This is a genomic window from Streptomyces sp. SLBN-118 (assembly GCF_006715635.1).
In the GTDB taxonomy this organism is placed as follows: domain Bacteria; phylum Actinomycetota; class Actinomycetes; order Streptomycetales; family Streptomycetaceae; genus Streptomyces.
Window position 1 is genome coordinate 3,644,370 of sequence record NZ_VFNP01000002.1, and the last position, 57,671, is coordinate 3,702,040.

Here is a 57,671-nt window from a genome sequence, read left to right on the forward strand (position 1 = left end):
GCCCGGCAGGGACAGCAGAGGGCTTTTCATGCGGTAAGCCTACGACTCGGTAGCCGTCGCTTCGGCGGTGCACGTCTCGCAGCGGCCGAAGATCGCGAAGTGCTTCATGTCCGTCTCGAAGCCGAAAGTCTCGCGCAGCTTCGCGGTGAAGTCCGCCGCGACTTCGACATCCGCCTCGATCACATTCGTACAGTCCCGGCAGACCAGGTGGATGTGGTGGTGGCGGTCGGCGAGGTGGTAGGTGGGGGCGCCGTGGCCGAGGTGGGCGTGGGAGACCAGGCCGAGCTCTTCGAGGAGCTCCAGGGTGCGGTAGACGGTGGAGATGTTCACGCCGGACGCGGTCTTGCGCACTTCGGAGAGGATGTCGTCGGGCGTCGCGTGCTCAAGCTTGTCGACGGCTTCGAGGACAAGCTGACGCTGTGGGGTCAGCCGGTAGCCACGCTGCCGCAGGTCGCTCTTCCAGTCGGTGCTCACCACGGAACCAGTGTAGGCGGGGCGGCATTGCAGCGGGCTTTGTCCACAGAGGCAGCCCTGACCGCGGGCCAGGGCCACCGAGGAGTCGCTACCGGCTATTTCGCTACTTGAAGAAGGCGATTCCGTCGTCGGGGAGGTCGCCCAGGTCCTTGGCCCACGCCTCGACCTGCTCCGGGGAGAGGACCTTCTTCAGGTGCGCCGACATGTACGGCCGCAGCGGGACCTCCGGCGTGGACTTCTCGCCCACCCACATCAGGTCGCCCTTCACATAGCCATACAGCCGCTTGCCACCGCTGTACGGGCCGGAGGCACTGGTACGCGCCACCGCGTCCGTCACCAGGTCGATCTGCGGCTTCTTCTCGGCGAGCTCGCCGTACCAGACCTCGACGACGCCCTGGTCACGGGCCATGACGATCTCGATCTTGCGGTCGGAGTCGATACGCCAGTAGCCGGACTCGGACTCCAGGGCCTTGACCTTGCTGCCCTCGGCGTCGAGGACCCAGGTGTGGGAGACGTACTCGACGAAGTCCCGGCCGTCGTGGCTGAAGGTGACGGACTGGCCGAAGTTGCACTTCTCGGCCCCCGGGAAATCGGAAACGCCCACGCCCTCCCAGGTACCGAGGAGGAATGCGAGGGGGACGAGGTCCGGGTTCAGGTCGGACGGAATCTCGATCATGAGCAGCTCTGGCGATCTGTAGAGATACGGGTGTGACTAGCGCTGACCCTGGTACAGCTTCTTCACGGTCAGACCGGCGAAGGCGACGACGCCGACGCAGACCAGGGCCAGAAGGGCTTCGAAGAATGCCTCAAGCACGGGGTGCTCCTCGGGTGAGCGGGTGAGCGGTAAAAGGGCCGGGGCCCAGCCTAATGGGTGGGCGCCCGGCCCTCTTCGTGAGGTGCGGCAAGCGGGCCGGCGGGGTCGTGTCGGCCTCAGAGCCTGCGGCCGACCGGACCGAACCTAGCCGAGGAGCTGGTTCTGCAGGATGACGGTCTGGTGGAAGGGGACGGCAGCGGCCGTGCCCTTCCTCGACTGGACGATCAGCGCGATCGTGTCGCCCGCCGTGATGTACGCGTGCCGGACGTGAAGGGGGCCATGGGGTGCCGCCTCGTCGTACAGCATGTGCTCCGTCGAGGGGACCGTCGCATCGGCCGGGTAGGACTCGTCCATCGGCGCGGTGTCCTCGACACCGTTGACCGGATAGGTGGCGTTGAGGTCCCCTCCGAGGTGATTGATGTTGAACGCGCGGGCGAAGCCGCCCGACCGGAAGCGGACCAGGTAGATCCGGGTCGAGGTGGCATCCGGCATGGTCCAGCTGCGGGCCGCGATGTCCAGGAGACCACCGTCGGTGAGGTCCTCCTTCATGCCGTCCCGGTCCTCCTCGGGGTATTCCGAGAGGAAGCGGTCCGCCGACACGAGGTTCTTGCCGGCCGCCGGGGCGACCTTCGCGCCCTCGGGCGCCGGAAGCAGCAGCGCGCCCAGGCCCGCGTAGTGGATCTGACCTGTGTTGCCCTTGTCGAACGGCAGCCCGGCGCCCGCCGGAAGTGCCGGCATCGTCAGCTTCGGATAGACCCAGCGGCCGTCGTCCTTGGTGCTGAGGCCGGGGACGTCGGTACGGGCCTGCTCGGTGATGCCGTATGCGGCACCGGCACCGAGGGTGGCGAAGACGAGCACGGCGGCGGTCCAGCGCAGTGCAGCACGCAGTCTCCGGCGCTCGGACTTGGGCGCGGGCTCGGGCGCGACCTCGGTCGCGGTCGCGGTCGCGGCCACCTCGTCGAGCGCGGGCTCCGGCTGCGCCTCGGGCACGGGCGCCGCACCGGGCTCAGGCTCCGGCGGAGCATCCGGCAGCGGGGGCGTCGGCGGCGTATTGGGCATCTGACCGGTCACACGTACTCCCCGGGAGACTTCAGAAGTTCGAGCTGCTTGGAGAGCATCGTCACTGCCTCTTTGGTGTCGAGCGGCTTGACGCCGTACGCGGTCGCGCTCACCAGCACATCGCCCTGGTAGGCGCTGCAGAACATGGCGTCGAGCTTCGCCTTGGAGGCCTTGGGCATCAGGAAGCACCGGGCGTTCTTGAAGCCCTGGATCGCGGGCCCCTTGCGGAAGATGCCGAGAGCGTCCGCGAACTCGCTCTGGAAGTTCGCCAGTTCGCGGCCCTTCCCGGCGTTCCGGATCTGCGCGAGCCGGGTCTCGATGACGAGCCCGCCCTTGCTGATCCGGTAGCTGCGCATCGCGACACCCTGAAGGTTCAGCTTGTCGATCGCCTTGTTGCTCTGATTGCGCTGATCGGAGGGCAGACCGCGCCCGCCATCCTTGAACACGGCGATGGCCTGCCTCTTGTTGAGGACGGTGTCATTCCCGTACTCGCCGATGTCCGGGCCCGGTTCGTACCCGTCCGGCACCGGCAGCAACCGGGCGGCGAGCCCCTTGGGCGGCGTGGCCTTGTCGTCACCCGCGGACCGGCCCTTCGGCTCCGCCCAGACGACGGTGGGCGCGGTGCGGTCGGCTTCGCCGAGCCTGTCCAGTGCCCAGAGGCTGCCGCCCGCGACGACCGCCAGAGTGAGCACGGCACACATGCCGACGACCAGCCTGCGGTTGATGCGGCGGGGCTCCTTGGGGGTGGCGAGTATTTCCGGGGCCGATTCCTCGGACTCCGGAGTCCCGGGGGTGGCCGGCTGCTCGGTCACAGACGCTCCAACTGCTGCTTGGCGAGGGACATCACGGCCTTCGCGGAGACTTCGCGGGCGTTGTTCAGGTACCAGATCTCCATGACGACATCACCGCGCTGGGCGATGACCCTGGCCCGGTAGAGCGGCTCGTAACCGGCCTGGCGGATCGGCTTGTCGTAGACGTAGACCCGTCCGTTGCCGCTGCCGGGGATCGGCCGGCCGCTGTTTCCGGCGTGGCCCTCCATGGCCATGTAACCCTGCTGGCCGCTGCCCCACTCACGGGCGGCGAGGACGTCGTCGTCGCGGAACTGGATCAGGTTGACGGTGACGAAGACCTCGCCACGCTCCTCCCAGGAGGCCGTGGCGATCCGGCGGGAATCGTCGTTCACCATCTCCTGGAACATGCGGTCGGGCTTGTCGTAGGCACCCGAGTACTCGACGAGGCTCGTCCAGCCGTCGGACAGCGACGTGGCGGCCTTGGCGCCCTTCGGCTTCTTCAGCAGCAGCTTGCGCAGATCGCCGTCTGTCTTGACCCGGCGGTTCACATTGACCGACTGCGCTGTGGTACCCGGGCCGGCCGGAAGAGTCTTCGAGTCACGCAGGTCCGGCTGCGACAGCGGCGGCAGCGGAGTCGGCTCACGGTCGAACTGGACCGCGTAACCGGTGACGACACCGGAGACCACACCGAGCGCCGCCGCGCCCGCGATCAGTAGGGTCGTACGGCCCCGCCTGCGCGGCGGGCGAGGCGGTTTCTGCCGCTCAGGACGTATTTCTGGCGTATCCAAAAGGTCCCCCCACGGGACATGAGACACAGATCCCGTTACCTGTGCACAGCACAGACCACCGAGGTACGGACGGGGTTGTGCGGCCCGGGATTACAGTTCGGGCATGTCGAAGAAGCTCGTGATCAAGGTGACCGCCGGCGCCGACGCGCCCGAACGCTGCTCGCAGGCCTTCACGGTGGCGGCCGTCGCCGTCGCCAGCGGGGTGGAGGTGTCGCTCTGGCTGACCGGCGAGTCCTCGTGGTTCGCGCTGCCCGGCCGGGCAGCGGAGTTCGAGCTGCCGCATGCGGCGCCCCTGCCCGATCTGATCGATTCGATTCTGGCGGCGGGACAGATCACGCTCTGCACCCAGTGCGCGGCACGGCGGGACATCACGGAGAACGATGTGCTCGACGGCGTACGGATCGCGGGCGCGCAGGTCTTCGTCAGCGAGATCATGCCGGACGGCGTCCAGGCGCTCGTCTACTGACGGCTGCCGAAAAGGGCGCCCGACGCCCCGCCGTACCTCCTGGTGGCGACCTAGGGTCGCTTCTTGCCGTCGAGTTCGTCCCACCACTCGTCGGACTTCGGATCCCCGGACGGATCGTCCCACCAGCGGTCCTCGGGCCCGCGCGCATTGGCGACCATCGCGGCGATCGGCGGGATGACCATGGCGACGACGCACATGCCGACGGCGGCGGGGACCGACCACAGACGCACAAAAGCCCAGGCGGACACGAACAGGACCAGGCATCCGCCCATCATCAGGAAGTAGGCGTGACGGCGCCGCGCGTACATGTCTTCAGCGTACGACCGGAAACCGGCACGACCGAAGGGCCGCACCCGGTTCCAGGAAAGCGTCCAACCCCCTGGGGTGCGGCCCTTCGGCCAGTACGAGATGACTCAGACGGCGATGGCCACCTCGGCCAGGCCACCGGTTTGCGCGACGACCGTACGGTCCGCCGTGGCGCCCGGGACGAGCGCGCGCACCGTCCACGTGCCCTCGGCCGCGTAGAAGCGGAACTGTCCGGTCGCCGAGGTCGGGACCTCGGCGGTGAACTCGCCGGTCGAGTCCAGCAGGCGCACGTAGCCGGTGACGGGCTCGCCGTCACGGGTCACGCTGCCCTGGATGGTCGTCTCGCCGGGCTTGATCGTCGAAGCGTCGGGGCCGCCGGCCTTTGCTCCACACATAGAGGCTGTCCTTTGTGAGCGGGGAGGGAGGGGAGAGGGATTACTTGTTGGCGCCGAGCTCGATCGGCACGCCGACGAGGGAGCCGTACTCGGTCCAGGAGCCGTCGTAGTTCTTGACGTTCTGGACGCCGAGCAGCTCGTGCAGGACGAACCAGGTCAGCGCGGAGCGCTCACCGATGCGGCAGTACGCGATGGTGTCCTTCGCCAGGTCGACCTGCTCCTCGGCGTAGAGCGCCTTGAGCTCGTCGTCCGACTTGAACGTGCCGTCGTCGTTGGCGTTCTTGGACCACGGGATGTTGCGCGCGGTCGGGACGTGGCCCGGGCGCTGCGACTGCTCCTGCGGAAGGTGCGCCGGGGCGAGCAGCTTGCCGCTGAACTCGTCGGGGGAGCGCACGTCGACCAGGTTCAGCTTGCCGATCGCGGCGACGGCATCGTCGCGGAAGGCGCGGATGGAGGTGTCCTGGGCCTTGGCCTTGTACTGGGTGGCCGGGCGGCTCGGGACCTCGGAGCCGTCGACCAGGTCGCGGGAGTCGAGCTCCCACTTCTTGCGGCCACCGTCGAGGAGCTTGACGCTGTCGTGGCCGTAGAGCTTGAAGTACCAATAGGCGTACGAGGCGAACCAGTTGTTGTTGCCGCCGTAGAGGACGACGGTGTCGTCGTTGGCGATGCCCTTGGCCGACAGGAGCTTCTCGAAGCCCTCCTGGTCGACGAAGTCACGGCGGACCGGGTCCTGGAGGTCGCTCTTCCAGTCGATCCGGACGGCGTTCTTGATGTGGTTCTTGTCGTACGCGGAGGTGTCCTCGTCGACCTCGACGATGACGACCTTCGGGTCCTCGATGTGGGCCTCGACCCAGTCGGCGTCTACCAGGACGTCGCTGCGGCTCATGCTCTTTCTCCTCCGGGGCAGGTGCGGCGGGTGATGCGAAGAGAGGGTGTGCAGGTAGGCGCAGCGCGCGGCTTACCGGCACGAGGGGTGGCCCTGACAACAGTCGAAGGGCCCGGGGGATGCGGGAAGTCGTGCTCCCGCTCAGAAGGTGCGACAGAGCATGGCGGCGACGCGGCACAGGTCTACTGCCCGCCGCTTCGTGAGATCCGCCTGTCGCTTCATGCGTCCGATCGTAGGGACGGTTCGGCCGCCATGTCACCGGCGTGTCGGATACTGAGACGCGATCGTCCACTATGTGGTACGAGAGATGGGCCCGGACGGCCCCGACCCGCCCCTGGCGCAGAATCCGTCCGTGTGCTTTCTACCCAGCGAACGGGGGCGTCTCACCATGCGGCCGACGGCAGACCTTGCCGGCCCGTCAGGGAGACGCCCGGCCTGTCAGGGAGGGAGGCGCCGGCCCGCCGGGGAGACGCTAGCCCGCCAGGGAGACGTTCGTGCCCATGCCCGAGAAGCGCAGGCCCGCGTCCGTCGCCTCGACCTTGTCGAGCTTGACGCTCGACGGCATCCCGGCGATCTTCAGGTCGTAGTCGATGACCTTCCGCAGCTTCGCGTCGAAGCCCGGCAGCGGCAGCCTCGGCAGCGGCTCGGCCTTCAGCTGGACCGTGCTGCCGCCCTTGAGCGCGACCGTGCTGTACGCGGCGACCGTGCGGCCCTTGAGCAGGCCCTTGAAGGCGCCCGGCACCTGGATGCCCGCGCCCTCCAGCAGGTCGGTGAGCGGCCCGGTGACCTTGACCTGGCCCTTCGCGGCCCGCTCGGGTCCCGCGTAGCTCACGGTGGCACCCTGGGGCGCGGCCTTCGTCAGATCGGCGTAGGAGATCCGGGCGGAACCGTCGGCCCGGTCCGCGACGGCGGAGGAGAAGCTGCTGTCGATCTTCACGCTGCGCAGCTCGGCCCTGACCTCGGTGACGTTGACCGAGCGGCCGCCCGCGGTGGCGGTGATGCCCGCGAGGCTGACATCGACCTCGTCGAGTTCCTTGCCCATGACCTGGGTGAGGAAGGGGAAGCCCTTGATCGAGATCTCGGGGGTCGAGCTCAGCCCCTGACTGCTCTTGATCTTGTCGGCCGCTTCGGACTCGGCCATGTTCACCGCAATCCGGTCGGCGGCGACGAAGATGCCGCCGAGGATCACCACGACGATCAGCAGTATTCGCAGTGCGCGCATTGCTCGCTGTCCCCCACCCAGTCCGTCCGGCCCCCCGTGACGCCGCGAGCCTAACCAGTGCGGACGCCGCCCGCTGTCGAATGATCGACGATCGGGGCAGGGGCTTTGGTTCCTGGCGGGAGTGCCGCGCAGGTCACACCGGGGCGCGGCTCACACCAGGGCGCGGCCGATGAGATAGACGGCGGGGGCAGCGGCGGTCAGGGGCAGGGCAACACCCGCCGTCATGTGGACGAAGCGGGAGGGGTAGTCGTAGCTCGCGACCCGGAGTCCGACCAGCGCGCAGACACCCGCGGCGAGTCCGAGCAGGGCACCCTCGGCGCCGATGCCGGTCAGACCGCCGCCCGCGATCCCGGCTCCGGCCGCGGCCAGCAGTGTGAGCACGACGGATGCGGCACCCTGCAGGGGCAGCGCGCGGGCCAGGACTGTCACGGCGACCGAGATCCCGCCGATGACCACGGCTTCGTCCGCTGCGGCGAGATGTCCGGTGGCGAGGATGGCGAGCGCGGCCGATGCGACGGTCGCCATCAGGCCGTACATCCGCTCGTCGGCGCCCGCGTGGCTGCGTAGCTGCAGTACGAGGGTGAGCAGCACCCAGACGCCGAGCGTGCCGATGATCGCGGCGGGCGCGTGCTCGCGGCCCACGGAGAGCAGTACGACGTCGGCGGCGAGGCCGCCCGCGAAGGCGAGCGCGATGCCCTGCCGGGCGGGCCACATGCCGTTCAGCCGGAACCAGCCGGCGGCGGTGAGTGCCTGGAGCAGGACGAGCGGCAGGAGCAGGGCGTACGGGCCGATGGCCACGCACACGGCGAACAGCATTCCGAGGGCGGCGGTCAGCCCGGCGGGCTGGGTGCCCGGCGGGATGATCGGCGAGCGTCCCTCGGCGCGGGCGCGCTGGGCGTCGGTGATCCGAGCGTTGCCGACGGTGGTGGGGACGCCGTATCCGTCGGCGGCGGCGGGCGGCTCGTACGCAGCCGCGGGTTCGGGCGAACGAGCCGGGGCCTCCGGCGGCAGCGGGTAGGCGGCCTGCGGCGGCAGATACTGGGCGTCCGGTGCCGGGGCCTGCACGGGCTGTGCGTGCTGCACGACCGGCTGGTACTGCGTGTCCCAGGTCTCCGCCTCCCAGGTCTGCGTGGAGCCCGAGTCGTAGACCGGCTGCTGGTAGGGGTCCTGGTACTGCTGCTGATACGGCTGCTGCTCCGGGTACGGCTGCTGTTGCTGCCCGTACGGATACTGCTGATCGCTGCTCATGTTGTGCGCTTCACCCTCCTGCGAACGGCGGGAGCACCTCGACCGTGCCGCCCTCGGCAAGCCGTACGGTCTCATGACCGCGCGTGCCGACGGGGTCACCGTCGACGAGGAACGAACACCGTTGCAGTACGCGCGTCAGTTCTCCGGGATGCCGTTCACGCACGGCTTCGAGCGCCTCGGCGAGCGTTCCCGCCGCGTACGCCTCCTCCGCGACCCCGGCCGCTGACTTGGCCGCGGCCCAGTAGCGGATCGTTCCCGCTGCCATGACGGCACTCCTTTCGTCGGCTTCCATGATGGGCTACGCGCGGATCAGCCAGTCGGCGAGGCGGGCCAGCAGCTCCTCGTCGGCCGCGTTCTCTGCATGTCCCATTCCCCGCTCCAGCCACAGTTCGGCGTCACCCGCCGCGGCCAGCATCCGGGGGTGGTCGAGCGGGAAATACGGGTCCCGGTCGCCGTGGACGATCAGCAGGGGTGTGGGCGCGATGAGCGGCACGGACTCCACCGGGGAGAGCGGGACCGGGTCCCACACCCCGGGATGGATACGGGTGGCCAGGCCGTAGCGGCCGACGAGCCGGCCGAGCGGACGCGTAACCACCCAATGCAGCCGCCTCATAGGTGCTGTACCGCGGTAGTACCAACGAGCGGGAGCACTGACGGCCGCGACCGCGTCCGTTCTCGAGCTTGGAAGACCCCGAGTTGCCTCTGTGCGCCCCCTTGTGCCCCTGCGGGCACGGGGGGACCTCCACTTCGTGCATCGCCGCGTGGCGCAGCACCACGGAGCCGCCCATCGAGAATCCGGCCGTCACCACCCGTGTGTGACCGAATCCACGCGCCCACTCGACCGCGGCCGCAAGGTCGAGCACCTCGCGGTTGCCGACCGTCGAGTGCCCGCCGGAGCCTCCGTGGCCCCGGAAGGAGAAGGTGACCACGGCGGCACGCTGCGCGAACACCCGCGCGGCACGGCGTACGGACGGCCGGTCGACGGACCCCGTGAAGCCGTGCGCGACGACGATCGCGGTCTCACCGGCACCGGCGGTGCACGGCTCGTACACAGCCTCGATACGGACGCCGTCAGCGGTCCTCAGGATGGCGCGCCGAGGACCGTCAGTGGTCGAGGAGACGTCCGAAGTGTGAAATGGACCCTCTGACAGGGAACTCATGTGGGTTATTCTGCTGGGCAGAGGATCCGGGCAACGACGCCCCCGGGTCCTTTCGTGTTTTCCGGCCGTTGTTACAGGCAGGTGAACAAGGCTCTCAGGGCGCGGGAGCCACCGTACGAAGCAGTGCCGCAACGTCCTCGCAGGGACCGAGGAGGAACCGACGTTATGGGCGAGCGAACCGTGCACAACCGCAGGACGACCCGGGCAGGTGGGGCGCGATGAGTTCTCTGCTGCTCCTGACCAATGCCCTCCAGCCGTCGACGGAGGTGCTGCCCGCCCTCGGACTGCTCCTGCACAACGTCCGGGTGGCTCCGGCCGAAGGACCGGCTCTCGTCGACACCCCCGGTGCCGATGTGATCCTCGTCGACGGCCGCCGCGATCTGCCGCAGGTGCGGTCGCTGTGCCAGCTGCTGCGGTCCACCGGGCCCGGCTGTCCGCTGATCCTCGTGGTGACCGAGGGCGGTCTGGCGGCCGTCACGGCGGACTGGGGCATCGACGATGTGCTTCTCGACACAGCGGGTCCCGCCGAGGTCGAGGCGCGGCTGCGGCTCGCGATGGGCCGCCAGCAGATCACCTCGGACGACTCCCCCATGGAGATCCGCAACGGCGATCTCTCGGTGGACGAGGCGACCTACAGCGCGAAGCTGAAGGGCCGGGTCCTGGACCTGACCTTCAAGGAGTTCGAGCTCCTGAAGTACCTCGCGCAGCACCCGGGGCGCGTCTTCACTCGCGCGCAGCTCCTCCAGGAGGTCTGGGGCTACGACTACTTCGGCGGTACGCGGACGGTGGACGTGCATGTGCGGCGCCTGCGCGCGAAGCTCGGCCCGGAGCACGAGTCACTGATCGGAACCGTGCGGAACGTGGGCTACCGCTTCGTCACGCCTGAGAAGGTCGAACGCGCGGCGGAGGAGGCCAAGGCGAAAGCCGCGGCCGCGCGCGGCCGTACGGCCGCCGAACCCGTAACCCGTGCGGAGGAACCGGCCGAGGACCATGAAGCAGCCGTACGCCCTGCCCAGAGGTAGGTCACCCCGCGTAGACTGCCGCGCGTGGCCAAGGTGACGCGGGACGATGTGGCGCGACTGGCGGGGACTTCGACCGCGGTCGTCAGCTATGTCATCAACAACGGACCCCGGCCGGTCGCCCCGGCCACGCGCGAGCGTGTACTCGCCGCGATCAAGGAGCTGGGCTATCGGCCGGACAGGGTTGCCCAGGCGATGGCATCGCGGCGCACCGACCTCATAGGCATGATCGTTCCGGACGCGCGGCAGCCGTTCTTCGCCGAGATGGCGCATGCGGTGGAACAGGCCGCGGCCGAGCGCGGAAAAATGGTCCTCGTCGGGAACTCCGACTACCGCGACGAGCGAGAGGTCCACTATCTGCGGGCCTTCCTCGGGATGCGGGTGTCCGGACTGATCCTGGTCAGCCAGGGCCCCAGCGAGCGGGCGGCGGCCGAGATCGAGGCGTGGGACGCGCGGGTCGTGCTCCTGCACGAGCGGCCCGAGGCGATCGACGACGTCGCGGTCGTGACCGACGACATCGGCGGCGCGCAGCTCGCGACGCGGCATCTCCTGGAGCACGGGCACGCGTACGTGGCCTGCCTCGGCGGCGTCGAGAACACCCCGGCGGTCGGCGACCCGGTCGCGGACCACGTCGAAGGCTGGAGACGGGCGATGCTGGAGTCCGGCCGGCCCGTCGAGGGTCGGCTGTTTCAGGCCCCCTACAACCGTTACGACGCGTATCTCGTCGCCCTCAAACTGCTCGCCGGGCCCGAGAGGCCGCCGGCGATCTTCTGCTCGACGGACGACCAGGCGATCGGTGTACTGCGGGCGGCGCGGGAGCTGCGGATCGACGTCCCGGGCGAACTGGCGGTCGCGGGCTTCGACGACGTCAAGGAGGCGGCGCTCACGGACCCGCCGCTGACGACGGTCTCCTCGGACCGCCCGGCGATGGCGCGGGCGGCGGTGGACCTGGTGCTGGACGACGGCCTTCGGGTGGCGGGGTCCCGCCGGGAGAGGGTGAAGCAGTTCCCCTCGGGATTGGTGATCCGCCGGTCGTGCGGGTGCGTGTAGGGCTCGCGCGGGGGGCGTGAGGTCCGGGGGGCCGTGGCCCGGGCTCGGGCGGTCGGGTGCGCCGGTGCCGCATCTGGCGAGTTCCGGAGCCCCTACGGGCCCGACTCCTCGGCGTCGACGGCGATGAGGGGTCCGTATCGGTCACTCGGTGTTGACCGCCAAGCGCCTGCGGGGCCGACCCTTCACGGCCCCTCACCCGGACACGCTGCGGTGCGCGGGATTCGCCCGCGAAACCGACCCGGGCAGCCCGCGATGCGGCCGGCGGGATTCGCCCGCGAGACCCCCCACCGGCAGCAACCACCAACGCCCCCTGGCCCACGGAACCACGAACCCGGTGCCTTCTTCTGTCGGGCTTCTCAGCGCACCTTCAGGCGGCTCTCATGTACAGGGCCGACAGTAAGCGCCATGACGGACAACTACAGCTATCCGCAGCAGCCTCGGCCGCCGCAGCACCAGCCGTACGGCGCGGGCGCCCACCCGCCGCCGCCGTTCCATGAGCCCGCGCCTGTGCGGGCCAGGGCCAAGCGGCCCGTCGCGCTCATCGCCGCCGTCGCCATCGCCGCCGCGGTCATCGGCGGCGGTGCCTCCGTGCTCGTGCAGCGGGTCACCGGCAACGACACCGCCGGCGGCGGGCCCGCGGTCACCGGAACCACCGTCGCCCAGAGCAGCAAGGGCACCGTCGCCGGCGTCGCCCAGGCCGTCTCACCGAGCATCGTGGAGGTCAACGCGACCACCAACGCCGGGCAGTCCACCGGATCCGGCGTGATCATCACCGCCGACGGCGAGATCATCACCAACAACCACGTCATCGCCGGGGCCGACACCGTGAAGGTCCGGCTCAGCAGCGGCAAGACGTACACCGCCAAGGTCGTCGGCACCGACGCCGACAAGGACCTCGCGCTCATCAAGCTGGAGGGCGCGAGCCGCCTCAAGGCCGCGGCCCTCGGCGACTCCAGCAAGGTCGCAGTCGGTGACGAGGTCGTCGCGATCGGCTCTCCCGAAGGCCTGACCGGCACCGTCACCAGCGGAATCGTCTCCGCTCTGAACCGCGATGTGACTGTCGCGAAGCAGCAGAACCAGGGTGGTCAGCAGGACCCCCGCCAGGGCTGGCCGTTCGAGTTCGGCGGGCAGCAGTTCAACGGCGACACCGGCTCGTCGAAGACGACGTACAAGGCGATCCAGACCGACGCCTCGCTCAACCCCGGAAACTCAGGCGGCGCCCTGATCAATATGAACGGAGAGATCATCGGCATCAACTCCGCGATGTACTCGCCCAGTTCGGCCGGCGGCTCCACCGCGGGCAGCGTCGGGCTCGGCTTCGCCATCCCCGTCAACACCGTCAAGGCCGACCTCGACGCCCTGCGCTCCGGCGGCACCGGCTGAGCGCGTGCGAGGCTGAAGCCATGACGACCCCCCGCGAAGGCGACCGCATCCTCATCGTCGACGACGAGCCCGCCGTCCGTGAGGCCCTCCAGCGCTCGCTCGCCTTCGAGGGGTACGGGACCGAGGTCGCCGTCGACGGCATCGACGCCCTCACCCGGGCGGAGACGTATGCACCCGACCTGATCGTCCTCGACATCCAGATGCCCCGCATGGACGGCCTGACCGCGGCCCGCCGGCTGCGCGCCGCCGGATCGAGGACGCCGATCCTGATGCTGACCGCGCGGGACACCGTCGGCGACCGGGTTACGGGGCTCGACGCGGGCGCCGACGACTATCTGGTCAAGCCCTTCGAGCTGGACGAGCTGTTCGCCAGGATCCGCGCGCTGCTGCGGCGCAGCTCGTACGCGACGACGGCGGGCGCGGCGACCGACGACGACGTACTGGCCTTCGCCGATCTGCGGATGGACCTGGCGACCCGCGAGGTCCACCGCGGCACGCGCCGCGTGGAGCTCACGCGTACCGAATTCACGCTGCTCGAGATGTTCCTGGCGCATCCGCGTCAGGTACTGACCCGTGAGCAGATCCTCAAGGCTGTGTGGGGCTTCGACTTCGAGCCCAGTTCGAATTCGCTGGATGTGTATGTGATGTATCTGCGGCGCAAGACGGAGGCGGCCGGGGAACCGCGCCTGGTCCACACGGTGCGCGGCGTGGGGTACGCGCTGCGATCGGGCGGCGCGGAGTGATCAACAGGTTCCGCCGGCCGGCACTGCGGTCGCGGCTGGCCCTGCTCGTCGCCGTCGCGGTGGCGGTGGCGGTCGCCGCCGTCTCCGTCACCTGCTGGTTCGTCGTACGCGGCAAGTTGTACGACGAGATCGACTCCAAGCTGAAGGCGGCCAACTCTCCCCTGCGGTCCGAGGACATCGCCGCCGCCCTGAACGAGTGCTCCCAGACTCCTGCCGCCCCGACCGGCTACGGGCGCAAACCGGTCTGGTACTTCCAGCTCATCCGGACCGGCAGCGACAAACCGTGCGTCTCCCCCGACTCGGCGGGCACCGTCAAGGTCGACAGCAGTGACCGGGACGTCGCCCAGAAAGCCGACCCGACGTTCTGGACCTTCCGCAACGGCACGGACACCCAGGGCAACGACGTCCGCGTGCTCAGTGTCGTGGCCGTCGTGCAGGGCCCGGCCAACGGCGTCGTCTCGGACACGGCACTGATGATCGGCTACCCCCTCAAGGAAGCCGAAGGCACCCTCGACGATCTCGCGCTCCTGCTCCTCATCGTCTCCGGCATCGGCGTAGTCGGCGCGGGCGTCGCCGGCCTCTGGGTGGCGCGGACCGGGCTCAGGCCCGTCGACCGGCTCACCGGGGCCGTCGAGCATGTCGCCCGTACCGAGGATCTGACCGTGCGCATCCCGGTCGAGGGCGAGGACGAGATCGCCCGGCTGTCCCGCTCCTTCAACTCGATGACTGCGGCGCTCGCCAGTTCCCGCGACCGGCAGGCACAGCTGATCGCGGACGCCGGTCACGAGCTGCGGACGCCGCTGACCTCGCTGCGTACGAATATCGAGCTGCTGGCGCGCAGCGACGAGACGGGCCGGGCGATCCCGCCGGCGGACCGGACCGCGCTGATGGCCTCGGTCAAGGCGCAGATGAGCGAACTGGCCGCGCTCATCGGCGACTTGCAGGAACTGTCGCGTCCCGACGCGGTGGACCGGGGGCCGCTGAAGGTGGTCGCCCTGCACGAGATCGCCCAGGCCGCGCTGGAGCGGGCGCGGCTGCGCGGCCCGGAGCTGAGCTTCGAGGCCGAGCTGGAGCCCTGGTACGTACGGGCAGAACCTGCCGCGCTGGAGCGGGCGCTGGTCAATGTCCTGGACAACGCGGTGAAGTTCTCGCCGCCGGGCGGGACGGTGGAGGTGGGCATGCGCCAGGGCGAGCTGACCGTGCGGGACCACGGTCCGGGCATCCCGGCCGATGAACTCCCGCATGTCTTCGAGCGGTTCTGGCGCTCGCCCTCGGCCCGTTCGCTGCCCGGCTCCGGGCTCGGGCTCTCGATCGTGGCCCGTACGGTCCAGCAGTCGGGCGGTGAGGTCTCGCTCGGCCCGGCGACGGGCGGCGGTACGCGTGCGGTGATCCGGCTGCCGGGGGCGGCGACGCCGCCCCCCGCACCCTAGTTGTGCCTGATGAGTGAATCGACCAGCCCCGAGCGGGTGTTGGGGAAGTCCAACGGCACGATGCCCAGTCCCTTCCAGCCGCTCGCCTCGGAGCCGTTGACGAAGGTGTGGACCCTCGGGTTGAGGTTGTCGGAGTTCCAGCGCGGCGGCAGGTACGCGGAAGTGCTGACGAAGTTGATGAACAGCTTTCCGGGCTGCCGGGCCGCCTTGCGGAAGTGCGCCTCGATCGTGGGGTACTTCGCGCTCGGCGCGGCGTTCCAGTCGTCCTGGATGTCGAACACCGCGCTGTCCCACCATTTCACGCCGGGCAGTCCGCCGTTGTCGGCGATGAGGACGACCCTGCCGCGGGCCTCGCCCAGCGCCGGCAGCCCGTCGCCGATGCGGAACAGCGGGCGCCAGCCCTTGGTGTCGAGATAGGTGTCGAAGACGCGGCGGAATGTCGCGTCGCTCTCCTCCGAGTACTCCTGCTTGACGCGCATGAGCACCGTCTCGGAGGGATGGGCGTTCAGGAAGTCCCGGCAGGCGATGAGCACATCGCCGAACATCAGGTTCTGGAAGGCCGCGCCGTGGTGGATGGCGAACGAGTCACCGGTGACCCGGCACCGTACGTCCAGAAAGCGGATGCCGCTGTTCAACTGGTCGGCGATGGTGGTGTTCTGGCACTGGGCCCAGGGCCCGCCGAAGCGGGCGCCCGAGTCGTGGGTGCCGGGGATCGTCAGCCGCGCGAGGGCGGCGCTGTCCGCGTTGCCCGACATCCAGTCCTGCGCGGACAGAGTGCGGCGGGGTGCGGCGAAGGCGGGGGGTGCGCCGATGAGTGCGGTCGCGGAAACGGCTGCCGCGCCCGCGAGAAAGCTCCGTCGGTCCATGGTCCGGGATTATGGCGGGGTCACGTCAAGAAGCACAGGCTCAGGACTGGCCAGTAACCAACGGCTGAATCAGGCCGTGTCCAGGCCGCGTTCAGACCGCGCGCCCACATGCCGATGGGGCGGCAGCCCCGTGGCCCGCCGCCCCACCGTCCCGCCGAGTACCACTACTTCACGACGGTGATCCTGCCCGTCGCCGGCGGCGCCAGCGGCGCGCTCGCGCTGGAGTGCGCGGCCAGATAGGCGATGAGGATCTCCAGGTCGGAGGCGCCGACGAGCTTGTTCTTGTGCTCCTTGAGCACCGGGAAGCCGTCACCGCCGCCCGCCAGGAACTCGTTCATCGCGACCCGGTAGGTCTTCGCCGGGTCGATCGCCTCGCCGTTGAGCTTCACCGAGGAATCGACGATCCGGTCGGCACCGGTCTTCGTCAGATCCAGGGTGTAGGTGAAGCCCTTCGACACCTGGAGGATCTTCGGGGCCGCCTGATTCGCGCCACTGACCTGCTGCTTGAGCGCGGTGATCAGCTGCTCGCCGGTCAGGTCGACGACATTCATCATGTTGGTGAACGGCTGCACGGTGAATGCCTCGCCGTACGTCACCACACCGTCGCCCTCACTGCCGGACGCCTGGTGGACCAGGCCCGCGCGGATGCCGCCCGGGTTCATGAAGGCGATCTGCGCGCCGCCCTTGTCCGCCGGGGCGAGACCCTCCATCTGCGCGTCCGCGATCAGGTCGCCCAGCGGCTTCTCGGCCGCGTCGGAAGGGTTCTCGATGTCGGCGGAGATGTAGCCGACGGGGCGGCTCGCGATCGGCGCGGCCAGCTTGTTCCACCGCTGGATCAGCGCCGTCATGTCCTCGGCCTTGGGCACGTCACGGGTGACGACATGGTTCGCGGAGGCCACGGCCGTACGGACGATGTCGCCCGTACGACGGTCGTAGGTGAGCGTCGTGTCGGTGTAGAGCTTGCCGAACGAGGCGGCCGAGGTGACCGTGCGCGGCCTGCCGGACGGGTCCGGGATGGTGCACGCGTACGCCTGGTGGGTGTGGCCCGTCACCAGGGCGTCGACCTGCGGGCTGACCTTCTTGGCGATCTCGACGATCGGGCCCGAGACGCCGTTGCCGGGGCCGGGGCTGTCGCAGTTGTAGTTGTACGAGGAGGAGGCGGGCAGACCGCCCTCGTGGATCAGGGCGACGATCGACTTGACGCCCTTGCGTTCCAGCACCTTGGTGTACTTGTTGATCGTCTCGATCTCGTCGCCGAACTTCAGGCCCTTGACGCCCTCGGCGGTGACGACGTTCGGCGTGCCCTCCAGGGTCACACCGATGAAGCCGATCTTGACCCCGTTCTTCTTCCAGATGAAGTAGGGGTCGAGCAGCGGCTTGCCGGTCTTCTCCTTCGTCACGTTGGCGGCGAGATACGGGAAGTCCGCGCCCTCGAACGTCGTGCCCTGCTCGTAGCAGCCGTCGGTCTTGTGACAGCCGCCGTTCTGCATCCGGGCGAGCTCCGCGGCGCCCTCGTCGAACTCGTGGTTGCCGACCGAGGTGACGTCGAGCTTCAGCTTGTTGAGCGCCTCGATGGTCGGCTCGTCGTGGAACAGCCCGGAGAGCAGCGGCGAGGCGCCGATCATGTCGCCCGCGGCGGCCGTGATCGAGTACTTGTGGTCCTTGCGGGCCTCGCGCAGGTGCGTGGCGAGGTACTCGGCACCGCCCGCGTCGATGGTCCTGGTGGTGCCGTCCTCATTGGTGTGGGTGACCCGCCCGGCCGAGCCGGCGGGCGGCTCCAGGTTTCCGTGCAAGTCGTTGAAGGACAGCAGCTGTACGTCGACGGTGCGGCCGAATCCATGCCCGTGTCCGTGGCCGTATCCGCTCTCCTGGGCGCCTGCGGGCATCGCGGCGACCAGCGCGCCGACGGTGGTCAGCCCGGCGAGCGCGGCGAGTATGCGGCGGCGGGTCTTGTGCGGTGTCGCTGACATCTGTCCCCTTGTCAGTTTCAGCGTGGCGAAAGGGAATGCGAGCGGCAGCCTAGAGTCAACGCGCGTAGCGCGACAGGGGTATCCGGGTTACGACCAGATTGCTTTCAAGCCAGAATGGGCGGATCTTCGCACCGTGGGTCAAAATGCCGAACCCCGCAGATCCCGCGGCCGCCGCCTCCCGCCGTACGCTCGACACATGACCACTGACGCAGTGTTTCCGGAGCCCGGTCGGCAGATCCAGACCATGGACGAGTTCAGCCCCGACCAGGCCGAAGCCGTGCTCGGCATGCTCGCCGAAGCCGCCCGCGCCGATGGGATGCAGGCCGTCTCCGAGCAGGGGCGGCTGCAGCTGCGCGGCGGGAAGCGGGAGGGCGTGCGGCATCTGCTGCTCACCGTCGAGGGCGAGCTGGTCGGATACGCGCAGCTGGAGGACACCGACCCCGTCGAGGCCCCGGCCGCCGAACTGGTGGTGCACCCCGGGCACCGGGGACGCGGCCACGGGCGGGCGCTGGGCAGCGCGTTGCTGGGCGCCTCCGGCAAGCGGCTGCGGGTGTGGGCGCACGGCGGGAAGTCCGCCGCGCGGCATCTCGCGCAGGTGCTGGGGCTGACCCTCTTCCGCGAACTGCGCCAGCTGAGGCGGCCGTTGGGTCCGCTCGACATTTCCGAGCCGGTGTTCCCGGCAGGCGTGACCGTACGCACCTTCGTGCCCGGACAGGACGACGCCGCCTGGCTCGCCCTCAATGCCGCGGCCTTCGCCCACCACCCCGAGCAGGGCTCGCTCACCCAGCGGGATCTCGACGACCGCAAGGCAGAGCCCTGGTTCGACCCGAAGGGCTTCTTCCTGGCCGAGCGCGGCGGCGAGCTCATCGGCTTCCACTGGACGAAGGTGCACGCCGAGGAGCAGCTCGGCGAGGTCTACGTCATCGGCATCCGGCCCGACGCCCAGGGCGGCGGCCTCGGCAAGGCCCTCACCGCGACCGGGCTGCGGCATCTCGCCGCGCAGGGGGTGCCGACCGCGATGCTCTACGTCGACGCGGACAACACGGCGGCGCTGAGTGTGTACGAACGCATGGGCTTCATGACGCACGAAGTGGATCTCATGTACCGCACGGAGTCCTGAGGACAGGCCGGGCCCGCGGCGGCAACGACCTGGCGCCGGCCCCGCCCGAGCCGATCTGCCGGACGGGCGGGTGTCCCATGTCCTCAAGGGCAGGGCCCGGTCCGATGAAGGCTCACTGTGTATCCCCTCAATCGCCGGACAGACTTGCCATGCCCGCCCGGCGCCAGCATCCTGGCTGCGCGCAGGCGCCGCGGCCTTCACCCGCCGTACCCGGGGGCCGCCGGGCACCGGAAATCGCGCCCGCGAGACCCGCCACGCTTCCCCGCACGTCATGTCGTCGTTACCGGCCATTCAGACGACCTTGCGACCCTCACTCAATGCAGCCCGCTGTGCCCGCATCCCCAAATGGGAAAATTCCCCCCACTCCGGCTCTCTCCGGCGCGCCTTCCCTGGCATCCAGGCGGAACAATGGGGCCATGAGTCAGCAGCCCGCCGAGGTACCGGCCCAGCACCCCCAGCCGTCCGTCGGTTCCATAGCCGCGCACCGCCCGCACACAGTCGCGGCCACGGTGTCCGAGCTCGAACCCGACATCGACGCCGACCTCGACGCCTACGAGGAAGATCACGACGGTGAGGGCGCCGAACTGCCCCAGGGACGGTTCCTCGACCGCGAGCGCAGCTGGCTCGCCTTCAACGAGCGCGTACTCGAACTCGCCGAAGACCCCGCGACACCCCTGCTGGAGCGAGCCAACTTCCTCGCGATCTTCGCCTCCAACCTGGACGAGTTCTTCATGGTCCGGGTGGCAGGCCTGAAGCGCCGTATCGCCACGGGTGTCGCCACCCGCTCCGCGTCCGGAATGCAGCCCCGCGAAGTCCTGGACCTGATCTGGACCCGCTCCCGCGAGCTCATGGCCCGGCACGCCGCCTGCTACCAGCAGGACATCGCCCCGGCGCTCGCCGACGAGTCGATCCACCTCATCCGCTGGCCCGATCTCACCGAGAAGGAGCAGGCGCGCCTGTTCACGCTCTTCCGGCAGCAGATCTTCCCCGTCCTGACCCCCCTGGCCGTCGACCCCGCACACCCCTTCCCGTACATCTCGGGTCTCTCGCTGAACCTCGCGGTCGTCGTACGCAACCCCGTCAGCGGCCACCGCCACTTCGCCCGGGTCAAGGTCCCACCCCTGCTGTCGCGCTTCCTGGAGGCCTCCCCGCAGCGGTACGTCCCCCTGGAGGACGTCATCGCCGCGCACCTGGAGGAGCTGTTCCCCGGCATGGAGGTGCTCGACCACCACATGTTCCGGGTGACCAGGAACGAGGACCTGGAAGTCGAGGAGGACGACGCCGAGAATCTGCTCCAGGCCCTGGAGAAGGAGCTCATGCGGCGCCGCTTCGGCCCGCCGGTGCGGCTCGAGGTCGAGGAGTCCATCGACCCGTACGTCCTGGACCTGCTGGTGCGTGAGCTCAAGATCTCCGACTCCGAGGTCTACCCGCTGCCCGGACCGCTCGATCTGACCAGCCTCTTCGGTATCGCGGCCCTCGACCGGCCCGAGCTGAAGTACCCGAAGTTCGTCGCGGGCACCCACCGCGACCTCTCCGAGGTCGAGTCCGCGTCCGCGCCCGACATCTTCATGGCGCTGCGCGAGCGCGACGTACTGCTGCACCACCCGTACGACTCGTTCTCGACGTCCGTGCAGGCCTTCCTCGAGCAGGCCGCGGCCGACCCGGACGTGCTGACCATCAAGCAGACGCTGTACCGCACCTCCGGCGAGTCCCCGATCGTCGACGCCCTCATCGACGCCGCGGAGTCGGGCAAGCAGGTCCTGGTCCTCGTCGAGATCAAGGCCCGCTTCGACGAGCAGGCCAACATCAAGTGGGCACGCAAGCTGGAAGAGGCCGGCTGCCACGTCGTCTACGGGCTCGTCGGGCTGAAGACCCACTGCAAGCTGTCGCTCGTGGTCCGCCAGGAGGGCGAGACACTGCGCCGCTACTCCCACGTCGGCACCGGCAACTACCACCCCAAGACCGCGAGGCTGTACGAGGACCTGGGGCTGCTGACCGCGGACCCACAGGTCGGCGCGGACCTCTCCGACCTGTTCAACCGGCTGTCGGGCTACTCCCGCCGCGAGACCTACCGCCGGCTGCTCGTCGCCCCCAAGTCCCTGCGCGACGGACTCATCGCCAGGATCAACAAGGAAGTGGCGCACCACCGCGCCGGGCGCCCCGCCTACGTACGCCTCAAGGTCAACTCGATGGTCGACGAAGCGATCATCGACGCCTGCTACCGGGCGGGCATGGCGGGTGTGCCGGTCGACATCTGGGTCCGCGGCATCTGCGCGATACGCCCCGGAGTCGCGGGCCTCTCGGAGAACATCCGGGTGCGCTCGATACTCGGCCGCTTCCTCGAGCACTCCCGGATCTTCGCCTTCGGCAACGGCGGCGAGCCCGAAGTGTGGTTCGGCAGCGCCGACATGATGCACCGCAACCTCGACCGCCGTATCGAGGCACTGGTACGGGTCACCGACCCGGGCCACCGCGCAGCGCTCACCCGTCTCCTCGAGACCGGCATGTCCGACACCACGTCCTCCTGGCACCTGGGCCCGGACGGTGCCTGGACCCGGCATTCGACGGACGTGGAAGGCCAGCCGCTGCGGAACGTACAGGAGATGCTCATAGACGCCCGGAGGCGCCGGCGTGCACAGCCCTGATATCTCCCGGCACGACGCGGACGTCGTCCCGGCCGCTGTTCCCGCCCCCCTCACGGCGGGGGACACGCTGGCCGGGTACCTCCATACGCAGGCGGGCGACTTCCTGCGCAGTCTGCAGATGCACACCGAGAGCGGCGCGGACACCGCGGGCGTGGCACAGGCCGCGGTCGCGCTGCGCCAGGCGGCCCGCCGTATCAGCGGGACGCTGCACACCTTCCGGCCGCTGCTCGACCCATCCTGGGCGGACAACCTGCGCACCGAACTGGCCTGGCTGTCGGCGACACTGGCCCAGGAGCACGCCTGCACCTCACGGCTCGCGCGGCTACTGGAGGCGCTGTCGCGGCTGTCGGGGGCCGGCCCACTGCCACCGGCCAGGGGGGAACTGCACCCACTCGACAACGATGCCGCCACCACCGCCCCACACACACCGGCCGGTCCACGCACCACGGGCAGTCTGACCGTCGGCGCCGCCCGGGCAGGTGCCCTGCTGGAACGGCAGCTGACACTGGCGCGCACCCGCGCCCACTCCGCCGCGCTCCAGGCGCTCGGCTCCTCCCGCTTCCACGCGGTCGCCGACTCCGTCGCCGTACTCGCCTCCGAGCTGCCGCCAGGCCCGATGGCCGGCGCCCCGGCAGCCGAGGCTCTGGCGCTGCCCGCCGAAAACGCCGAGCGGCGACTGCTCGAAGCCGTGGCGGCCCTGCCGCTGGGCCGGGCAGCGCACCCGTACAACGCCGATGCCCTGGTCCACGGCCTGGGCACCGCATCGGCCGAAGAGACCCAGGACTCCCCCTGGCACCAGGTGCGACTGCTATTGCGCCTGCACCGCTATGCCCAGGAGGTGCTGCACCCGGAGGCCGACCCGGTGCTCTGCCACGCGGGCCTGGTCCTGAACCGCCACCGTGACGCCGCCGAGGCCGCCGTTGCCGCTGCGGCCGCGGCCCGCACACCGCGCATCGCACCGGCCACCGCGTACGCGCTGGGTGTGCTGCACGCCGACCAGCGTCACGAGGTGGAGGCCGCCCGGTTCGCCTTCCAGCAGGTGTGGCAGCGGGCACCGGCCGCCACGCCCGTGACGGTCCCGTGAGGCGGGCGGGCCTATGAGCGACGACACCGTACTGGCCGCGGGATGTGTGCTGTGGCGGCGTTCCCCGTACGGGGACGAGGGCATCGAGATCTGCCTCGTCCACAGGCCCAGGTACGACGACTGGTCGCACCCGAAAGGCAAGCTGAAACGGGGCGAGGACCCGCTGGCCGGAGCGGTGCGCGAGGTGCTCGAGGAGACCGGTCGGCGTTGCCTTCCCGGTGCCCCGCTGCCCACCGCACGTTACATTGCCAACGGACGCCCCAAGCAGGTCGAGTACTGGGCGGCCGAGGCCATGACCGGGTCGTTCGTTCCGACCGAGGAAGTCGACCGCATCCTCTGGCTGCCGCCTGCGGCTGCGCGCAGCCGTCTCACCCAGCCCCGCGACCGCACGCTGATCGACGCTCTGCTCGCGGCGCTGCACTCGACGTGAGGACTGAACGGATGCCATCTCCGCCCGGCACTCAGCCGCCCGACACGGTTCACCTCCCGTTCATTCTCCCCCGTCGGCGGCTTCACCTCTTCTGCCTAATTTCGGCCTTACACGGTGACCGGCACAGTGCTGGTCCCCCCACCCCGACACACGCCGCCATGGAACGTGTCAGACGACAGTCAGCGTCCGGCGGCTCTTGGAAGGAACACCCGAAGTGAAGCTTCAGCGCAAGAACGGGCTTCGCGCCACCGCGCTCGGCGCCCTCGCCGTGACCGGGGCCCTGGTCCTCACGGCGTGTGGTTCGGACGACAACGCTGGCAGCACTGGCGGCAGTGGCGACAAGACCAACGCCGCGTCCAACGTCAAGTGTGAAGGCGCAAAGGGCCAGCTCCTCGCGGCGGGCTCCACCGCCCAGAAGAACGCCATGGACTTGTGGGTCAAGAACTTCCAGGCCGCCTGTTCCGGCGTCGAGGTCAACTACCAGGCCATCGGCTCCGGCGGCGGCATCACCAAGTTCACCCAGGGCCAGGTCGCCTTCGCCGGCTCCGACTCCGCTCTCAAGCCCGAAGAGACCGCCGAGTCCAAGAAGGTCTGCAAGGGCGGCCAGGGCATCAACCTGCCCATGGTCGGCGGCCCGATCGCCATCGGCTACAAGCTGACCGGCGTGGACGACCTGGTGCTGGACGCCCCGACCCTCGCCAAGATCTTCGACTCGAAGATCACCAAGTGGGACGACGAGGCGATCAAGAAGCTGAACCCGGGTGCCAAGCTCCCCAGCACCACGATCCAGGCCTTCCACCGCTCGGACGAGTCCGGCACCACCCAGAACCTCGGCAAGTACCTCAGCGAGGCCGCCCCGGCCGACTGGAAGTACGACCCGAAGACGAAGTCCTGGCCGGCCAAGGGTGGCCAGGCCGCCAACGGCTCCTCCGGCGTCGCCACCGCCGTCAAGGACGCCGAGGGCGCGATCGGCTACTTCGAGCTGTCCTACGCGACCGCCAGCAAGATGACCACCGTCAAGCTGAACACCGGGGCCTCCGCCCCGGTCGAGGCGACCACCGAGAACGCTTCCAAGGCCATCGCCGCCGCCAAGATCAAGGGCACCGGCAATGACCTCGCTCTCGGTCTCGACTACAAGACCAAGGCCGAGGGCGCCTACCCGATCGTCCTGGTCACGTACGAGATCGCCTGCGACAAGGGCAACAAGGCGGAGACGCTGTCGACCCTGAAGGCGTTCCTCAACTACACGGTCAGCGAGGAGGGCCAGAAGGCCGTCGCCGCCGCTGACTACGCCCCGCTCCCGGCCGAGATCGCGGCCAAGGTCCGCGCGATCGTCCCGACCCTGTCCTGATTCCCGGCCGAGGCCGGTCCGTGCCGCAGCACGGGCCGGACCGGCCTCGGCATCCGGTGCACCGCCGCCAGGAGCCCCCGGGCTCCGCAGACCGGAGAGTCCAGATGGTTACCACCACACCCACCGAGACGCCGCCGCCCGCAGGGCGCGGCGACATACGCACGTCCAGGGGCAGCACACGCCCCGGCGACCGGATCTTCCGGGGCCTGTCCCGTGGATCCGGAATCACCCTGCTGGTGATCATGGCCGCGATCGCGGTCTTCCTCACCTACCGGGCCGTCATCGCCATCTCCGGCGACGAGGCGAACTTCCTCACCACATCCGAGTGGAACCCGGCCGGCAGCCCGCCGGTCTTCGGCATCGCCGTCCTGGCCTTCGGGACGATCGTCAGCTCGATCATCGCGATGCTGATCGCCGTGCCGATCGCGATCGGCATCGCGCTGTTCATCTCGCACTACACGCCGCGCAAGCTGGCCGCTCCGATCTCGTACGTCGTCGACCTGCTGGCCGCCGTACCGAGCATCATCTACGGCCTGTGGGGCGCCATCTTCCTGGTCCCGTATCTCGACGGCCTCAACCTCTGGCTGAACGACTACTTTGCCTGGACCTACATCTTCGACAAGGCCAGTGACGGCCCCGCCCGCAGCATCTTCACGGTGGGCATCCTCCTGGCGATCATGATCCTGCCGATCATCACCAACGTCACCCGTGAGGTCTTCCTCCAGGTGCCGAAGATGCACGAAGAGGCCGCTCTCGCCCTCGGCGCCACGCGCTGGGAGACCATCCGGATGTCGGTGCTGCCCTTCGCCCGCTCCGGCATCATCAGCGCCTCGATGCTCGGCCTCGGCCGCGCACTCGGCGAGACGATGGCCGTGGCCGTGGTCCTCTCCCCGAGCTTCATCATCTCCGGCCACCTGCTCGACCCGGGTGGCGGCACCTTCGCCCAGAACATCGCGGCGAAGTTCAACGAGGCCAATGAGTTCGGCCGGGACGCGCTGATCGCTTCCGGTCTGGTGCTCTTCCTCATCACGCTGCTGGTCAACGGCGCGGCACGGTGGATCATCGCGCGCCGCAAGGAGTACTCGGGGGCCAACGCATGAGCCAGGCAGCCACAAAGGACAGGCCCACTCCGGCCCCCGTTCCTCCCAAGAGCGGCCTCAGCGGCCGGTCCCTCCCGCGCTGGGCCCCGCTCGGGTTCGCGATCCTTGCCATCGCCCTCGGCGTCGGCGTCAGCATCGCGGCCGGCTGGGAGAGCCGCGTGCAGTGGGGCCTCATCTCGGCCCTCCTGTTCGTCGTCATCTCGTACACCGCGACCTCGATCGTCGAGAACAAGCGCCAGGCCAAGGACAACGTCGCAACCAGCGTCGTCTGGGTGTGCTTCATCCTCGCCGTCATCCCGCTGCTCTCGCTGGCCTGGGTCACGATCAGCAAGGGCGTCAAGGTCCTCGACGGGTACTTCCTGAGTCACTCCATGGGCGGCGTCCTCGACGCCGACACCGGTGGCGGTATCTACCACGCGCTGCTCGGCACCATCGAGCAGGTCCTCATCGCGACCGTCATCGCCGCCCCCATCGGCCTGCTGACCGCGATCTACCTCGTCGAGTACGGCCGCGGCAAGCTCGCGAAGGCCGTCACCTTCTTCGTCGACGTCATGACCGGCATTCCGTCGATCGTCGCGGGCCTGTTCATCCTCGCCACCTGGAACCTGATGCTGGGCTTCGGGCCCTCCGGGTTCGCGGGCGCGATGGCGCTCGCCATCCTGATGATGCCGGTGGTCGTCCGCTCGACCGAGGAAATGCTCAAGCTCGTCCCCAACGAGCTGCGCGAGGCCTCCCTCGCCCTGGGCATCCCCAAGTGGCGCACGATCCTCAAGGTGGTCCTGCCCACCGCGATCGGTGGCATCACCACGGGCATCATGCTCGCGGTGGCCCGTATCACCGGCGAAACGGCCCCCGTGCTGCTCCTCGTCTTCGGTACGAAGCTGATCAACAACAACCCCTTCGAAGGCGCCCAGTCCTCGCTGCCGCTGTATGTGTACGAGCAGTACGCCGTCGGCACCGACGCAGCGGTCGACCGCGCCTGGGCCGCAGCCCTGGTCCTGATCGCCTTCGTCATGATCCTCAACCTGGTGGCCCGCGGCATCGCCCGCTGGAAGGCCCCGAAGACCGGTCGCTGACCGCGGCCTTCTGAAAGCGAAGTGATTCCCATGGCCAAGCGCATCGACGTCAGCGGCCTGACCGCCTACTACGGCTCCCACCGGGCGATCGAGGACATCTCGATGACCGTGGAGCCCCGCTCCGTGACGGCCTTCATCGGCCCGTCCGGCTGCGGCAAGTCCACTTTCCTGCGCACCCTGAACCGGATGCACGAGGTCACCCCCGGCGGCCGCGTCGAGGGCAAGGTGATGCTGGACGACGAGAACCTCTACGCCTCGAACGTCGACCCGGTCGCCGTGCGCCGCACGGTCGGCATGGTCTTCCAGCGGCCGAACCCCTTTCCGACCATGTCGATCTTCGACAATGTAGCGGCGGGGCTGAGGCTGAACCGCTCGTACAAGAAGAACCAGCTGGCGGACGTCGTCGAGAGGTCCCTCAAGGGCGCGAACCTCTGGAACGAGGTCAAGGACCGGCTGAACAAGCCCGGCTCCGGCCTCTCCGGCGGCCAGCAGCAGCGTCTGTGCATCGCCCGCGCGATCGCGGTCGAGCCGGATGTGCTGCTGATGGACGAGCCGTGCTCGGCGCTGGACCCGATCTCGACGCTGGCGATCGAGGACCTTATCGGTGAGCTGAAGGAGCGCTTCACGATCGTCATCGTGACGCACAACATGCAGCAGGCGGCGCGTGTCTCGGACCGTACGGCGTTCTTCAACCTGTCGGCGGTCGGGCAGCCCGGAAAGCTGATCGAGATCGACGAGACCGAGCGGATCTTCGCCAATCCGTCGGTCCAGGCGACCGAGGACTACATCTCGGGCCGCTTCGGGTAGGCACCCCGGCCCGAGGTGGCCGCGGGCGGCGGGCGTTGTTTCTGCCTGGGGTGTTTCACAGGCAGAGCGCCGCACCCCCGACGGCCCCCGGACCCCCCAAGACCGTCTCGCGGTGCTGCATGGCGGTGCCACCGCAAGGCGAAGGGCCCGCCCCTCTCTCCCAGAGGGGCGGGCCCACTTCCATCCGTATATCCGCCGGATCTAGCCGAAGACCAGGTAGACCGCGCCATAGCTCAGCGCAGCGACACACGCCGCCGCCGGCATCGTGATGAACCACCCCATGACGATGTTCTTCGCGACGCCCCACCGCACCGCGTTCACCCGCTTCGTCGCCCCGACACCCATGATCGCCGAGGTGATCACATGAGTCGTCGAGATCGGCGCGTGGAACAGATATGCCGAGCCGAACATGATCGACGCCCCCGTCGTCTCCGCCGCGAACCCCTGCGGCGGGTCAAGCTCGATGATCTTGCGGCCGAGCGTCCGCATGATGCGCCAGCCTCCCGCGTAGGTACCGAGCGAGAGCATCATCGCGCAAGCGATCCTGACCCAGACCGGAATCGAGTCGCCCTGGTCCTCCACATCGGCGATGACCAGCGCCATCACCACGATGCCCATCGTCTTCTGTGCGTCCTGGAGGCCGTGGCCGAGGGCCATGCCGGCCGCCGAGACCGTCTGGGCTATCCGGAAACCGCGCTTGGCCTTGGCCGGGTTTGACTTACGGAACATCCACATGATCGCGACCATCACCAGATAGCCGACGAGCAGACCGACGACGGGCGAGACGAACATCGGGATGACGATCTTGTCGAGCACGCCCGACCAGATCACTCCGGTTCCGCCGGCGAGCGCCGCGCCCACCATGCCGCCGAACAGCGCGTGGGAGGAGGACGACGGCAGACCGAAGTACCAGGTGACCAGGTTCCATATGATGGCGCCGACCAGTGCCGCGAAGAGGATGCCCATCCCCTTCGAGCCCGTGGGCGTCTCGATGATCCCTTCGCTGACGGTCTTGGCGACGCCCTCACCGAAGAAGGCACCGGCGAGGTTCATGACCGCTGCCATCGCCAGCGCCGCGCGCGGCGTCAGCGCGCGCGTGGAGACCGAGGTCGCGATCGCGTTCGCCGAGTCGTGGAAGCCGTTGGTGTAGGTGAATCCGAGCGCGACACCAATGGTCACGATCAGCGCAAAGGTGTCCACGTGGTTCAGGACTCCTTGACCGCGATGGTCTCCACGGTGTTCGCGACATGCTCGAAGGCGTCGGCTGCTTCTTCGAGCACATCCACGATCTGCTTGAGCTTGAGCACCTCGATGGCGTCGTACTTACCGTTGAAGAGCGTGGCGAGGAGCTTGCGGTGAATCTGGTCGGCCTGGTTCTCGAGGCGGTTGACCTCGATCCAGTACTCGGTCAGGTTGTCCATGGTCCGCAGGTGCGGCATGGCCTCGGCCGTCAGCTCTGCCGCCCGTGCCAGCACCTCGATCTGCTGCTCGACACCCTTGGGGAGCTCCTCGAGATGGTAGAGCACGACCAGGTCGACGGCTTCCTCCATGAAGTCCATGATGTCGTCGAGCGACGAAGCGAGTTTGTAGATGTCCTCGCGGTCGAACGGCGTGATGAACGAGGAGTTCAGCTGGTGGAAGATGGCGTGAGTGGCGTCGTCACCAGCATGCTCCGCCGCCCGCATCCGCTCCGCGATCTCGGCCCGGGCGGAAGCATCCGCTCCGAGCAGTTCCATCAGGAGCTTGGAGCCCGTGACGATGTTGTCCGCGGATGCGGCAAACATGTCATAGAAGCTCGTCTCCCTGGGGGTCAGACGAAATCGCACGTGGGATCCTCGGGGTGCTCTGGTTTCGGTCAGGCTGATGCTAGGCGCATCATCCGGCCACGGCTAACCGGCCGTCCACAGTCTCGCCCATTGACCAGCGTGATCAGCACGGGCCCCCGCCCCCATCCGGCAGGATTCGTTACGATATACCCACGAGGGGTATACAGCCCATGTTTTTGGACAAGACAGCGGGACAACGGGAGGACGCGATGACGACCACTGAGGCGGCCGGCGGCCCCCCGGTCACGGACCACGACCACGGAGTGCACGGGTACCACAAGCAGAAGGACGAACACCTCAAGCGCCTGCGCCGGATCGAGGGCCAGATCCGGGGACTCCAGCGGATGGTCGACGAGGACGTCTACTGCATCGACATACTCACGCAGGTCTCGGCGTCCACCAAAGCCTTGCAGTCCTTCGCGCTCCAACTGCTGGAGGAGCACCTGCGGCACTGTGTCGCGGACGCCGCGGTGAAGGGCGGCGAGGAGATCGACGCGAAGGTCGAGGAGGCGACGAAGGCCATCGCCCGCCTGCTCCGTACCTAAGCGGCTCGTGGCTGATTCGCATCGTTGCCCAAGCGCACCGGGGGCAGGGCGCGGCGACGGCGTCCCGGCCGCGCCCCTGGTCACCGGCTCATTGCTGCGCGGTCGGAGCGGATCGCTCGGCCGCCACCTTCAGCACCTCGTCGATACGGTCCGGGCTGAGCCTCTCCTCGTCCGCCGCCGACGCCGCGATGATCAACTCGCCACACAGCTCGATCTCGGCGAGGGCCACGTGGTCCTGGACGGTCGCAGTACTGGGCGGAGCCACGCGCATTCACCTCTTCCTGCCGGAGCCGACTTCCTAGCGTAGGGAGTGATGCACGGACCGCGCATGGCACGTCCGGACCATTTAGATGGCCCCAGAGGGTGTCTTTCGGTTCCTGCCGGGCTCGCGCCCTGATCCGCAGGACAACCCCCCTAAGCCCTGATCCTCCCGGCGTAGATGTCCTCGTGGTCCGGCAGGCGCACGGACACCGGCGTCCCGAAGTCGTACAGCAGCGTGGTCGAGGTGACGGCCACCGTGCCGCCCCCGTTGGTGAAGCTGAAGCGGTGGCGCACCTTGCGCAGCCGCCCCTCGTCATCGAGATACGCGTCGAAAGGCACCGTGTCCGTGGCGAACCCTTTCGCCGCCGCGGCCAGCGAGGCTCTGGCATGCGGTTCGGCGACCTGCGCCGCCCTGGCGATGTCGGTGATGCCGCGGTAGTGGCGGACCGTCCGGCCCGCGAGCGTCTCCTCGCCGACGAATGTCACGCCCCGCGCGCTGCGCAGCAGTTCGGCGGCGGCGAGCGGATCGGTGGCCCCGCCGGTGACCAGGTTCCCGTCCTCCAGAGTGGTCGTGTCGACGCGGACCCACTTGTCGGCGGGCACGCCGGCACCGCGGTTCTTCATGTACAGCGCGCCCGGCGTCAGCAGCTCGGTGATCGGACGGTGCTGGTCCGCCCCCGCGGGATCCTGGGGCAGGACGACCGTGAGCTGCCCCATCCGCCGCTCGAAGTCATAGCCCCCTTCGCCGCGGATGGTCACCCGGGTCCCGCCGGTCGCCATCTCCATGGACGTACGGGCCTTGGAGCTTCCGGCACCGGCGAGCACGTCCGCGGCCCTGAGCACCTCGTCGGTGTGCCCGCCTCCGCGCCCGTCGTCGGCAACCGCGCCGCCGCCGCCGGAACATCCGCTGGTCGCCATGACTCCCAGTACGGCGGCCGCGACAGCGAAAGTCCCGCCTCTGCGCCTGTGCTGCTGCACCACCATCGCCTGCCAACCCCCAACACCGGACCGCTGCTTGTACGAGAGCCCACCCGCCTCGCATAACGACGGCCTGGGCGCCTCGTCACGCGGGCCTCGCGCCCGGCGCCGCCCACGTACCGTGGAGTGGTGCATCATCCGGACGCCACCGAAGACCCCTCCGCCCATCACCACACCAGCACCGGTGAACGCGGCTCCTTCGCATTCGCCCACTGCACCTGCGGCTGGGCCGGCCCAGCCCGTCGTTCCAGAGAACGGGCGCGTACGGATGCCGCATTGCACATCGCGTCCCGGACGTCGCCGTCCGGAAGCGAGCGGTAGCCGCTGCCCGGGCAGGAAAATCACCCGTCCCGGAACCCCTCACACCCCACAGCCGTCTGGTCCTCCAGGAGGCCCCATGGACCGGCGCGCGCTGCTCACCACCGCTGCAGTTCTCACCGCTGCCGCCTGCACAGGCAAGGACGGCAACGGAGCGAACGCGGCAACCACCACATCGAACCGAAGCCCCTCGCGGAGCGGACCGGCGGCGATCCAGTCGGCTGCCGCCGCACCCGACTGGAACGCGCTCGCGCGCGGCCTCGACGGGAAGCTCATACGCCCCGGGGACGCCGCCTACGCAAGCGCGCGGCAGCTCTACAACACACGCTTCGACTCGCTGAAGCCGGCCGCCGTCGCGTATGTCGCGGGCGAGGACGACGTCAAGGAGTGCCTCGCCTACGCCAAGGCGCACCGCACGCCCGTCTCCATACGCAACGGCGGCCACTCCTACGCCGGTTGGTCCTCGGGCAACGGCCGGCTCGTCATCGACGTGTCCTCGCTCAACCGGGTCGGATCGGACGGCACCACAGGCGCCGGCGCCAAGCTGATCGACGTGTACAGCGCCCTCGGCAGCAAAGGCCGCACCATCCCGGCCGGCTCCTGCCCCTCCGTCGGGGTTTCCGGGCTCACCCTCGGCGGCGGGCACGGCGTCACCTCGCGGGCGTACGGTCTGACCTGCGACAGCCTCACCTCGGCCACCCTCGTCACGGCCGACGGCAAGGTGCTGACCGCGAGCGCCACCCAGAACAAGGACCTCTTCTGGGCGCTGCGGGGCGCGGGCAACGGCAACTTCGGGGTCGTCACCCGGCTCCGTTTCCGTACGCATCCCACGCCCCCGGCCGTCACCGCCTATCTGACCTGGCCCTGGTCGAAGGCCTCGGCGGTGCTGGCTGCCTGGCAGAAGTGGGGGCCGGAGCAGCCCGACGAGATCTGGTCCTCCGCGCATCTGGCCGCCGGTCCCGGCGGCACGCCCACGCTCTCCGTCGCCGCGTTCTCCCTCGGCAACGAGAGCGATCTGCGCAACGCGCTCGACCGCCTCGCCGACCGGGCGGGCTCCCCCGCGCGCCATGTCTCGGTGCGCCGCCGCGGCTATCTCGACGCGATGCTCGGCTATGCGAACTGCTCGACGCTCAGCCGGGAGCAGTGCCATCTGCCCGGCACCACTCCGGGCCGCAGCAAGCAGGGCGCGCTACAGCGCGAGACGTACGCCGCGGCCTCCGACCTCTTCGACCGCGAACTCTCCCCGGCCGGGCTGCGCGCACTGATCTCCGCGGCCGAGGCGTTCACCCGGATCTCGCCCTCCCAGGGCGGGGGCGGCGGCTCGATCACGCTGACGGCGCTCGGCGGCGCGGTCAACCGCGTGGACCCGCTGGCGACGTCGTTCGTCCACCGGCGCTCCAGGGTGCTGGCCCAGTACATCGGCGCCTGGCGGGCCGGCACGGCTGGCTCCGCCCAGCAGGCCTGGCTGAAGAGCGCTCATGCCTCGATGCGCCGTTACGCATCGGGCGCCGCCTACCAGAACTACATCGATCCGACGCTGACCGACTGGCGCAAGGCCTACTACGGGCCTGCGGCCGACCGGCTCACCCGGCTGAAGAAGCAGTACGACCCGGACCGGGTCTTCAGCTTCCCGCAAGCCCTGTAGTCAAGGAGGTTCCCTCGGCGCGGCAGCTCAGGCCGCGAGGCCGTTCTCCCCGGTGCCCGAACCCTCGGTCCTGGGCTCCGGGATGCCCAGCGTCTCGGGCCGCCCGGCCCGGGACGCCACCGCACGACGCGACCGTACGAGCCGGCCGGTCCGCTCCGACGCGGCGACCGCCGACACCACCGGTGTCAGCATCGCGAGCGCGAGCGGCGCGAGCAGCAGTGCCACCGCCGTGCCGAGCGCGAATCCGCCGACGACGTCGGTCGGATAGTGCACGCCCAGGAAGACCCGGCAGAAGCCCTCGGCCAGCGAGAGCCCGATCGCGGCAAGACCGAACTTGCGGTGTGCGACAAAGAGCCCGGCCGCGATCGCCATCGCCAATGTGGCGTGGTCGCTGACGAAGGAGTAGTCGCTCTTCCCGGACACCAGCACCTCGATGCCCTGGTGGTCACGGAAGGGCCGCGGTCTCTCGACGAACCCGCGGATGGGGATGTTGATCAGCAGCGCGATACCGGCGGCGAGCGGCGCCCAGATCAGCGCGGCGACCGCGCCCGCCGAGTCCTCCGGAGTGCCGCGCCGGCGCACGCTCCACCAGCACCACAGGACGAGGAGGACCATCGCGAGCATGATTCCGTACTCGCCTGCGAACTCCATGGTGCGGTCGAGCCACGCGGGGGTGTCCTTGGCCAGGCCGTTGATGTCGTAGAGCAGGCTGAGATCGGGATCGGACCCGCCTCTTGACTGCGTCAGGGGGAACCCCAATGCGAGTCCAGCCATCTCCTTCGGCCCCTTGCCTTGTGCCTGGCGTGACACACCTTCCGGGTGCGCCGCCTCTACCAACCCCCGTGATCAGTGCGGTGTCTGCTGCATGGTCAGTGCGGCCGTCTCCGTCCAGGGAACGGCCCGTTCCTCATGTACGTTCCACTCTCCACCGAACGATCACCATGACGTTATCGAAGAGTGACACGTCGTCGCAGTTCAGGCCTGGGGCATTGCGGAGAGTTCCGGCCACGCCCGATGCCCCGTCAGGCTTCCGGGACGGCCGTGGGGAGCGCTTTTGCGCCATCCTTGGTGACCCTCGTCGCACCGAAGTAGTCCGGGGTGTCGATCTTGTCGAAGCGGATCACTGCTCCGGTGTAGGGGGCGTTGATCATGTACCCGCCACCCACATAGAGCCCGACGTGCCGGATCGCCCGCGAGTTGGTGAGGTCGTCGGAGAAGAAGACGAGATCGCCGGGCAGCAGCTCGTCGCGTGACGGATGCGGTCCCGCGTTGTACTGGTCGTTCGCGACGCGCGGCAGCTCGATGCCCACGGTCCGGTACGCGGCCTGCGTCAGCCCGGAGCAGTCGAAACGTCCGCCCTGCTCCGGGGTGCCGTTGCCGCCCCACAGATACTTCGTGCCGAGCCTCTGCTGAGCGAAGTAGATCGCCCCGGCGGCCTGCCGCGACGGCTCGACCCGTCCGATCGGCCGGGCGAAGCTCTTCTCCAGGGTGCGGATGACCTTCACATAGTTCTGCGTCTCGCGGTAGGGCGGGACACCGCCGTACTTGATGACGGCGTACGCCCCCGCGTTGTACGCGGCGAGCATGTTGTCGGTCTGGTCACCGGGCGCCTTCTTGACATATCCGGCCAGTTCGCAGTCGTACGAAGCAGCAGACGGAATCGCGTCGGCCGGATCCCATACGTCGCGGTCCCCGTCCTTGTCCCCGTCGACACTGTGCGCCGCCCAGGTGCCCGGGATGAACTGCGCGATGCCCTGGGCCGCGGCCGCGCTCTGCGCCTTCGGGTTCCAGCCGCTCTCCTGATAGAGCTGGGCGGCGAGCAGAGCGGGGTTGATGGCGGGGCAGAGGTTGCCCCACTTCTGCACGAGCGGCTGATACAGGGCGGGAACGGCTCCCTTGGCCAGCCCGACGGCGCCGTTCCTGCCGGACGCGCCCATCAGCCCGGCGGCGGCGGAGTACGTGCCGACGACGAGCAGCCCGACGAAGCTCAGTGACAGCCCGATCGACGCCCCCGCGACCAGCCCCGCCTTACGCACCGTCAACCACCTTTCGCCCCCTGGCAGTCCACCCCGCAGCAGTCTATGTGCGGGCGGACTCCCCCATCCTGTGTCCCGCACGGCCCTGCCTCGCCGCGAAGCGGGGCGGGGTGCGGACGGGCGCAGTGTCGCTGCGGGTCAGGACGCGCAGCTCGTCGGTCACCACCTCAGGGTAGTCAACTCTCCGGCCGAGCAGCGGAGTTGGCGCAATTCCACTCATCTTTCGACGGTTTGCCGCCAACCCGGCGGGCAGAACAGGACGCGTTCCTGCCCGGCCTGCCGACCGGGGAGTTTCGGCCACTGCGCTGCCCCGCCCCTGGATGCCTTCGCCATGGCGAACGTGGCCCGGCGCGGGCACCGGCTACTGTGTGTGACCGCAGCCCAGAAGGCTGAGGTCAAACCCCGGCGGTGACCACGCCGGGGCCGGCAACACAGGAGCACAAGTGAAGAATTCAGCGAACGCGGCCACCGCGTCCGACACACAGCGCGAGGAGAGCGCACAGCCCGGGCTCGCGCGGGACGGACGGAGAAACGGGGATGCCGGCGGGACACTGGCGACGGTGACGTTCATCGTGCTGATCGCCATCGCCATCAGCCTGCTGGGATACATGGTCATCCGCTGACGCGATTGCGCGGCGCGGAGTCCACAAGGCTCCGCGCCGCTTGCGCCCACCATGTCTCTTCGAGACCCCCGCCCGATTCGGCCGGGCCCCTGGTACGGACCGCGCCATGACCTGGGAAGGACCGCACCATGCCCCTGGCCCCGCGGGTTACCCACAGGTAGCGTGGGTCGTACACCCATCCGAGGGGATCAGGCACGGAGGCAGCGCGACATGACGGCACCCGAGGCGTTCTTCGAGCGGCTCTCCGAGAGCCGCTTCGCCTCCACCGAGCACACCCGCGGGCCGTGGGACGCGAGCTCCCAGCACGCCGGCCCGCCCGCCGCACTCCTGGGCCGGGCCCTGGAGGAGCACCCCGGGGCACGCGCCGACATGCGGCTCGCCCGAGTCACCTTCGAGATCGTGCGCCCGGTACCGATAGGGACCCTGGAAGTGACCACGACCGTGCTGCGCGCCGGGCGGAGCGTGGAGGTCGTCGAGGCGACACTGGCCCCCGAGGGTGGTTCCCCGGTGATGCTGGCCAGGGCGCTGCGCATCAGGACCGCCGAAGACCCCGGACCCGCGGTCGCGGAAGGACCGCAGCTGCCCTCTCCCGGGGAGACGGCCGACACGCCCTTCTTCGACGTCCCCTGGGAGGTCGGTTATCACACGGCGATGGAAACCCGGTTCACCGACGGGGCCTTCAAGGATCGCGGTCCCGGCACCTGCTGGATGCGGATGCGAGTACCGCTCGTCGCGGGCGAGGAGACCCGGCCGCTGGAGCGCGTCCTGGTCGCCGCCGACTCCGGAAACGGCATCAGCAACGTCCTCGACTTCGGGCAGCACGTCTTCATCAACCCGGACCTGACGGTCCATCTGCACCGCCATCCGGTCGGCGAGTGGGTGTGCGTCGCGGCTCGTACGAGCGTGGACGCGGCCGGGATCGGCCTGGCGGACGCCCAACTCCACGACGAGAAGGGCCCGATCGGACGCAGCGCACAGAGCCTGTTCATCGCGCCGCGCTGAGCCCGCCCGGAGGCGGCCGTCGAGCCCGCCCCATTCACTCGTTCGGTAGACATGATCGTCATACACCCGACCTGTCGCCGCTCGTGGACAAGGCTCGGCGCCGTGTCGAACAGCAAGAACACCGAAAAGGCCGTCATCCCTGCACAGGGCGAGCCCCTGCCGTCCTGGTACGGAGACCTGCTCGGCGAGGTCAAGGCGACGGTCTCTCGCGCACGCGCCCGCGCCCAGCGCGCCGTCAACACCGAGCTGGTCCAGATGTACTGGGAGATCGGCCACCACATCCTGCGCCGTCAGAAGGAGGAGGGGTGGGGCACGAAAGTCGTCGCCCGCCTCGCCACGGACCTGAAAACGACCTTCCCCAACCAGCGCGGCTTCTCCCGCAGCAACCTCATGTACATGCACCTGATGGCTCGGACATGGCCTGAGCCAATTGTCCAACAGCCTGTTGGACAATTGCCGTGGGGCCACATCATCATCCTCGTCACCAAGCTCAAGACCCGGTCCGAACTGGACTTCTACGCCCTGCGAGCCGTCCAGCAAGGCTGGTCCCGAGACACCCTGGAGCGCCATATCCTCCAGGAGCTGCACCTCACCGAAGGCGCAGCCGACGCCAACTTCGAGGCCACGCTCCCCGATGGAGCAGCAGTCGCCCGGGACATCGCCAAGGACCCCTACCGGCTCGACTTCCTCGGACTCGACAAGGAACACAGCGAACGCGAACTCGAAGACGCGCTCGTCGCCAACATCGTCAGCTTCCTCACCGAGCTCGGTGTGGGCTTCGCCTTCGTCGGCCGCCAGTACTCCGTCGTCATCGGGGGCGAGGAGTTCCGTATCGACCTGCTCTTCTACCACTTGAAGCTGCACCGTTACGTCGTCGTCGAGCTCAAGACCAAAGCCCCCCGCCCCGAGCACATCGGCAAACTCGGCTTCTACGTCACCGTGGTGGACCAGCTCGTACGGGATCCGGACCGCGACGACGCGACCCTCGGCATCCTGATCGGTGCCGACCGCAACCGGGCCGCCTGCCGGATCGCACTGCAGAGCAGCAACCGCCCTCTCGCGGTGAGCAGCTACGCGACTCTGCCCCCGCAGGTTCAGGCACTGATGCCCAGTGAGGAGGATCTGGCCCGCGTGGCGCAGGAAGTCCTCGACGACGAAGGCGGAGGCTGACCACAGGCACGGGGCCGGCTACGCCCACCTCAGGGCGGTCGCCGGCCCCCCGCTGGCATCTCCCTGCCCACACCGCTGTTTCGCGACCTGCCAAACTGCCCCAAGGTGGGACAACGGCAGTCATTGCCCGGAGTCACGCACCGTGATACACAGAGTGACGATGCCCATACCGACATCGAAGCACGCCGCGCCACCGCAGGTCAGAGCCATTCACTCGGTCATACGTGCGGAGATCGGGTAAAGAGACGGGCCAAGTCGGCATACGCGGGCGGTTTCATCAGCGAAGATAGAACGACGGCCCATGCCTCGGAGCAGGGCACTGAACAACCCAACAGGGGCGGTGAGTTACATGATCCTGGCAGCCGAAAAGGGCGACATCACCACCATCATCGGCGGAATCGCCCCGAACTGGGGGCCTTTCGGGAGCCTGGGCAACGAAGCTCGAGTGATGATCGAGGTCGTGATGGCCGTGGCCATCCTCCTCTGCCTCGGCATCGCGATCTGGGGCGCGGCGAAGCAGCGCATCGGCGCGACGGCACTGCGTGACACTTTCAGCGCGGAGCAGGGCAAGGGCCTGATCGTCGCCGGACTGACCGGCGTCTTCATCATCGGGTCACTGGGGACCTTGTTCACCATCGTGTACGGGATGGCCGTCTAACCGCCCGTCAGACCCTCCGGGCGTGCCCGGCCCACCCTTCGAGGTTGCGTCTCCCTGATGTCGAGTCACCACACCGCGCCCGCGCGGGAAGCAGCACGACTACCGTCGTACTACGTGTCGGACCACACGTCGGACTTCGCGGAACTGCAAACGGTTGAGGGGGCGTACGCGAGATGAGCCTCGGCGACGAGCACGGCCACGGCGGCGAGCCGGGGGGCCGCCCGGACGCGAGCTTCGGTGGCTCGGGCCAGACCCGCACCAGACTCCCCGGCAGCGGCGACACGGATGTCTACGGCGGCGCGCGCAGACCCGTGCGGAGTTCACGCTCGCTGATCACGGTCGTGGGTGTCGTGGTGCTGCTGATCGCGGCGATCGCGTTCGCCAACCGGGGCGGAGGCGATGACGCCGCGTCGGGCGACGGCACGGAGGCGACGGCGGGAGCGGAGGCGACGGCGGCGACGGGGGTGAAGCCGGTGAAGGGGAAGGCCGGTGGGATTCCGTCGGGGTACGCGAAGGATGAGCAGGGGGCGCAGAGCGCGGCGGCGAATTACGCGGTGGCGCTGGGGTCTGACGGTATGTTCAAGGCCGCCTCCAGGCGCGACATCGTTCAGTCGATCCATGACCCAGCTGACGTCAGCGGTCTCCTGAGCGACTTGGACAAGGCCTACTCGCCGGGGTTCCTCGCCAACGTCGGCCTGAATCCCGACGGCACCACGCCCACCGGGCTCACGTTCGTATCCCGCACGGTCCCCGTCGGAACCAAGGTGACGGAGCAGAACAGTGAGACGGCCACCGTCGAGGTCTGGTGCACCGGGCTCGTGGGGCTCGCTGGACCCACGTCCACCAAGCCCGTGACCGCAACCTGGTTCACCATCACCGAGAAGCTCAAGTGGGTCGGCAACGACTGGAAGATCGAGTCGTCGAGCCAAAAGGAAGGCCCGACACCGGTCAACGGTGACAATCGTGCCTCCTCCGCAGACGAGATCGCTGGCGCAGTCGCCGGATACGGAGGCTTCACCTATGCCCGGTAGTCGGCACCCCCGTGCCATCGCGCTCACGGCCCTGGCCAGCTTCCCGACGGCCGTAGTCCTGTTGGCGTCCCAGGCCGCAGCGGCGCCGACGCCCACCCCGACGCCCAGCAAGAGCAACAACCCCTGCGACCTCATCGTCGGCCTTGCCAGGGACTACTGCGAGGACGGCGAGAAGGCCGGCGGCCGGGCCCGCTCCGGCCCCGAGCCCGCCGACGCCCTCGACCCCCTCGCCTCCCTCGCCCGCGGCTGCGCCGACGCCGCCGTCTGGACCGTCGACACCCTCTCCAAGGCCGTGAAGTCCACCGCCACCGTCGACTTCACCAACGCCGCCTTCCTCTCCCAGTACGCCATCGTCTTCGCCGCCGCCACCATCCTCACCCTCGTCCTGTGGCTCCTCGCCGTCGCCAAGCGCGCCATCCGCGGCGTCCCCCTCACCACCGCCATCTCCGAAGCCATCGGCTTCCTCTGGCTCACCGTCCTCGCCTCCGCCTTCACTCCGCTGATCCTCTACACCCTCGTCTCCGCCACCGACGGCGTCACCGAGGTCATCGCCGGCGGTACCAGCGGCCAGACGGACATGTTCTTCGGGAACTTCGCCACCGCCCTCAAGAAGGGCACCGACATCGGCGGCGGGCCGATCATGCTGATCGTCGTCTCGCTCGTCACGATCCTCGCCGCGGGTGTTCTCTACCTCGAACTGTTCATCCGCGCCGTCCTGCTCTACATCGGCGCGCTCCTCGGAGTCGTCGTCTACTCCGGGCTCGTCGACAAGAACATGTGGGGGCACGTCCGCCGCTGGGCCGGGATCATGATCGCGATCATTCTGGTCAAGCCCGTCATCGCGATCGTCCTCGGACTCGCGGGCGCCCTCTCCGCCGACAAGGGCCCCGATTCCTTCTCCGCCGTCGTCTCCGGACTGGCGATCATCCTGCTCGCCATCTTCGCCTCGGCGATGATCTACCGCTTCGTACCCGGCTTCGGTGACGAGATCGTCGCCTCCCGCAACAACCGCTTCCAGAGCGGCGCGGAGAACGCCGCAGCCGCCGTCATCAGTTCCCCCGCCGCCCTTGTCTCCCAGGGCATCAAGACCCACAGCAGCCGCGGCAACCAGCACGGCGGCGACGGAGGCGGCGGCAACAGTGCCCCGCGTCCCGCCAACCCCGTCAGCGGCGGCGTCGCCGCCCACAGCAGCCGGCCCTCCGGAGGAGGTGGCGGCGGATCCGTCCCCTCCGCCGCGCCGGCGCCCCGTAGAAGCGGCCCCGGCACCAGCCCGACCAGTGGTACCCCGCACAGCAACCGCAAGAACACAGGAGGTGGAGGGCGTTGACGACCCAGTCCCATCCGGTCACGCCCCGCCGTACGTATCTGATCGGCCGGGCCCGGCCGAACGCGATCGTCGGCAAGAACCGCGAGACCGGCGAGATCGCCCTGATCATCGCCGGCGCGTTCCTCGGCATGATGAGCGGGCTGCTGGTCCCCGTCCTGTCCCTGCGCATCGTGCTGCTGATGGGCTTCCCGCTCATCGCTCTCGCCGCGGTGTACGTCCCGTACAAGCACCGGACCTTCTACAAGTGGTTCGAGATCAACCGCAGCTACAAGCGCACGCTGCGCCGGGGCACCCTCTACCGTTCCTCCGCCGCCGAGGCGGGCACCCGGCTCGACGGCCGTGAGATCGAGATCGGCCCGCCCCCCGGCATCGGCCGGATCAACTGGCTCGCCGCCCCCTTCGGCCCCGACGAGATCGCCGTGCTGCTGCACGCCGACCGCCGTACCGTCACCGCCGCCATCGAGATCGAGGGCCCGGGCGTCGGACTGCGCGACAGCGAGGACCAGGAGGCCCTCGTCGACCGTTTCGGCACGCTGCTCAAGCATGTGGCCAACGGCGACGGCTTCGTGACCCGCCTTCAGATGCTCGCCCGCACCCTCCCCGCCGACCCCGACGCGCACGCCAAGGACGTCGCCCAGCGCGGCGACCAGCAGTCGCCCGGCTGGCTGCGTGATTCGTACGACCAGCTCCAGTCCATGGTGTCGACGTCGAGCGAGCAGCACCGCGCGTATCTCGTCGCCTGTATGCACTACTCCCGCGAACTGGCCGCCGAGGCTCATGCCATGGCGCGTGCCGCCCGGCATTCCACCGGTTCGACGGCGCGCAAGCTCGACAAGGACGCCGGTCTCGCCGTCGTCATGGCCCGCGAGCTGACCGACATCTGCGCCCGCCTCGCCGAGGCAGACATCCGGGTCCGCCAGCCGCTCGGCCAGGGGCGGCTCGCCTCACTCGTCCACTCGATGTACGACCCCGACCACCCCATCGACCACATCCAGGCGATGACGAAACGGAACGCCTGGCCCGCCGAGCTCGACGCCATGCAGCCCACCTACCTCCAGGCGAAGACCCGCGAGTCCTCCACCCGCGCGCCCTGGTGCCACGCCACCGCCTGGGTGAAGGAGTGGCCGATGACCCCGGTCGGTGTGAACTTCCTGGCGCCGCTCCTGGTGCACACCCCCGATGTGATCCGTACGGTCGCGGTGTGCATGGATCTGGAGCCCACCGAGGTCGCCATCGAGCGGATGCTCACCGAGAAGACCAACGACGAGGCGGACGCGAGCCGCGCCGCCAAGATGAACCGGACCGTCGACCCGCGCGACATCGCCGCGCACGGACGGCTCGACCAGAGGGGTGAAGATCTCGCCAGCGGTGCGGCAGGTGTCAATCTTGTCGGGTACATCACAGTGTCTTCGCGGTCGCCGGAGGCCCTGGCACGCGACAAGCGGACGATCAGGGCATCGGCCGGCAAGTCGTATCTCAAGCTGGAGTGGTGCGACCGCGAGCACCACCGTGCCTTTGTGAACACCTTGCCGTTCGCGACCGGCATCCGACGCTGACGAGAGGGCAGTCCGCCATGCGAGATCCGCTGTCCGTCTTCACGGATGCCTTCACCTCCTTCCTCTTCGGAAAGGTGGAGACGACCCGCCTGCCCGTGCGTACGTCGACTGGCCAGGCGCAGGCCGTGTACCTGCCCACCGCTGCTCCGGGTCTCGGCGACTCCGGCGTGATCATCGGCCGGGAGGTGTACAGCGGAAAGGGCTATATCTACGACCCCTTCCAGCTGTACGGCCAGCAGCTACCCGCCCCCCACTGGCTGGTCCTCGGCGAGTCCGGAAACGGCAAGTCGGCGCTCGAGAAGACGTACGTCCTGCGGCAGTTGCGCTTCCGCGACCGTCAGGTGGTCGTGCTCGACGCGCAGGGCGAGGACGGGGTGGGCGAGTGGAATCTCATCGCCCAGGAGCTGGGGATAACTCCCATCCGGCTCGACCCGATGACTGCGCTGGACGGCGGCATCCGCCTCAACCCGCTGGACCCGGCGATCACGACGACCGGCCAGCTGGCGCTCCTGCGGACGATCATCGAAGTCGCGATGGGGCACGGCCTGGACGAGCGCTCCGGCTTCGCGCTGAAGGTGGCACACGCGTACGTCAACGAGACGATCGTCGAACGGCAGCCCGTGCTGACCGACATCGTGGACCAGCTGCGGCACCCGGAGCCGGAGTCGGCGGAGGCGATGAACGTCGACCTGGACGACGTACGGGCCTGGGGCCTGGATGTCGCGCTCGTGCTGGACCGGCTGGTCGACGGTGACCTGCGGGGCATGTTCGACGGCCCGACGACGGTCGGCATCGACCTGGACGCGCCGCTGATCGTCTTCGACCTCTCCCACATCGACCGCAACTCCATCGCGATGCCGATCCTGATGGCGATCGTGGGGGTGTGGCTCGAACACACATGGATCCGTCCGGACCGGAAGAAGCGGATCTTCCTGGTCGAGGAGGCCTGGCACATCATCAACTCGCCGTTCGTGGCCCAGCTCTTCCAGCGGCTGCTGAAGTTCGGCCGCCGCCTGGGTCTGTCGTTCGTGGCGGTCGTCCACCACCTCTCGGACGTCGTGGACGGCGCGGCCGCAAGGGAAGCGGCGGCCATCCTCAAGATGGCATCCACACGGACGATCTACGCCCAGAAGGCGGACGAGGCGAGAGCGACGGGACGCGTCCTGGGGCTTCCCCGCTGGGCCGTGGAAATCATCCCGACCCTGACCCCGGGTATCGCGGTCTGGGACGTCAACGGCAATGTCCAGGTGGTCAAACACCTGGTGACGGAGGCGGAGCGACCAATCGTCTTCACCGACCGGGCGATGACAGAGTCGTCGGGGCCCGCGTTGCCCGAGGACGTGGCGGCCGCGGAATGGGAGGCGGAGCAGCGCGCGGCCCTGATCGAGCGGCAGCAACTGGACGAGTCCTCCGAGCCGACGGTGGCATGACATGCACGACCGGCGGCAACGGCCCGAAGAGGAACGAGGCATCCCGGACGGCCTGTTGGTGGGCCTGCTCGCGTTCCTGCTCGGCCTGACACTGCTGGTCTGGACGGCCACGGGCCTGGCGGGCGTCCTGTCCCACGGCGCGTGGCCGGCGGGCGTCACCTTCACCAACACGCCACTCGCGATGCGCGCGCTGGCGTCCAAGCCGCACGACCTCGCGTCGGCGTGGCCGGAGACCCCGCCGCCGGAGCTCTCGGGCTACGGCCTGTTCTGGGGCCTCGCGATCGGCGAGCTGATGATCCTGGTGGTCCTCACGATCTTCGCCCTCGGCACGCTCGCCCGCTGGCGCACGGTCCGCCGGTCGAAGGAGACCGGACGTGGACAGGCCAGAGCCGCCGACCTGTCCAAGACGAGGGACGCGTACGCCGGCAGCGCGCAGGGGCCCGGCGGCCGACCGGAGTCGAGATACTCAGAAGCCGCGTGGGAGCAGGAGACGGCAGGCGGCGCGGCGAACCCTGCCCCGGGAACGGCAGGCGCGGGATCAGCCCCTGACGCGTACGCAGGCAACCCCCAACAGCCCGTCGCGCACGCCCCGTCGGGCACTCTCCGCGCAGGCGAGGACTCGGACGCGGACGCGAATTCAGGCAACGCGCAGGAGCCCGGCTCCGGGGCATCCAGCGCGGGCAGCCCGGCAGCCGCGGGCCCCAACCCCCTTGCGGAGCAAAGGAGGGAGGCCCCCGACGTTGCCCCTGCCACCGCCACAGGGGCGGCCGCAGGCACCGGCGTTCCCGCCCCCCGCACCACCCGCCCCGCCAGGCTCCTCTACGGCGACCCCGCCACCCGCCGCCCCTCAACCGTCCAGGCCGTCTTCGACGCCCAGGGCCCCGCCCTCGTCGTCACCTCCGACCCCACCGTCTGGGCAGAGACCAAAGACGCCCGGGCCAAACTCGGCCCCGTCCTGGTCTACGACCCCGGGCACCTGTGCGACACCCCCGCCCGCCTCCACTGGTCCCCGACCGCGCACTGCGAGGACCCCGCCACGGCACAGGAACGCGCCACCGCCCTTCTCGCGCCGGTACGCCCCCGCGCCCTCCTCGACGCGGCAATGGCCGACACCGCCGAAACGCTCCTGCGCTGCTGGCTCCACGCCGCGGCCGTGGACGGTCGCCCGTTCAAGCAGCTCCACCGCTGGGCCCAGGGCGGCAGCGCCCATGACGCCGTACGCATCCTTCGTACGCACCCCAAGGCCACCTCCGGTCTCGCCGGCCTTCTGGAGTCCGCGCTCACCGCCCACCCCGAACGCCGGGAAATCGCCCAGCAGTTGGTCGTCCGCGCCCTCTCCTCGCTATCCTCGATCCATATCCGCGAGGCGTGCACCACGAACCGGGCCGATTCGCTCGCCTTGGAATCATTCGTAAACGAAGCGGGCACCCTTTATCTGGTGGGTGAGCCCATCGAGGACCCCAAAACCCACCCTGGCGCGATGCCACTGCTCACCGCGCTTGCCTCACACGTGGTCGAGCACGGCCGCCGCATGGCCGCACGGTCATCCGACGGTCGGCTCGACCCACCAATGACGCTCGTTCTCGACGACGTCGCAGCGGTGGCCCCGCTTCCCCGGCTTCCGGAGCTGCTGGCAACCGGTCAGGACCAGGGACTTCCGACCCTGGTCCTGCTCCGCTCCGCCGAACAGGCCCGCGCCCGCTGGCCGGAGCCGCTCCCGCAGTAGCCGCCGCCCGCGCCGTCTACCGCAGGATCTCCAGCTCCAGCTCCCGTGCAGTGCCATCACCCGGCGCGGGCACGGAGTCCCCGCTCGCCACAAATCCGAACCGCAGGTAGAACGCCTTGGCCCGCTCATTGCGCTCGTGCACATACAGCCGCACCCGCTTCACCGGCGGCCCGGCAAGTGCCCACGACCAGTCCAGGGCCGCCCGGAACAATGCGTCCGCCACACCTGCCGCCCGCGCCTCGGGCCGTACGAACACACCCACCAGATGCGTCTGGTCGGTCTTCGCCGCCTCGCCGAACCGCACCTCGCTCGCCGGCCGTTCGACGAACACGGTGAGCGTCCCGTCCCACCGCCCGTCCGGTGCCTCGGCGATGAACTGCCGCGCCACGACCCCTTCCGCAGCAGTAGCCGTCCGGTTCTGCCAGTATCCGTCGGGCCGCTCGACGGCCTGCTCGTACGTCTCCAGGAAGGCGATGGGCGCGGCCGGGTCCTGGAGGGCGGACAGCCGCAGCTCTCGGGCCTTGGCCCACTCCTCGGCGCGTACGGGGCGAATCACATGGTCCATCCCCCGATACTGACGGCGCCGCCCGCCGCCGAGCAACGCGGTTACGCCGCGCGAGACGGCGAGAGAATTGGCCGTGAAAGCAGGAAAGCCCCGCACCAGGAGGTGCGGGGCTTTCCCACAATGATTGTTCGGCGGCGTCCTACTCTCCCACAGGGTCCCCCCTGCAGTACCATCGGCGCTGAAAGGCTTAGCTTCCGGGTTCGGAATGTAACCGGGCGTTTCCCTAACGCAATGACCACCGAAACACTATGAAGATATCCGACACCGGAATCCCCCGGCCAGGGGGGACTCGACAGTTCTTTACTTCAGAACTGACACAGTGGACGCGAGCAACTGAGGACAAGCCCTCGGCCTATTAGTACCAGTCAGCTCCACCCCTTGCGGGGCTTCCACATCTGGCCTATCAACCCAGTCGTCTACTGGGAGCCTTAACCCCTCAAAGGGGGTGGGAGTCCTCATCTCGAAGCAGGCTTCCCGCTTAGATGCTTTCAGCGGTTATCCTTTCCGAACGTAGCCAACCAGCCATGCCCTTGGCAGGACAACTGGCACACCAGAGGTTCGTCCGTCCCGGTCCTCTCGTACTAGGGACAGCCCTTCTCAAGACTCCTACGCGCACAGCGGATAGGGACCGAACTGTCTCACGACGTTCTAAACCCAGCTCGCGTACCGCTTTAATGGGCGAACAGCCCAACCCTTGGGACCGACTCCAGCCCCAGGATGCGACGAGCCGACATCGAGGTGCCAAACCATCCCGTCGATATGGACTCTTGGGGAAGATCAGCCTGTTATCCCCGGGGTACCTTTTATCCGTTGAGCGACGGCGCTTCCACAAGCCACCGCCGGATCACTAGTCCCGACTTTCGTCCCTGCTCGACCCGTCGGTCTCACAGTCAAGCTCCCTTGTGCACTTACACTCAACACCTGATTGCCAACCAGGCTGAGGGAACCTTTGGGCGCCTCCGTTACCCTTTGGGAGGCAACCGCCCCAGTTAAACTACCCATCAGACACTGTCCCTGATCCGGATCACGGACCCAGGTTAGACATCCAGCACGACCAGAGTGGTATTTCAACGACGACTCCACCTGAACTGGCGTCCAAGCTTCACAGTCTCCCACCTATCCTACACAAGCCGAACCGAACACCAATATCAAACTGTAGTAAAGGTCCCGGGGTCTTTCCGTCCTGCTGCGCGAAACGAGCATCTTTACTCGTAGTGCAATTTCACCGGGCCTATGGTTGAGACAGTCGAGAAGTCGTTACGCCATTCGTGCAGGTCGGAACTTACCCGACAAGGAATTTCGCTACCTTAGGATGGTTATAGTTACCACCGCCGTTTACTGGCGCTTAAGTTCTCAGCTTCGCCACACCGAAATGTGACTAACCGGTCCCCTTAACGTTCCAGCACCGGGCAGGCGTCAGTCCGTATACATCGCCTTACGGCTTCGCACGGACCTGTGTTTTTAGTAAACAGTCGCTTCTCGCTGGTCTCTGCGGCCACCCCCAGCTCACGGAGCACGTCCGATCACCAAAGATGGCCCCCCTTCTCCCGAAGTTACGGGGGCATTTTGCCGAGTTCCTTAACCATAGTTCACCCGAACGCCTCGGTATTCTCTACCTGACCACCTGAGTCGGTTTAGGGTACGGGCCGCCATGAAACTCGCTAGAGGCTTTTCTCGACAGCATAGGATCATCCACTTCACCACAATCGGCTCGGCATCAGGTCTCAGCCTCAATGTGTGACGGATTTGCCTATCACACGGCCTACACCCTTACCCCGGGACAACCACCGCCCGGGCTGGACTACCTTCCTGCGTCACCCCATCGCTTACCTACTACCACCTTGGACCGGCGGCTCCACCACTCCCCTTCACCCGAAGGATCCAGGACGGCTTCACGGCCTTAGCATCAGAGGGTTCAGTACTGGGCGTTTCAAAGCGGGTACCGGAATATCAACCGGTTGTCCATCGACTACGCCTGTCGGCCTCGCCTTAGGTCCCGACTTACCCTGGGCAGATCAGCTTGACCCAGGAACCCTTAGTCAATCGGCGCACACGTTTCTCACGTGTGTATCGCTACTCATGCCTGCATTCTCACTCGTGAACCGTCCACCACTCGCTTACGCGGCGGCTTCACCCGGCACACGACGCTCCCCTACCCATCCACACTCCCGTTGGGGATCATGTGTGAATGACACGACTTCGGCGGTACGCTTGAGCCCCGCTACATTGTCGGCGCGGAATCACTTGACCAGTGAGCTATTACGCACTCTTTCAAGGGTGGCTGCTTCTAAGCCAACCTCCTGGTTGTCTCTGCGACTCCACATCCTTTCCCACTTAGCGTACGCTTAGGGGCCTTAGTCGATGCTCTGGGCTGTTTCCCTCTCGACCATGGAGCTTATCCCCCACAGTCTCACTGCCGCGCTCTCACTTACCGGCATTCGGAGTTTGGCTAAGGTCAGTAACCCGGTAGGGCCCATCGCCTATCCAGTGCTCTACCTCCGGCAAGAAACACACGACGCTGCACCTAAATGCATTTCGGGGAGAACCAGCTATCACGGAGTTTGATTGGCCTTTCACCCCTAACCACAGGTCATCCCCCAGGTTTTCAACCCTGGTGGGTTCGGTCCTCCACGAAGTCTTACCTCCGCTTCAACCTGCCCATGGCTAGATCACTCCGCTTCGGGTCTTGAGCGCGCTACTAAACCGCCCTGTTCGGACTCGCTTTCGCTACGGCTTCCCCACACGGGTTAACCTCGCAACACACCGCAAACTCGCAGGCTCATTCTTCAAAAGGCACGCAGTCACGACGCACAGAGCAAGCTCTGCACGCGACGCTCCCACGGCTTGTAGGCACACGGTTTCAGGTACTATTTCACTCCGCTCCCGCGGTACTTTTCACCATTCCCTCACGGTACTATCCGCTATCGGTCACCAGGGAATATTTAGGCTTAACGGGTGGTCCCGCCAGATTCACACGGGATTTCTCGGGCCCCGTGCTACTTGGGTGTCTCTTAAACGAGCCGCTGACGTTTCAGCTACGGGGGTCTTACCCTCTACGCCGGACCTTTCGCATGTCCTTCGCCTACATCAACGGTTTCTGACTCGTCTCATCGCCGGCAGACAATGAAAAAGAGATCCCACAACCCCGTATGCGCAACCCCTGCCGGGTATCACACGCATACGGTTTGGCCTCATCCGGTTTCGCTCGCCACTACTCCCGGAATCACGGTTGTTTTCTCTTCCTGAGGGTACTGAGATGTTTCACTTCCCCTCGTTCCCTCCACACTGCCTATGTGTTCAGCAGCGGGTGACAGCCCATGACGACTGCCGGGTTTCCCCATTCGGAAACCCCCGGATCAAAGCCTGGTTGACGGCTCCCCGGGGACTATCGTGGCCTCCCACGTCCTTCATCGGTTCCTGGTGCCAAGGCATCCACCGTGCGCCCTTAAAAACTTGGCCACAGATGCTCGCGTCCACTGTGCAGTTCTCAAGCAACGACCAGCCACCCACCACCCCACCCAACAGGGCGAGTTCACCGGGGCCGGCATCCCGAAGGACGAGCTCACGCTCGCACCCTCAGACACCCAACAGCGCGCCCGGCACGATCCCCTGACCACACGTTCCACGCCGAAGCAGTACTAGTGAAGCCCTGAAACCGTGCCGAATAGTCAACGTTCCACCCATGAGCTGACCACCGTCGGACATTTGCCGACGTAGTGGCTCTGGACCCCTGTGACAGGGCCTAGATGCTCCTTAGAAAGGAGGTGATCCAGCCGCACCTTCCGGTACGGCTACCTTGTTACGACTTCGTCCCAATCGCCAGTCCCACCTTCGACAGCTCCCTCCCACAAGGGGTTGGGCCACCGGCTTCGGGTGTTACCGACTTTCGTGACGTGACGGGCGGTGTGTACAAGGCCCGGGAACGTATTCACCGCAGCAATGCTGATCTGCGATTACTAGCAACTCCGACTTCATGGGGTCGAGTTGCAGACCCCAATCCGAACTGAGACCGGCTTTTTGAGATTCGCTCCGCCTCGCGGCATCGCAGCTCTTTGTACCGGCCATTGTAGCACGTGTGCAGCCCAAGACATAAGGGGCATGATGACTTGACGTCGTCCCCACCTTCCTCCGAGTTGACCCCGGCAGTCTCCTGTGAGTCCCCATCACCCCGAAGGGCATGCTGGCAACACAGAACAAGGGTTGCGCTCGTTGCGGGACTTAACCCAACATCTCACGACACGAGCTGACGACAGCCATGCACCACCTGTATACCGACCACAAGGGGGGCACCATCTCTGATGCTTTCCGGTATATGTCAAGCCTTGGTAAGGTTCTTCGCGTTGCGTCGAATTAAGCCACATGCTCCGCTGCTTGTGCGGGCCCCCGTCAATTCCTTTGAGTTTTAGCCTTGCGGCCGTACTCCCCAGGCGGGGAACTTAATGCGTTAGCTGCGGCACCGACGACGTGGAATGTCGCCAACACCTAGTTCCCAACGTTTACGGCGTGGACTACCAGGGTATCTAATCCTGTTCGCTCCCCACGCTTTCGCTCCTCAGCGTCAGTAATGGCCCAGAGATCCGCCTTCGCCACCGGTGTTCCTCCTGATATCTGCGCATTTCACCGCTACACCAGGAATTCCGATCTCCCCTACCACACTCTAGCTAGCCCGTATCGAATGCAGACCCGGGGTTAAGCCCCGGGCTTTCACATCCGACGTGACAAGCCGCCTACGAGCTCTTTACGCCCAATAATTCCGGACAACGCTTGCGCCCTACGTATTACCGCGGCTGCTGGCACGTAGTTAGCCGGCGCTTCTTCTGCAGGTACCGTCACTTGCGCTTCTTCCCTGCTGAAAGAGGTTTACAACCCGAAGGCCGTCATCCCTCACGCGGCGTCGCTGCATCAGGCTTTCGCCCATTGTGCAATATTCCCCACTGCTGCCTCCCGTAGGAGTCTGGGCCGTGTCTCAGTCCCAGTGTGGCCGGTCGCCCTCTCAGGCCGGCTACCCGTCGTCGCCTTGGTAGGCCATCACCCCACCAACAAGCTGATAGGCCGCGGGCTCATCCTTCACCGCCGGAGCTTTCAACCCCCCAAGATGCCTCGGGAGGTGGTATCCGGTATTAGACCCCGTTTCCAGGGCTTGTCCCAGAGTGAAGGGCAGATTGCCCACGTGTTACTCACCCGTTCGCCACTAATCCACCCCGAAGGGCTTCATCGTTCGACTTGCATGTGTTAAGCACGCCGCCAGCGTTCGTCCTGAGCCAGGATCAAACTCTCCATGAATGTTTACCCGTAATCGGGTTCAACACCACAAGAGCGGGACAACCAGTCGGAATAAGACCAGTCGTCCACAGCGTCCTCGCTGTGTTTTCGCCTGCCCGCCACAAGGGCCGACAGGACTTTCAAAGGAACCTCCAACCCACCGAAATGGGCCGGGGTTGTCAATCTGGCGTTGACTTTTGGCACGCTGTTGAGTTCTCAAGGAACGGACGCTTCCTTCGTACTCACCCTCACGGGCTTTCCTCCGGGCGCTTCCCTTCGGTCTTGCGTTTCCGACTCTATCAGACTCTTTCGTGTCCGATTCCCCGTCGGCGGGTTCTTCGCTTTGCGGCCTTTCGGCTTTCCGGCGATTCCGACTCTACCAGATCCTTTCGGGCCTGATTCCCGGTCGAACTCGGGGTGCCTTTCCGGCCGTTGAGCCGTTCCGACGCCCAAACTCTAGCTGATTTCTCAGACGACTCATAATCGAGTCTTCGAAATGAATTTCGGCATGCCGAAATTCATCCCTGCTGGGAGATCGTGCTGAGTTGGGATGCCGCGTGCGCGGCGGGAGTGGCCGTCGCAGAACCGTTCCGGCTCCGTGACAACTCGAAGAACCTTACGGACTGATGAAGGGTGTGTCAACTCCAGCCCTCAGGGCGCGGGCCGACGTTCTAGTCCAGGTCGGTGAGTCTGCCGCCGGCGTCCGGCTGGGCCTCTTCCACCCGCCGCAGGACACGGATCAGGAGTTCGCCCAGCACGCCCCGCTCCTCCGGGGCGAGGTCCTGCAGGAGGTCCCCTTCGAAGGCCGTGGCCATGCGCATCGCCTGCTGCCACTTCGTACGGCCGTCGTCCGTCAGCTCCACGATGACGCGGACCCGGTTGTTCTCGTCGCGGTCGCGCGTGACCAGGCCCTCGGCCGCCATGCGGTCGATGCGGTGGGTCATCGCGGCCGGCGTGAGGCCCAGCCGCTTGGCGAGTTCGCTCGGGCCCATCCGGTAGGGGGAGCCGGCGAGCACCAGGGTCTTGAGGACTTCCCACTCGGCGCTGCTGATGCCGAGGTCGGCGACCTGACGGCCGTACGCGACGTTCATCCGGCGGTTGAGGCGGCCCAGGGCCGAGACGACCTTCTCGACCTGCGGGTCCAGGTCGCCGAACTCGCGCTGATAGGCCGCGATCTGTTCGTCGAGGCTCGGCTCCCGGAGGGCGGGGCCGACCTCGGGACCGGGCACCTCGGGGGTCTCGGTTGGCATGGGCTGAAGTATCGCACGGTCGAGTTGGCCTTGAAGTCCTTCGATGTGTATTGTTCAGGTTCTAACTTTAGTATTGAAGTCTTCAGGCTTCAGCCCTTCAAGTCCAAGACGACCAGACTTCACGATCAAGACCTCGAGGCGGGTGAGTGTGACCAGGGCGATGGGCGCTGCGATGCGCCGGATTCAGACGGGGAACGCGCTGAGCGCGTTCGGACTCGGCTTCACCGTTCCGTATCTCTACGTCTATGTGGCGCAGGTGCGGGATCTGGGCGCGACGACGGCGGGTGCCGTCCTCGCGGTCTTTGCGATGGCCGCGCTCGTCGCCCTGCCCTTCACCGGGCGTGTCATCGACCGGCGCGGGCCGCTGCCCGTGCTGGTCGGGGCCGCGGTGCTCGCCTCCGTGGGGGCGGCGTCCATGGGGCTGGCGGCGAGCGTGCCGACCGTCGTCCTGTCCGCCGCGCTGCTCGGGGCCGGTACGGCCGTGATGCAGCCCGCGCTCGCCACGATGATCGTCGGGTGCTCCGACGCCTCGACCCGTACGCGTGCGTTCGCCATGCAGTTCTTTCTGCAGAACCTGGGGCTCGGCATCGGCGGGCTGATCGGCGGGCACATCGTCGACGAGAGCCGTCCGGGCAGCTTCACCCTGCTGTTCGGCATCGAGGCCGTGATGTTCCTGGTACTGGCGGGCATCGTGCTGACCGTGCGGCTGCCGCGCTCCCTCGCGCTCCAAGAGCCGCGCCCGGCGAACACGGAGGCCAAGGCCAGGGGCGGGATGCGCGCGATCTTCGGGCACCGGGCCATGGTGCAGCTGTGCGTGCTCGGCTTCGTCCTCTTCTTCGCCTGCTACGGACAGTTCGAGTCGGGTCTTGCCGCGTACGGCACCGAAGCCGCCGGAATCCAGCCCGCGACCCTGGGCACGGCGCTGGCCGCCAACACCGCGGTGATCGTGGTCGCGCAGTTCGTCGTGCTGAAGTTCGTCGAGCGCCGCAGCCGCACCCGGGTGATCGCGGCCGTCGGGCTGATCTGGACCGTCGCGTGGATGACCGCGGGGTACGCGGGCCTCGGGCACGGCAGCCAGGCGATGGCGACGGCCGCGTTCATCTCGGCGTACGGCATGTTCGGGCTCGGCGAGGCGATGCTGTCGCCGACCGTCGCGCCGCTTGTCGCCGATCTGGCGCCGGAGGCGATGGTCGGGCAGTACAACTCCGCATTCGCCCTGGTCAAGCAGCTCGCGCTGGCTGTCGGCCCGGCCGTGGGTGGGCCCATGGGGGCCGCGCTGCACGGTCCGTACATCGTGACCTTCGTGCTGTTCTCGCTCGGTATCAGCGTGCTGGCGCTGCGGCTCGGCAGGCAGCTGACCCCCGTACAGGACAAGCCGTCTCTTGTGTCGAGGTCGCGGGTCGTGGCCCAGCACATGCCTTCGGAGCAGCTCGAAGCCGCCGCCTAATCGGGCAGGGCGAACTCGCACCACACCGCTTTGCCGCCGCCCGGAGTGCGGCGGCTCCCCCAGGACGAGGCGATCGTCGCGACGATGGAAATCCCGCGGCCCGCCTCGTCCTCCGTTTCGGCGCGGCGGCGTCGCGGAAGATGATCGTCGCCGTCCGTGACCTCGATGATCAGACGGCGGTCGGTGCGGCGGAGTCTGAGGCGCATGGGCGGGGTGCCGTGCTGGAGGGAGTTGGCGACCAGTTCGCTGGCGGCCAGCACACCCAGGTCGTGCAGTTCGGGCGAGAAGCGCCAGGAGGCCAGGACCCCGGAAGCGAAGGCACGCGCGCGTGGCGCTGCTTCGACGCCGCCGAGCAGTTCGAGGGCGGCGTTGTGGAAGAGCTCCGCCGCCGTGCCCGTGCGTGTGGGGTGCTGGACGACCAGGACGGCCACGTCGTCGTCGTGTTCCGCGGTGACTCCCAGGGAGCGGATCAGCCGGTCGCAGACCACCTGAGGGGCGCCGGTCGCCCCGGACAGCGCGCGCTCCAGCGCGGCCATGCCCTCGTCGATGTCCTCGCCGCGCCGCTCGATCAGGCCGTCCGTGTAGAGAACGGCGCTGGAGCCGGGCGGCAGGGCGATGGTGCCCGAGGTGTGGAGCCAGCCGCCCGTGCCGAGCGGGGGGCCCGTCGGGTCCTCGGCGCGGCGGACCGTGCCGTCCGCGTCGCGTACGAGGACCGGGAGGTGGCCCGCCGATGCGTAGACGAGCCGGCCCTCGCTCGGGTCGTGGACGGCGTAGACACAGGTGGCGATCTGGCTGGCGTCGATCTCGGAGGCGAGACCGTCGAGCAGCTGGAGCACTTCGTGGGGCGGCAGGTCGAGGCGGGCATAGGCCCGTACGGCGGTGCGGAGCTGCCCCATGACCGCGGCCGCGCGGACACCGCGGCCCATGACGTCGCCGATGACGAGTGCGGTGCGTCCCGCGCCGAGGGTGATGACGTCGTACCAGTCGCCGCCGACCGCGGCGTCCGTGCCGCCCGGTTGATATGTGGCGGCGATGCGCAGATCGTCGGGCTGCTCCAACTCCTGTGGGAGCAGGGAACGCTGGAGAGTGACGGCCGTCTCGCGGTGTCGGCGCTCGCTGGCGCGCAGCCGCTCGGCGGCCTCCGCGTGGTCCGTCACGTCGGCGGCGAAGACGAGGACACCGCCGCCTTCCTCGGGGCTCTCGGCGGGCAGGCAGGTGACGGTGTACGAGCCGCCGCCGCGCACCTTGCGGGACTTGACCGTGCGCGGCTTGCCGCTGCGCAGCACCTGGTCCAGCAGCGGCAGCAGGCCGAGCTCGTCGAGCTCGGGGCAGGCGTCGGCCGCCGCGGTCCCCGCCCGGCGGGGGCCGAAGGCCGCGGCATAGGCCTCGTTGACATACGCGACGCGGTGCTCGGGGCCATGAAGCAGAGCGACCAGGGCGGGGAGAGGGCCGAGGATCTCCCGTACGGAGAAGTCGTCGAGCGCGGGGACGTCGGGCAGGAGCTCCGGCTGCTGTTCAAACTCGCCGCGGGCCGCGGGCACGGAGCTTTCCCCTCGCTGGACGGGGGAGATCCCGTGATCGGACCTCCGCGCTGCGGCGCGACGCTGCGTACCGGGGAGTCTTGCGCTCCAACGCGTGAAGTTCACTGACTTTCTAGCCTCAATGGTTGTCGCCAAGGGTCACTCTGTGCAGGTGTGAGCCCACCTATGGTCACACGTCCAGTGTGACCGACCGGACTGACAGTCCTCGTTGTCTACTTCCTGCCGGGACCCTCGTCCGGCCGGGTGCGCGGTCCGCTGTCGGGACCGCTGTGCGGCGCGGGCTTCGACGGGGTGTGAGGGCCGTGTCCCGGGCGTTTGCCGCTGCCGCCTGCGGCGAGTTCGAATTCCGCGCGCGGGTGCTCCAGCGAGCCGAGGGAGACGATCTCGCGCTTGAAGAGCCCGGCCAGGGTCCACTCGGCGAGCACACGGGCCTTGCGGTTGAAGGTGGGCACACGGCTGAGGTGGTACATGCGGTGCATCAGCCAGGCCGGATAGCCCTTGAGCTTGCGACCGTAGATGTGCGCGACGCCCTCGTGGAAGCCGAGCGAGGCTACGGATCCGACGTACTTGTGGGCGTACTCCTTGAGGGGTTCGCCGCGCAGCGACGCCACGATGTTCTCGGCGAGGACCTTGGTCTGGCGCACGGCGTGCTGGGCGTTGGGCGCGCATTCTTTGCCCGGTTCTCCCCCAGAGCCTTCGGCCTGGGAGGTACCCCCAGCGGTGATGTCGGGGACGGAGGCGGCGTCACCGGCCGCCCAGGCGTGTTCGACGCCGACGACGGTGAGCCGGGCGGTGCACTTGAGGCGTCCTCGTTCGTTGAGGGGCAGATCCGTGGCGGCCAGGAGTGGCGCGGGCTTGACGCCCGCGGTCCACACGACGGTGCGGGTGGGGAAGCGGCTGCCGTCGCTGAGGACGGCGATGCGGTCCTCGCAGGAGTCCAGACGCGTTTCGAGGCGTACGTCGATATTGCGCGCACGCAGCTCGCGGACGGCGTACTTGCCCATCTCCTCGCCGACCTCGGGAAGGATGCGGTTGCTGGCCTCGACGAGGATCCACTTCAGGTCGTCGGCCTTGACGTTGTGGTAGTACCGCGCGGTGTAGCGGGCCATGTCCTCCAGCTCGCCGAGCGCCTCGACGCCCGCGAAGCCGCCGCCGACGAAGACGAAGGTGAGTGCGGCGTCGCGGATCGCGGGATCCCGGGTCGAGGAGGCGATGTCCATCTGCTCGATGACGTGGTTGCGCAGCCCGATCGCCTCTTCGACGGTCTTGAAGCCGATGCCGTGGTCGGCGAGACCGGGGATGGGCAGGGCACGGGAGATCGATCCGGGCGCGATGACGAGTTCGTCGTACGTGATCTCCACGGCGCCGGTGCGCTCTTCGGCGGTCGCGAGGGTGGTGACGGTCGCCGTGCGTTTGGCGTGGTCGACGGCCTTGGCCTCACCGATGACGATCTTGCACAGGTCGAGCACGCGCCGCAGGGGGACGACGACATGCCGGGGGGAGATGGAGCCGGCCGCCGCTTCCGGGAGGAACGGCTGGTACGTCATGTACGGATCGGGCGTGATCACGGTGATCTCCACCTCGCCCCGCACGAGCTCCTGTTTCAGCATCCGCTGGAGCCGCAGTGCCGTGTACATCCCGACGTAGCCACCGCCGATGACGAGAATGCGCGTGCCCGGTGCGGGGCTGGGGGTCGTCCCCCGGGAGTTAGAGGCCTTCACCATCCCATGACGCAACGGCCTCGAGCGTTTGTCCACAGCCCCGGCAAATTGTGTGACTGGAGGCTTCGCG

General features: G+C 68.2%; 51 protein-coding genes, 3 rRNA genes and 1 pseudogene (1 of these 55 only partly in view). 26 read left to right on the top strand and 29 right to left on the bottom strand.

Features of this window, described 5'->3' with window-relative positions; genetic code table 11:
• The 6 genes from FBY35_RS35160 to FBY35_RS35190 form a co-directional block, all read right to left on the bottom strand.
• A protein-coding gene (locus tag FBY35_RS35160) for a folate-binding protein YgfZ (protein ID WP_142217926.1) crosses the window boundary here: on the bottom strand, window positions 1–30 show its 5' end (the start). The gene continues 936 nt to the left of window position 1, outside the view; only the first 30 of its 966 coding nucleotides appear in the window; it begins with the start codon at window positions 28–30; its stop codon lies off the left edge, out of view.
• Between the two features lie 9 nt (window positions 31–39).
• Window positions 40–477: a Fur family transcriptional regulator gene (locus FBY35_RS35165; protein WP_142217927.1), complete on the bottom strand. Its 438-nt coding sequence runs from the start codon at window positions 475–477 to the stop codon at window positions 40–42.
• Window positions 478–577: 100 nt separating this feature from the next.
• A complete protein-coding gene (locus tag FBY35_RS35170) occupies window positions 578–1,150 on the bottom strand; it encodes an FABP family protein (protein ID WP_142217928.1) in 573 nt (190 codons plus the stop codon).
• A 282-nt stretch (window positions 1,151–1,432) separates the two neighbouring features.
• Window positions 1,433–2,359, bottom strand: a complete 927-nt coding sequence (locus tag FBY35_RS35180; protein WP_260848923.1) for a hypothetical protein — start codon at window positions 2,357–2,359, stop codon at window positions 1,433–1,435.
• Complete coding sequence (locus tag FBY35_RS35185; protein ID WP_142217930.1) at window positions 2,356–3,159, bottom strand: hypothetical protein; 804 nt, start codon at window positions 3,157–3,159, stop codon at window positions 2,356–2,358. Before FBY35_RS35185 ends, FBY35_RS35180 begins: the two co-directional genes overlap by 4 nt.
• Window positions 3,156–3,926: a hypothetical protein gene (locus tag FBY35_RS35190; RefSeq protein WP_142217931.1), complete on the bottom strand. Its 771-nt coding sequence runs from the start codon at window positions 3,924–3,926 to the stop codon at window positions 3,156–3,158. The genes FBY35_RS35185 and FBY35_RS35190 overlap by 4 nt, the downstream gene beginning before the upstream one ends.
• 103 nt (window positions 3,927–4,029) lie before the next feature.
• On the opposite strand from FBY35_RS35190, the gene FBY35_RS35195 reads away from it, so the two are divergent.
• Complete coding sequence (locus FBY35_RS35195) at window positions 4,030–4,392, top strand: DsrE family protein (protein ID WP_142217932.1); 363 nt, start codon at window positions 4,030–4,032, stop codon at window positions 4,390–4,392.
• A 50-nt stretch (window positions 4,393–4,442) separates the two neighbouring features.
• Here the strand turns inward: FBY35_RS35195 and FBY35_RS35200 are convergent, their stop codons facing one another.
• From FBY35_RS35200 to FBY35_RS35230, 8 genes and pseudogenes are all read right to left on the bottom strand, one after another.
• Window positions 4,443–4,700, bottom strand: coding sequence for a DUF3099 domain-containing protein (locus tag FBY35_RS35200; protein WP_142217933.1), 258 nt, complete (start codon window positions 4,698–4,700; stop codon window positions 4,443–4,445).
• A 105-nt stretch (window positions 4,701–4,805) separates the two neighbouring features.
• Complete coding sequence (locus FBY35_RS35205; protein WP_142217934.1) at window positions 4,806–5,093, bottom strand: DUF1416 domain-containing protein; 288 nt, start codon at window positions 5,091–5,093, stop codon at window positions 4,806–4,808.
• A 40-nt stretch (window positions 5,094–5,133) separates the two neighbouring features.
• Entirely contained in the window at window positions 5,134–5,979 is an 846-nt protein-coding gene (locus FBY35_RS35210; RefSeq protein ID WP_142217935.1) for a sulfurtransferase, read from the bottom strand.
• 141 nt (window positions 5,980–6,120) lie between these two features.
• A complete protein-coding gene (locus FBY35_RS38165) occupies window positions 6,121–6,201 on the bottom strand; it encodes a putative leader peptide (protein WP_350310325.1) in 81 nt (26 codons plus the stop codon).
• 250 nt (window positions 6,202–6,451) lie between these two features.
• On the bottom strand, window positions 6,452–7,201 hold the full coding sequence (locus tag FBY35_RS35215) for a DUF2993 domain-containing protein (RefSeq protein ID WP_186357135.1): 750 nt from the start codon (window positions 7,199–7,201) through the stop codon (window positions 6,452–6,454).
• 150 nt (window positions 7,202–7,351) lie between these two features.
• Complete coding sequence (locus tag FBY35_RS35220; protein ID WP_399209414.1) at window positions 7,352–8,524, bottom strand: hypothetical protein; 1,173 nt, start codon at window positions 8,522–8,524, stop codon at window positions 7,352–7,354.
• Complete coding sequence (locus FBY35_RS35225) at window positions 8,460–8,714, bottom strand: MoaD/ThiS family protein (RefSeq protein ID WP_142217937.1); 255 nt, start codon at window positions 8,712–8,714, stop codon at window positions 8,460–8,462. The genes FBY35_RS35220 and FBY35_RS35225 overlap by 65 nt, the downstream gene beginning before the upstream one ends.
• Window positions 8,715–8,747: 33 nt before the next feature.
• A pseudogene (locus tag FBY35_RS35230) lies at window positions 8,748–9,534 on the bottom strand (alpha/beta hydrolase).
• Window positions 9,535–9,827: 293 nt separating this feature from the next.
• Here FBY35_RS35230 and FBY35_RS35235 point away from each other — a divergent pair.
• The 5 genes from FBY35_RS35235 (at window position 9,828) to FBY35_RS35255 (ending at window position 15,234) form a co-directional block, all read left to right on the top strand.
• Window positions 9,828–10,631 carry a response regulator transcription factor gene (locus FBY35_RS35235; protein ID WP_142217938.1) on the top strand — a complete coding sequence of 268 codons (804 nt, stop codon included), beginning with the start codon at window positions 9,828–9,830 and terminating at the stop codon, window positions 10,629–10,631.
• 24 nt (window positions 10,632–10,655) lie between these two features.
• Entirely contained in the window at window positions 10,656–11,678 is a 1,023-nt protein-coding gene (locus FBY35_RS35240; protein ID WP_142217939.1) for a LacI family DNA-binding transcriptional regulator, read from the top strand.
• 405 nt (window positions 11,679–12,083) lie between these two features.
• Window positions 12,084–13,061: a S1C family serine protease gene (locus FBY35_RS35245; protein ID WP_142217940.1), complete on the top strand. Its 978-nt coding sequence runs from the start codon at window positions 12,084–12,086 to the stop codon at window positions 13,059–13,061.
• Between the two features lie 20 nt (window positions 13,062–13,081).
• Window positions 13,082–13,804: a response regulator transcription factor gene (locus FBY35_RS35250; protein ID WP_142217941.1), complete on the top strand. Its 723-nt coding sequence runs from the start codon at window positions 13,082–13,084 to the stop codon at window positions 13,802–13,804.
• Window positions 13,801–15,234, top strand: a complete 1,434-nt coding sequence (locus FBY35_RS35255; protein ID WP_142217942.1) for a cell wall metabolism sensor histidine kinase WalK — start codon at window positions 13,801–13,803, stop codon at window positions 15,232–15,234. Before FBY35_RS35250 ends, FBY35_RS35255 begins: the two co-directional genes overlap by 4 nt.
• Here the strand turns inward: FBY35_RS35255 and FBY35_RS35260 are convergent.
• A complete protein-coding gene (locus FBY35_RS35260) occupies window positions 15,231–16,100 on the bottom strand; it encodes a phosphatidylinositol-specific phospholipase C (protein WP_142217943.1) in 870 nt (289 codons plus the stop codon). The genes FBY35_RS35255 and FBY35_RS35260 overlap by 4 nt on opposite strands.
• Before the next feature lie 164 nt (window positions 16,101–16,264).
• A complete protein-coding gene (locus tag FBY35_RS35265; RefSeq protein WP_142217944.1) occupies window positions 16,265–18,070 on the bottom strand; it encodes a bifunctional UDP-sugar hydrolase/5'-nucleotidase in 1,806 nt (601 codons plus the stop codon).
• Window positions 18,071–18,266: 196 nt separating this feature from the next.
• Here FBY35_RS35265 and mshD point away from each other — a divergent pair, with 196 nt between their 5' ends.
• From mshD to pstB, 8 genes are all read left to right on the top strand, one after another.
• Entirely contained in the window at window positions 18,267–19,190 is a 924-nt protein-coding gene (gene mshD, locus FBY35_RS35270; RefSeq protein ID WP_142217945.1) for a mycothiol synthase, read from the top strand.
• Between the two features lie 416 nt (window positions 19,191–19,606).
• Entirely contained in the window at window positions 19,607–21,835 is a 2,229-nt protein-coding gene (locus tag FBY35_RS35275; protein ID WP_142217946.1) for an RNA degradosome polyphosphate kinase, read from the top strand.
• Window positions 21,822–22,919, top strand: coding sequence for a CHAD domain-containing protein (locus FBY35_RS35280; RefSeq protein WP_399209420.1), 1,098 nt, complete (start codon window positions 21,822–21,824; stop codon window positions 22,917–22,919). Before FBY35_RS35275 ends, FBY35_RS35280 begins: the two co-directional genes overlap by 14 nt.
• 13 nt (window positions 22,920–22,932) lie before the next feature.
• Entirely contained in the window at window positions 22,933–23,349 is a 417-nt protein-coding gene (locus FBY35_RS35285) for an NUDIX hydrolase (RefSeq protein ID WP_142217947.1), read from the top strand.
• 214 nt (window positions 23,350–23,563) lie between these two features.
• Window positions 23,564–24,700, top strand: a complete 1,137-nt coding sequence (pstS, locus tag FBY35_RS35290) for a phosphate ABC transporter substrate-binding protein PstS (RefSeq protein ID WP_142217948.1) — start codon at window positions 23,564–23,566, stop codon at window positions 24,698–24,700.
• A 104-nt stretch (window positions 24,701–24,804) separates the two neighbouring features.
• Window positions 24,805–25,800: a phosphate ABC transporter permease subunit PstC gene (gene pstC / locus FBY35_RS35295; protein ID WP_142217949.1), complete on the top strand. Its 996-nt coding sequence runs from the start codon at window positions 24,805–24,807 to the stop codon at window positions 25,798–25,800.
• The gene (pstA, locus tag FBY35_RS35300; RefSeq protein WP_142217950.1) at window positions 25,797–26,876 is read left to right on the top strand and encodes a phosphate ABC transporter permease PstA; all 1,080 of its coding nucleotides are present in this window, start codon (window positions 25,797–25,799) and stop codon (window positions 26,874–26,876) included. Before pstC ends, pstA begins: the two co-directional genes overlap by 4 nt.
• 30 nt (window positions 26,877–26,906) lie before the next feature.
• Window positions 26,907–27,683 (top strand): phosphate ABC transporter ATP-binding protein PstB, encoded by a 777-nt coding sequence (pstB, locus tag FBY35_RS35305; RefSeq protein WP_142217951.1) that lies wholly within the window; start codon window positions 26,907–26,909, stop codon window positions 27,681–27,683.
• A gap of 201 nt (window positions 27,684–27,884) precedes the next feature.
• Here the strand turns inward: pstB and FBY35_RS35310 are convergent, their stop codons facing one another.
• Together FBY35_RS35310 and FBY35_RS35315 are read right to left on the bottom strand one after the other, a co-directional pair.
• Complete coding sequence (locus FBY35_RS35310; RefSeq protein WP_142217952.1) at window positions 27,885–28,883, bottom strand: inorganic phosphate transporter; 999 nt, start codon at window positions 28,881–28,883, stop codon at window positions 27,885–27,887.
• A gap of 5 nt (window positions 28,884–28,888) precedes the next feature.
• A complete protein-coding gene (locus FBY35_RS35315; RefSeq protein WP_142217953.1) occupies window positions 28,889–29,509 on the bottom strand; it encodes a DUF47 domain-containing protein in 621 nt (206 codons plus the stop codon).
• Window positions 29,510–29,718: 209 nt separating this feature from the next.
• Here FBY35_RS35315 and FBY35_RS35320 point away from each other — a divergent pair, with 209 nt between their 5' ends.
• Complete coding sequence (locus FBY35_RS35320; RefSeq protein WP_142217954.1) at window positions 29,719–30,054, top strand: metal-sensitive transcriptional regulator; 336 nt, start codon at window positions 29,719–29,721, stop codon at window positions 30,052–30,054.
• Window positions 30,055–30,142: 88 nt separating this feature from the next.
• Here the strand turns inward: FBY35_RS35320 and FBY35_RS35325 are convergent, their stop codons facing one another.
• Together FBY35_RS35325 and FBY35_RS35330 are read right to left on the bottom strand one after the other, a co-directional pair.
• On the bottom strand, window positions 30,143–30,325 hold the full coding sequence (locus FBY35_RS35325) for a hypothetical protein (RefSeq protein WP_142217955.1): 183 nt from the start codon (window positions 30,323–30,325) through the stop codon (window positions 30,143–30,145).
• Window positions 30,326–30,468: 143 nt separating this feature from the next.
• Window positions 30,469–31,299: a hypothetical protein gene (locus FBY35_RS35330; protein ID WP_142217956.1), complete on the bottom strand. Its 831-nt coding sequence runs from the start codon at window positions 31,297–31,299 to the stop codon at window positions 30,469–30,471.
• Window positions 31,300–31,690: 391 nt separating this feature from the next.
• On the opposite strand from FBY35_RS35330, the gene FBY35_RS35340 reads away from it, so the two are divergent.
• Window positions 31,691–33,256 carry an FAD-binding oxidoreductase gene (locus FBY35_RS35340; RefSeq protein ID WP_142217958.1) on the top strand — a complete coding sequence of 522 codons (1,566 nt, stop codon included), beginning with the start codon at window positions 31,691–31,693 and terminating at the stop codon, window positions 33,254–33,256.
• A gap of 27 nt (window positions 33,257–33,283) precedes the next feature.
• Here the strand turns inward: FBY35_RS35340 and FBY35_RS35345 are convergent, their stop codons facing one another.
• Together FBY35_RS35345 and FBY35_RS35350 are read right to left on the bottom strand one after the other, a co-directional pair.
• Window positions 33,284–34,030 carry a phosphatase PAP2 family protein gene (locus FBY35_RS35345; RefSeq protein WP_142217959.1) on the bottom strand — a complete coding sequence of 249 codons (747 nt, stop codon included), beginning with the start codon at window positions 34,028–34,030 and terminating at the stop codon, window positions 33,284–33,286.
• Between the two features lie 248 nt (window positions 34,031–34,278).
• A complete protein-coding gene (locus FBY35_RS35350) occupies window positions 34,279–35,292 on the bottom strand; it encodes a bifunctional lytic transglycosylase/C40 family peptidase (protein ID WP_142217960.1) in 1,014 nt (337 codons plus the stop codon).
• A 443-nt stretch (window positions 35,293–35,735) separates the two neighbouring features.
• On the opposite strand from FBY35_RS35350, the gene FBY35_RS35355 reads away from it, so the two are divergent.
• The 9 genes from FBY35_RS35355 to FBY35_RS35395 all read left to right on the top strand — a co-directional run bounded on the left by FBY35_RS35355 (window position 35,736) and on the right by FBY35_RS35395 (window position 45,815).
• Window positions 35,736–35,915, top strand: coding sequence for a hypothetical protein (locus FBY35_RS35355; protein WP_142217961.1), 180 nt, complete (start codon window positions 35,736–35,738; stop codon window positions 35,913–35,915).
• A 210-nt stretch (window positions 35,916–36,125) separates the two neighbouring features.
• Entirely contained in the window at window positions 36,126–36,917 is a 792-nt protein-coding gene (locus FBY35_RS35360; protein WP_142217962.1) for a thioesterase family protein, read from the top strand.
• A gap of 102 nt (window positions 36,918–37,019) precedes the next feature.
• A complete protein-coding gene (locus FBY35_RS35365) occupies window positions 37,020–38,087 on the top strand; it encodes a YhcG family protein (RefSeq protein WP_260848924.1) in 1,068 nt (355 codons plus the stop codon).
• A 349-nt stretch (window positions 38,088–38,436) separates the two neighbouring features.
• Window positions 38,437–38,745 carry a hypothetical protein gene (locus tag FBY35_RS35370; protein WP_142217964.1) on the top strand — a complete coding sequence of 103 codons (309 nt, stop codon included), beginning with the start codon at window positions 38,437–38,439 and terminating at the stop codon, window positions 38,743–38,745.
• 173 nt (window positions 38,746–38,918) lie between these two features.
• Window positions 38,919–39,776 carry a hypothetical protein gene (locus tag FBY35_RS35375; protein ID WP_142217965.1) on the top strand — a complete coding sequence of 286 codons (858 nt, stop codon included), beginning with the start codon at window positions 38,919–38,921 and terminating at the stop codon, window positions 39,774–39,776.
• Complete coding sequence (locus FBY35_RS35380; protein WP_142217966.1) at window positions 39,766–41,103, top strand: hypothetical protein; 1,338 nt, start codon at window positions 39,766–39,768, stop codon at window positions 41,101–41,103. The genes FBY35_RS35375 and FBY35_RS35380 overlap by 11 nt, the downstream gene beginning before the upstream one ends.
• On the top strand, window positions 41,100–42,659 hold the full coding sequence (locus tag FBY35_RS35385; RefSeq protein ID WP_142217967.1) for an SCO6880 family protein: 1,560 nt from the start codon (window positions 41,100–41,102) through the stop codon (window positions 42,657–42,659). The genes FBY35_RS35380 and FBY35_RS35385 overlap by 4 nt, the downstream gene beginning before the upstream one ends.
• A gap of 17 nt (window positions 42,660–42,676) precedes the next feature.
• Entirely contained in the window at window positions 42,677–44,089 is a 1,413-nt protein-coding gene (locus tag FBY35_RS35390) for an ATP-binding protein (RefSeq protein WP_142217968.1), read from the top strand.
• Window position 44,090: 1 nt separating this feature from the next.
• Window positions 44,091–45,815, top strand: coding sequence for a type IV secretory system conjugative DNA transfer family protein (locus FBY35_RS35395; RefSeq protein WP_186357136.1), 1,725 nt, complete (start codon window positions 44,091–44,093; stop codon window positions 45,813–45,815).
• 16 nt (window positions 45,816–45,831) lie between these two features.
• On the opposite strand, the gene FBY35_RS35400 is transcribed toward FBY35_RS35395, so the two are convergent.
• The 5 genes from FBY35_RS35400 to FBY35_RS35425 form a co-directional block, all read right to left on the bottom strand.
• On the bottom strand, window positions 45,832–46,380 hold the full coding sequence (locus FBY35_RS35400) for a GNAT family N-acetyltransferase (RefSeq protein ID WP_142217969.1): 549 nt from the start codon (window positions 46,378–46,380) through the stop codon (window positions 45,832–45,834).
• Between the two features lie 126 nt (window positions 46,381–46,506).
• Window positions 46,507–46,623, bottom strand: a 5S ribosomal RNA gene (gene rrf / locus FBY35_RS35405).
• Between the two features lie 92 nt (window positions 46,624–46,715).
• Window positions 46,716–49,839 (bottom strand): 23S ribosomal RNA (locus FBY35_RS35410).
• Between the two features lie 298 nt (window positions 49,840–50,137).
• Window positions 50,138–51,663: ribosomal RNA gene (locus tag FBY35_RS35415) — 16S ribosomal RNA — on the bottom strand.
• Together the 16S, 23S and 5S rRNA genes form the textbook arrangement of a ribosomal RNA operon.
• Window positions 51,664–52,313: 650 nt before the next feature.
• Entirely contained in the window at window positions 52,314–52,892 is a 579-nt protein-coding gene (locus FBY35_RS35425; protein ID WP_142217970.1) for a MarR family winged helix-turn-helix transcriptional regulator, read from the bottom strand.
• 172 nt (window positions 52,893–53,064) lie between these two features.
• On the opposite strand from FBY35_RS35425, the gene FBY35_RS35430 reads away from it, so the two are divergent.
• A complete protein-coding gene (locus FBY35_RS35430) occupies window positions 53,065–54,339 on the top strand; it encodes an MFS transporter (RefSeq protein WP_142218347.1) in 1,275 nt (424 codons plus the stop codon).
• Here FBY35_RS35430 and FBY35_RS35435 read toward each other — a convergent pair.
• A complete protein-coding gene (locus tag FBY35_RS35435; RefSeq protein ID WP_142217971.1) occupies window positions 54,336–55,985 on the bottom strand; it encodes a SpoIIE family protein phosphatase in 1,650 nt (549 codons plus the stop codon). The two genes, FBY35_RS35430 and FBY35_RS35435, sit on opposite strands and share 4 nt — an antisense overlap.
• Before the next feature lie 107 nt (window positions 55,986–56,092).
• Window positions 56,093–57,604: an NAD(P)/FAD-dependent oxidoreductase gene (locus FBY35_RS35440; protein WP_142217972.1), complete on the bottom strand. Its 1,512-nt coding sequence runs from the start codon at window positions 57,602–57,604 to the stop codon at window positions 56,093–56,095.
• Window positions 57,605–57,671 lie beyond the last annotated feature (67 nt).

Coding starts and splice junctions, on each gene's coding strand:
- pstB (WP_142217951.1), top strand. CDS start 26,907: ATGGCCAAGCGCATCGACGTCAGCGGCCTGACCGCCTACTACGGCTCC.
- FBY35_RS35340 (WP_142217958.1), top strand. CDS start 31,691: ATGGACCGGCGCGCGCTGCTCACCACCGCTGCAGTTCTCACCGCTGCC.
- FBY35_RS38165 (WP_350310325.1), bottom strand. CDS start 6,201: ATGAAGCGACAGGCGGATCTCACGAAGCGGCGGGCAGTAGACCTGTGC.
- FBY35_RS35245 (WP_142217940.1), top strand. CDS start 12,084: ATGACGGACAACTACAGCTATCCGCAGCAGCCTCGGCCGCCGCAGCAC.
- FBY35_RS35205 (WP_142217934.1), bottom strand. CDS start 5,093: ATGTGTGGAGCAAAGGCCGGCGGCCCCGACGCTTCGACGATCAAGCCC.
- FBY35_RS35390 (WP_142217968.1), top strand. CDS start 42,677: ATGCGAGATCCGCTGTCCGTCTTCACGGATGCCTTCACCTCCTTCCTC.
- FBY35_RS35380 (WP_142217966.1), top strand. CDS start 39,766: ATGCCCGGTAGTCGGCACCCCCGTGCCATCGCGCTCACGGCCCTGGCC.
- pstC (WP_142217949.1), top strand. CDS start 24,805: ATGGTTACCACCACACCCACCGAGACGCCGCCGCCCGCAGGGCGCGGC.
- FBY35_RS35235 (WP_142217938.1), top strand. CDS start 9,828: ATGAGTTCTCTGCTGCTCCTGACCAATGCCCTCCAGCCGTCGACGGAG.
- FBY35_RS35345 (WP_142217959.1), bottom strand. CDS start 34,030: ATGGCTGGACTCGCATTGGGGTTCCCCCTGACGCAGTCAAGAGGCGGG.
- FBY35_RS35195 (WP_142217932.1), top strand. CDS start 4,030: ATGTCGAAGAAGCTCGTGATCAAGGTGACCGCCGGCGCCGACGCGCCC.
- FBY35_RS35170 (WP_142217928.1), bottom strand. CDS start 1,150: ATGATCGAGATTCCGTCCGACCTGAACCCGGACCTCGTCCCCCTCGCA.
- FBY35_RS35220 (WP_399209414.1), bottom strand. CDS start 8,524: ATGAGACCGTACGGCTTGCCGAGGGCGGCACGGTCGAGGTGCTCCCGC.
- FBY35_RS35425 (WP_142217970.1), bottom strand. CDS start 52,892: ATGCCAACCGAGACCCCCGAGGTGCCCGGTCCCGAGGTCGGCCCCGCC.
- FBY35_RS35275 (WP_142217946.1), top strand. CDS start 19,607: ATGAGTCAGCAGCCCGCCGAGGTACCGGCCCAGCACCCCCAGCCGTCC.
- FBY35_RS35395 (WP_186357136.1), top strand. CDS start 44,091: ATGCACGACCGGCGGCAACGGCCCGAAGAGGAACGAGGCATCCCGGAC.
- FBY35_RS35440 (WP_142217972.1), bottom strand. CDS start 57,604: ATGGTGAAGGCCTCTAACTCCCGGGGGACGACCCCCAGCCCCGCACCG.
- FBY35_RS35265 (WP_142217944.1), bottom strand. CDS start 18,070: ATGTCAGCGACACCGCACAAGACCCGCCGCCGCATACTCGCCGCGCTC.
- FBY35_RS35215 (WP_186357135.1), bottom strand. CDS start 7,201: ATGCGCGCACTGCGAATACTGCTGATCGTCGTGGTGATCCTCGGCGGC.
- FBY35_RS35260 (WP_142217943.1), bottom strand. CDS start 16,100: ATGGACCGACGGAGCTTTCTCGCGGGCGCGGCAGCCGTTTCCGCGACC.
- FBY35_RS35225 (WP_142217937.1), bottom strand. CDS start 8,714: ATGGCAGCGGGAACGATCCGCTACTGGGCCGCGGCCAAGTCAGCGGCC.
- FBY35_RS35200 (WP_142217933.1), bottom strand. CDS start 4,700: ATGTACGCGCGGCGCCGTCACGCCTACTTCCTGATGATGGGCGGATGC.
- FBY35_RS35285 (WP_142217947.1), top strand. CDS start 22,933: ATGAGCGACGACACCGTACTGGCCGCGGGATGTGTGCTGTGGCGGCGT.
- pstA (WP_142217950.1), top strand. CDS start 25,797: ATGAGCCAGGCAGCCACAAAGGACAGGCCCACTCCGGCCCCCGTTCCT.
- FBY35_RS35320 (WP_142217954.1), top strand. CDS start 29,719: ATGACGACCACTGAGGCGGCCGGCGGCCCCCCGGTCACGGACCACGAC.
- mshD (WP_142217945.1), top strand. CDS start 18,267: ATGACCACTGACGCAGTGTTTCCGGAGCCCGGTCGGCAGATCCAGACC.
- FBY35_RS35325 (WP_142217955.1), bottom strand. CDS start 30,325: ATGCGCGTGGCTCCGCCCAGTACTGCGACCGTCCAGGACCACGTGGCC.
- FBY35_RS35370 (WP_142217964.1), top strand. CDS start 38,437: ATGATCCTGGCAGCCGAAAAGGGCGACATCACCACCATCATCGGCGGA.
- FBY35_RS35400 (WP_142217969.1), bottom strand. CDS start 46,380: ATGGACCATGTGATTCGCCCCGTACGCGCCGAGGAGTGGGCCAAGGCC.
- FBY35_RS35250 (WP_142217941.1), top strand. CDS start 13,082: ATGACGACCCCCCGCGAAGGCGACCGCATCCTCATCGTCGACGACGAG.
- FBY35_RS35375 (WP_142217965.1), top strand. CDS start 38,919: ATGAGCCTCGGCGACGAGCACGGCCACGGCGGCGAGCCGGGGGGCCGC.
- FBY35_RS35360 (WP_142217962.1), top strand. CDS start 36,126: ATGACGGCACCCGAGGCGTTCTTCGAGCGGCTCTCCGAGAGCCGCTTC.
- FBY35_RS35210 (WP_142217935.1), bottom strand. CDS start 5,979: ATGAGCCGCAGCGACGTCCTGGTAGACGCCGACTGGGTCGAGGCCCAC.
- FBY35_RS35330 (WP_142217956.1), bottom strand. CDS start 31,299: ATGGTGGTGCAGCAGCACAGGCGCAGAGGCGGGACTTTCGCTGTCGCG.
- FBY35_RS35430 (WP_142218347.1), top strand. CDS start 53,065: ATGCGCCGGATTCAGACGGGGAACGCGCTGAGCGCGTTCGGACTCGGC.